General features: G+C 57.6%; 35 protein-coding genes and 1 riboswitch (1 of these 36 running past the window's edge). Of the genes, 21 read left to right on the top strand and 14 right to left on the bottom strand.

Annotated elements, in window-relative coordinates:
• Window positions 1-132: 132 nt before the first annotated feature.
• Window positions 133-1,725 carry an ABC-F family ATPase gene (locus tag BLT77_RS15935; protein ID WP_090367231.1) on the top strand — a complete coding sequence of 531 codons (1,593 nt, stop codon included), beginning with the start codon at window positions 133-135 and terminating at the stop codon, window positions 1,723-1,725.
• A gap of 45 nt (window positions 1,726-1,770) precedes the next feature.
• Here the strand turns inward: BLT77_RS15935 and BLT77_RS15930 are convergent, their stop codons facing one another.
• A complete protein-coding gene (locus BLT77_RS15930) occupies window positions 1,771-2,676 on the bottom strand; it encodes a LysR family transcriptional regulator (protein ID WP_090367229.1) in 906 nt (301 codons plus the stop codon).
• A gap of 82 nt (window positions 2,677-2,758) precedes the next feature.
• Between BLT77_RS15930 and BLT77_RS15925 the strand changes: the two genes are divergently transcribed.
• The gene (locus BLT77_RS15925) at window positions 2,759-3,184 is read left to right on the top strand and encodes a PACE efflux transporter (protein ID WP_090367227.1); all 426 of its coding nucleotides are present in this window, start codon (window positions 2,759-2,761) and stop codon (window positions 3,182-3,184) included.
• A 606-nt stretch (window positions 3,185-3,790) separates the two neighbouring features.
• Entirely contained in the window at window positions 3,791-4,405 is a 615-nt protein-coding gene (locus BLT77_RS15920; protein WP_176819347.1) for a chromophore lyase CpcT/CpeT, read from the top strand.
• A gap of 32 nt (window positions 4,406-4,437) precedes the next feature.
• Here BLT77_RS15920 and BLT77_RS15915 read toward each other — a convergent pair whose 3' ends face one another.
• Window positions 4,438-5,043, bottom strand: a complete 606-nt coding sequence (locus tag BLT77_RS15915) for a response regulator transcription factor (RefSeq protein ID WP_425431740.1) — start codon at window positions 5,041-5,043, stop codon at window positions 4,438-4,440.
• A gap of 159 nt (window positions 5,044-5,202) precedes the next feature.
• Here BLT77_RS15915 and BLT77_RS15910 point away from each other — a divergent pair, with 159 nt between their 5' ends.
• The 7 genes from BLT77_RS15910 to BLT77_RS15880 all read left to right on the top strand — a co-directional run bounded on the left by BLT77_RS15910 (window position 5,203) and on the right by BLT77_RS15880 (window position 13,893).
• Window positions 5,203-7,011, top strand: coding sequence for a sensor histidine kinase (locus BLT77_RS15910; protein WP_245709974.1), 1,809 nt, complete (start codon window positions 5,203-5,205; stop codon window positions 7,009-7,011).
• A 428-nt stretch (window positions 7,012-7,439) separates the two neighbouring features.
• The gene (locus BLT77_RS15905; protein WP_028114602.1) at window positions 7,440-7,733 is read left to right on the top strand and encodes a DUF3144 domain-containing protein; all 294 of its coding nucleotides are present in this window, start codon (window positions 7,440-7,442) and stop codon (window positions 7,731-7,733) included.
• 392 nt (window positions 7,734-8,125) lie between these two features.
• Window positions 8,126-10,405, top strand: coding sequence for a thiosulfate reductase PhsA (gene phsA / locus BLT77_RS15900; RefSeq protein WP_090367221.1), 2,280 nt, complete (start codon window positions 8,126-8,128; stop codon window positions 10,403-10,405).
• Window positions 10,406-10,417: 12 nt separating this feature from the next.
• Window positions 10,418-10,990, top strand: a complete 573-nt coding sequence (locus tag BLT77_RS15895) for a 4Fe-4S dicluster domain-containing protein (protein ID WP_090367219.1) — start codon at window positions 10,418-10,420, stop codon at window positions 10,988-10,990.
• Window positions 10,987-11,934 carry an NrfD/PsrC family molybdoenzyme membrane anchor subunit gene (nrfD, locus tag BLT77_RS15890; RefSeq protein ID WP_028114606.1) on the top strand — a complete coding sequence of 316 codons (948 nt, stop codon included), beginning with the start codon at window positions 10,987-10,989 and terminating at the stop codon, window positions 11,932-11,934. The genes BLT77_RS15895 and nrfD overlap by 4 nt, the downstream gene beginning before the upstream one ends.
• Window positions 11,935-12,104: 170 nt before the next feature.
• Window positions 12,105-12,413 carry a YqfO family protein gene (locus BLT77_RS15885; RefSeq protein WP_090367217.1) on the top strand — a complete coding sequence of 103 codons (309 nt, stop codon included), beginning with the start codon at window positions 12,105-12,107 and terminating at the stop codon, window positions 12,411-12,413.
• 100 nt (window positions 12,414-12,513) lie between these two features.
• Window positions 12,514-13,893: an FAD-binding oxidoreductase gene (locus BLT77_RS15880; RefSeq protein WP_090367215.1), complete on the top strand. Its 1,380-nt coding sequence runs from the start codon at window positions 12,514-12,516 to the stop codon at window positions 13,891-13,893.
• A 12-nt stretch (window positions 13,894-13,905) separates the two neighbouring features.
• Here the strand turns inward: BLT77_RS15880 and BLT77_RS15875 are convergent, their stop codons facing one another.
• Window positions 13,906-14,406 carry a CBS domain-containing protein gene (locus BLT77_RS15875; RefSeq protein WP_176819346.1) on the bottom strand — a complete coding sequence of 167 codons (501 nt, stop codon included), beginning with the start codon at window positions 14,404-14,406 and terminating at the stop codon, window positions 13,906-13,908.
• 233 nt (window positions 14,407-14,639) lie between these two features.
• On the opposite strand from BLT77_RS15875, the gene BLT77_RS15870 reads away from it, so the two are divergent.
• Together BLT77_RS15870 and nadE are read left to right on the top strand one after the other, a co-directional pair.
• Window positions 14,640-15,545 carry a LysR substrate-binding domain-containing protein gene (locus tag BLT77_RS15870; RefSeq protein ID WP_090367211.1) on the top strand — a complete coding sequence of 302 codons (906 nt, stop codon included), beginning with the start codon at window positions 14,640-14,642 and terminating at the stop codon, window positions 15,543-15,545.
• Window positions 15,546-15,857: 312 nt separating this feature from the next.
• Window positions 15,858-16,688, top strand: a complete 831-nt coding sequence (gene nadE / locus BLT77_RS15865; RefSeq protein ID WP_090367209.1) for an ammonia-dependent NAD(+) synthetase — start codon at window positions 15,858-15,860, stop codon at window positions 16,686-16,688.
• A 53-nt stretch (window positions 16,689-16,741) separates the two neighbouring features.
• On the opposite strand, the gene BLT77_RS20345 is transcribed toward nadE, so the two are convergent.
• Window positions 16,742-16,912, bottom strand: coding sequence for a hypothetical protein (locus tag BLT77_RS20345; protein ID WP_176819337.1), 171 nt, complete (start codon window positions 16,910-16,912; stop codon window positions 16,742-16,744).
• Between the two features lie 428 nt (window positions 16,913-17,340).
• On the opposite strand from BLT77_RS20345, the gene BLT77_RS15860 reads away from it, so the two are divergent.
• Window positions 17,341-18,273: a LysR family transcriptional regulator gene (locus BLT77_RS15860; protein ID WP_176819345.1), complete on the top strand. Its 933-nt coding sequence runs from the start codon at window positions 17,341-17,343 to the stop codon at window positions 18,271-18,273.
• Between the two features lie 213 nt (window positions 18,274-18,486).
• Here the strand turns inward: BLT77_RS15860 and BLT77_RS15855 are convergent, their stop codons facing one another.
• The 3 genes from BLT77_RS15855 to BLT77_RS15845 form a co-directional block, all read right to left on the bottom strand.
• Window positions 18,487-20,892 carry an OmcA/MtrC family decaheme c-type cytochrome gene (locus tag BLT77_RS15855; RefSeq protein ID WP_176819344.1) on the bottom strand — a complete coding sequence of 802 codons (2,406 nt, stop codon included), beginning with the start codon at window positions 20,890-20,892 and terminating at the stop codon, window positions 18,487-18,489.
• Window positions 20,893-21,307: 415 nt separating this feature from the next.
• Window positions 21,308-22,552, bottom strand: coding sequence for a diaminopimelate decarboxylase (gene lysA / locus BLT77_RS15850; RefSeq protein WP_090367203.1), 1,245 nt, complete (start codon window positions 22,550-22,552; stop codon window positions 21,308-21,310).
• 60 nt (window positions 22,553-22,612) lie between these two features.
• A complete protein-coding gene (locus BLT77_RS15845) occupies window positions 22,613-24,193 on the bottom strand; it encodes a Na+/H+ antiporter NhaC family protein (RefSeq protein ID WP_090367201.1) in 1,581 nt (526 codons plus the stop codon).
• 80 nt (window positions 24,194-24,273) lie between these two features.
• A riboswitch (Lysine riboswitch) is annotated at window positions 24,274-24,472 on the bottom strand.
• A 266-nt stretch (window positions 24,473-24,738) separates the two neighbouring features.
• Here BLT77_RS15845 and BLT77_RS15840 point away from each other — a divergent pair.
• A complete protein-coding gene (locus tag BLT77_RS15840; RefSeq protein WP_090367199.1) occupies window positions 24,739-25,683 on the top strand; it encodes a YeiH family protein in 945 nt (314 codons plus the stop codon).
• Here the strand turns inward: BLT77_RS15840 and BLT77_RS20340 are convergent.
• On the bottom strand, window positions 25,657-25,824 hold the full coding sequence (locus tag BLT77_RS20340; RefSeq protein ID WP_176819343.1) for a hypothetical protein: 168 nt from the start codon (window positions 25,822-25,824) through the stop codon (window positions 25,657-25,659). The genes BLT77_RS15840 and BLT77_RS20340 overlap by 27 nt on opposite strands.
• A gap of 272 nt (window positions 25,825-26,096) precedes the next feature.
• Here BLT77_RS20340 and BLT77_RS15835 point away from each other — a divergent pair, with 272 nt between their 5' ends.
• Window positions 26,097-27,002, top strand: coding sequence for a manganese-dependent inorganic pyrophosphatase (locus tag BLT77_RS15835; RefSeq protein ID WP_090367197.1), 906 nt, complete (start codon window positions 26,097-26,099; stop codon window positions 27,000-27,002).
• Window positions 27,003-27,060: 58 nt separating this feature from the next.
• Here BLT77_RS15835 and BLT77_RS15830 read toward each other — a convergent pair whose 3' ends face one another.
• Window positions 27,061-27,918 (bottom strand): hypothetical protein, encoded by an 858-nt coding sequence (locus BLT77_RS15830; protein WP_090367196.1) that lies wholly within the window; start codon window positions 27,916-27,918, stop codon window positions 27,061-27,063.
• A 177-nt stretch (window positions 27,919-28,095) separates the two neighbouring features.
• On the opposite strand from BLT77_RS15830, the gene BLT77_RS15825 reads away from it, so the two are divergent.
• Both BLT77_RS15825 and BLT77_RS15820 read left to right on the top strand, forming a co-directional pair.
• Complete coding sequence (locus BLT77_RS15825) at window positions 28,096-28,491, top strand: group I intron-associated PD-(D/E)XK endonuclease (RefSeq protein WP_090367194.1); 396 nt, start codon at window positions 28,096-28,098, stop codon at window positions 28,489-28,491.
• Between the two features lie 168 nt (window positions 28,492-28,659).
• Window positions 28,660-29,937 (top strand): O-acetylhomoserine aminocarboxypropyltransferase/cysteine synthase family protein, encoded by a 1,278-nt coding sequence (locus BLT77_RS15820; protein ID WP_090367192.1) that lies wholly within the window; start codon window positions 28,660-28,662, stop codon window positions 29,935-29,937.
• A gap of 32 nt (window positions 29,938-29,969) precedes the next feature.
• Here BLT77_RS15820 and BLT77_RS15815 read toward each other — a convergent pair whose 3' ends face one another.
• Both BLT77_RS15815 and BLT77_RS15810 read right to left on the bottom strand, forming a co-directional pair.
• A complete protein-coding gene (locus tag BLT77_RS15815) occupies window positions 29,970-30,182 on the bottom strand; it encodes a DUF7661 family protein (RefSeq protein ID WP_218126942.1) in 213 nt (70 codons plus the stop codon).
• 97 nt (window positions 30,183-30,279) lie between these two features.
• On the bottom strand, window positions 30,280-31,023 hold the full coding sequence (locus BLT77_RS15810) for an outer membrane protein OmpK (RefSeq protein ID WP_090367238.1): 744 nt from the start codon (window positions 31,021-31,023) through the stop codon (window positions 30,280-30,282).
• Between the two features lie 893 nt (window positions 31,024-31,916).
• On the opposite strand from BLT77_RS15810, the gene BLT77_RS15805 reads away from it, so the two are divergent.
• Together BLT77_RS15805 and BLT77_RS15800 are read left to right on the top strand one after the other, a co-directional pair.
• Window positions 31,917-33,062 carry an efflux RND transporter periplasmic adaptor subunit gene (locus BLT77_RS15805; protein WP_245709973.1) on the top strand — a complete coding sequence of 382 codons (1,146 nt, stop codon included), beginning with the start codon at window positions 31,917-31,919 and terminating at the stop codon, window positions 33,060-33,062.
• Window positions 33,063-33,074: 12 nt separating this feature from the next.
• The gene (locus tag BLT77_RS15800) at window positions 33,075-36,227 is read left to right on the top strand and encodes an efflux RND transporter permease subunit (RefSeq protein WP_090367190.1); all 3,153 of its coding nucleotides are present in this window, start codon (window positions 33,075-33,077) and stop codon (window positions 36,225-36,227) included.
• A 70-nt stretch (window positions 36,228-36,297) separates the two neighbouring features.
• Here BLT77_RS15800 and BLT77_RS15795 read toward each other — a convergent pair whose 3' ends face one another.
• Window positions 36,298-36,999 (bottom strand): tellurite resistance TerB family protein, encoded by a 702-nt coding sequence (locus BLT77_RS15795; protein WP_090367188.1) that lies wholly within the window; start codon window positions 36,997-36,999, stop codon window positions 36,298-36,300.
• A 317-nt stretch (window positions 37,000-37,316) separates the two neighbouring features.
• Here BLT77_RS15795 and BLT77_RS15790 point away from each other — a divergent pair, with 317 nt between their 5' ends.
• A complete protein-coding gene (locus BLT77_RS15790; protein WP_090367186.1) occupies window positions 37,317-39,050 on the top strand; it encodes an enoyl-CoA hydratase-related protein in 1,734 nt (577 codons plus the stop codon).
• A 162-nt stretch (window positions 39,051-39,212) separates the two neighbouring features.
• On the opposite strand, the gene BLT77_RS15785 is transcribed toward BLT77_RS15790, so the two are convergent.
• Window positions 39,213-39,839, bottom strand: a complete 627-nt coding sequence (locus BLT77_RS15785) for a 3'-5' exonuclease (RefSeq protein ID WP_090367184.1) — start codon at window positions 39,837-39,839, stop codon at window positions 39,213-39,215.
• Between the two features lie 198 nt (window positions 39,840-40,037).
• On the opposite strand from BLT77_RS15785, the gene BLT77_RS15780 reads away from it, so the two are divergent.
• Window positions 40,038-40,766, top strand: a complete 729-nt coding sequence (locus BLT77_RS15780; protein ID WP_090367183.1) for a GTP pyrophosphokinase — start codon at window positions 40,038-40,040, stop codon at window positions 40,764-40,766.
• A gap of 305 nt (window positions 40,767-41,071) precedes the next feature.
• Here the strand turns inward: BLT77_RS15780 and BLT77_RS15775 are convergent, their stop codons facing one another.
• Window positions 41,072-41,501 carry the 3' portion of a YjjW family glycine radical enzyme activase gene (locus BLT77_RS15775; RefSeq protein WP_143026654.1) on the bottom strand. It continues 491 nt past the right edge of the window, so only the last 430 of its 921 coding nucleotides appear in the window; the start codon falls outside the window, past its right edge; the stop codon is at window positions 41,072-41,074.

Genomic DNA, 41,501 nt, shown 5'->3' with positions numbered 1-41,501 from the left:
CGGACAGGAGCTCTGTCAGCCAAAAGCGTTTTTTCCCGCCCTCACGGCCTGATGACGCCCAAAACTTGCACAAACCCTGTCGGACAGGTACTCTGCGGCGTTTTTTCCATTTTCTAGTCCGGGACCACCACCTTGATCATCAGCTCAAACATTACCATGCAGTTCGGCGCCAAGCCGTTGTTCGAAAACATCAATGCCAAGTTTGGCGGCGGCAACCGCTACGGCCTGATCGGTGCCAACGGCTGCGGTAAGTCGACCTTTATGAAGATCCTCTCCGGTGAGCTGGAGCCTTCTGCCGGTAATGTAAGTCTGGAAGCCAACACCCGCATGGCCAAGCTGGGTCAGGATCAGTGGGCGTTCGAGGAATACAGCGTCATCGACACCGTGATCATGGGCCACAAAGAGATGTGGGAAGTGAAGGCAGAGCGGGATCGCATCTACAGCCTGCCGGAGATGTCGGAAGAGGAAGGCATGAAGGTGGCCGATCTGGAGGTGCAGTTTGCCGAGATGGACGGCTACTCCGCCGAAGCCCGCGCCGGAGAGCTACTGATGGGTCTGGGCATTCCCGAGGCGCAGCATTTTGGTCTGATGAGTGCCGTTGCTCCGGGCCTGAAGGTACGGGTACTGCTGGCGCAGGTGCTGTTTGCGGATCCGGACATCATGCTGCTGGACGAACCCACCAACAACCTGGACATCCACACCATTCACTGGCTGGAAGAGGTGCTGAACGAGCGTAACTGCACCATGATCATCATCTCTCACGACCGTCACTTCCTCAACGGTGTCTGCACCCACATGGCCGACATCGACTACGGTGAGCTGCGCCTGTATCACGGCAACTACGACGAGTACATGACCGCCGCCGAACAGGCCCGTGAGCGTCTGCTGGCAGACAACGCCAAGAAGAAAGCCCAAATCGCCGAACTGCAAAACTTTGTCAGCCGCTTTTCCGCCAACGCTTCTAAGGCGCGTCAGGCCACCTCACGGGCCAAGCAGATCGATAAGATTCAGCTGGACGAAGTGAAGGCCTCCAGCCGCCAGTCGCCGTTTATCCGCTTCGAGCAAGAGAAGAAGCTGTTCCGCACCGCCCTGGAGGTGGAAGGCCTGTCTCAGGGCTACGACGAACTGTTGTTCAGCGGTCTGGATTTGCGGGTGGAAGTGGGTGAGCGCATCGCCATCATCGGCCAGAACGGTGTCGGTAAGTCCACCCTCCTCAACACCCTGGTGGGCCAGATGGCGCCGAAAGCCGGTACCATCAAGTGGTCTGAAAACCACAACATCGGTTACTACGCCCAGGATCACGCCGCCGACTTCGAGCAGGAGATGAACCTGTTCGACTGGATGGCGCAGTGGTCCACCGAGGGCGCCGACGAGCAGACCATCCGCTCCTTCCTGGGCCGGATGCTGTTCTCCCAGAACGAGATCAAAAAATCCACCAAGGTGATCTCCGGCGGCGAGCAGGGACGGATGCTGTTTGGCAAGCTGATGATGCAAAAGCCGAACATTCTGGTGATGGACGAGCCCACCAACCACATGGACATGGAGTCCATCGAGGCGCTGAACCTGTCACTGGAGAACTACCCGGGCACCCTGCTGTTCGTGTCCCACGACCGTCAGTTTGTGTCCTCGGTCGCCACCCGCATTATCGAGCTGAAGGCAGACGGCATCACCGACTTCCACGGCACCTACGATGAGTACCTGCGCAGCCAGGGCCTGGAAGGGTAATCCCAACCGCCAAGCCACCAAAAAGCCTGCCGATGCAGGCTTTTTTTATGGTCTGCGTTCTGTGGATCCGCCACCAACCAACAGCCCTTTTAGTTTGTCGCGAAACCAGCTCAACGCCGGTCCATTTCCCGCCCCCGGGCGGGTCACCAGATCCACCGGCACCTGCCACTCCAGAGTATCGGACTGCATATCCAGTGGCACCAACCGCTGCGAAAACGCCGGATCCCGAACCAGATGGCTGGGCACATAACCCCAACCAAAGCCGCGACAGGCCAACTCGGCAGTCATATAGAAGTTGTTGGATCCCCAGCAATCCTGGCTCACCACCGGGAAGTCCACCAGCGGTTTACCCTGGGTGCCGCGAACCTGCAACTGCCGGTGGCCACTCAGACGACTCAGGGTCAGGTTCGGTTCGCCCACCAAGGGGTGGTTCGGTGACACCACCGCCTGAAACGGCAGGCTGCCGATGTAGCTGGCATCCAGCTCTACCGGATAGGGGATCTGCGAAAACATCAGCCCCAGATGAGCCCGCCCCTGATCCACCAAGGACACCACATCCGGGCTGGCCACCGTCAGAAACTCCAGCGAGGTCGAACTGAACCTCTGGGCAAAATCCGCCAGAATGGTTTCCAGCCCTGGCATCATCAACACCTCATCCAGAGCCAGTACCAACTGACTCTCTTCACCGGCACCCAGGCTTGATGCACTGCTTTGCAACCGCTGATGGTGCAGCATCAGCATTTGGGTTTGCTCAAACAGCACCCGCCCCTCGGCCGTCAGCACCGGTGATCGCCCGCTGCGATCGAACAGGCTCAGGTTCAGGTCAATCTCCAGGTTGGCAATGCCCTGGCTGACCACCGACTGCGCTTTTCCAAGCTTGCGGGCCGCCGCTGAAAACGAGCCCTGCTCCGCCGCCGCCACAAACATTCGCAGTTGTTCCAAGGTATACATATCTACAAAACCGATAGTTTCTAACTTTCACCTATCCTAAATGAAAATAAAATAGCCGCATAGAGATTTTCAGGAGCCCATTATGTCTACCAAAGAACGTATTTTTCATTCGCTGATGTTTGAGCTGATTGCTCTGGTTATCGTGATTAACCTGGGCAGCCTGATCGCCGGGGCCGGCCATAGCATGACCTGGGCTGCCATCGCCATGTCGCTGTTGGCCATGGCCTGGAACTACGTCTACAACCTGATGTTCGACCGCTGGTTCGGCAGCAACCGTGAAGCCCGCACACCAATGATTCGCCTGGGCCACGGCCTGGGGTTTGAAGTGGGCTTCATGGCGGTGTCCCTGCCGATGCTGATGTGGATTCTGCAGATGGGATTCTGGCAGGTACTGATGCTGGATATCGGTTTTGTGCTGTTCTTCCTGGTGTATGCCATCGCTTTCAACTGGGCCTACGATATGCTGCGGCTGAAGTTGTTCGGTCCCACTCAGGTTGAAGCCGCATAGCTTGTCACTCAGTACGGCTCACCATTCACGCCCAGGGAGGGGCCTGAACCCAGCATCGAAGCCGGTTTCACAGTAGGGTTTATCCATTTCAGCTTAGATTTCCACCGAAACCACCCCTTTTAAGATCCCACTTACACACCAACACGTGATCATTATCAACCCGGCATTGACACCGCAACAACAAAGTTCACAGAGCCGCAAGCTGGCCACTTTTCAGACTTTTGATTTGCTACTATCTCTCCCTCGCCTTCCCTGTTTAGGCGAAAAGGAGCAATCGTGTCCGTCTCAGAGCCGATCCAAAGGCCCGATACTGACTCGAGGGTACCAGTCAACGGAATCCAGCAGTCAGTGAGCCGGACTCCGATTCGTAAGCCGCCGTTATACCGAATTACTGCTCGCCAACTTATCATCCAATTGGCCAGCTCAAATTATCCAGGCGCCCCCCCGCACAACCCGGTTGTGCGGGGGGTTTTTCTTTCTGATACCGATACCTTTCCCCATGTGCGCTTTGCCGCATAACTCAGATTTTCTGACCACTCCGAGCCCGCAAAGTTGTCACAATGTGTAACAATCCCATCTCAACTTTGATGCATGGAATTGACCTTGATGAAGCCCCTGGTCAGCTTACTGTTGATGCTACCACTGACGGCGACCGCTCAGTCACCGGGCGATCTGCCGACCCTGAGCCTGTGGCTGCAGGGAAACTTCAGCAGCGAGCAACAATCGCAGCAACTGGAAAATTACTTTCACCTGCAACTGCATACGGTGCCCGTCTGGACGGCAAGCAGCAGTGGCCCCTGGCTGTATATGGAACAAGCCTCATTCAAACGGCCGGAGCGCCCCTACCGCCAGCGACTGCTGCACCTGCAGCAAACCGCACCAGGCCAGTTCACCTACACTCCCTATACCCTGAACCAGCCACAACAGTACATGCAGGCGTGGCGCTACCCAGCCCGGCTGGCACCGCTGACCCCGGATCAGATCACCGTGCGAAACGGCTGTGAAGTCTATCTGCACTGGCAGGCCGAACAACAGCGATACCATGGCCAGACCCGGGTCGGCACCTGCGCCAGTAAAATGTACGGCGCCAGTTACACCACCATAGAGATCAGTGTCTACCAGGATAGAATCGTCAAATGGGCCCGGGGCTACGATGCCGACCACAACTTTATCTGGGGCGGCAGTCAAGGGGGTTACCGCTTCGATCGCTTAAGCCAATAAGCCGTGCTCCGGAATCTTTGGTAGGAGTGACCTTACTGCTCCTGCCCCGCCAGCAGAGAGGAAAACTTCAGCAGACCCGCCATGTTGCTGGCGTTGAGCTTCTTCATCACATTAGAGCGGTGCACCTCGATGGTGCGCACCGACACAAACAGGGTATCGGCCATCTGTTTGTTGGTATGGCCATTAATCACCAATCGGAACACCTGTTGCTCGCGCTCGGTCAGTTCATTGAGCAGCGCCAGTTGCTGCAGGTCGTGGTGCAACTTCAGGCTGTGGCTCACACCCCGTTCGATGGCTTCATACAGCGCCTTGCCCTGCACCGGCTTCTGAAAGAAATCGAAAGCCCCGTTTTTGAACGCCTCCACCGCCATCGGTACGTCGCCATGCCCGGTCAGAAAAATCACCGCCAGCGGGCTGTGGGCGTCGTTCAACTTCTGGTGCAACTGCTGCCCCGTCAACTGGGGCATGCGGCTGTCGAGAATGACGCAGCCGGGCTGAGACAAGTCCACCTGCCGCAGAAACTCGGCGCCGCGCTGAAATCCGGTGAGGGTTACCCCGTAGCCCTCCATCAGGAAGCTCAGGGAATCGAGAATGGCGGCATCGTCATCCACCAGGTACACCGGCGTATCGGCACTCAGGGTCATAGAAATTCCTAATACAGTTGTCTCTTATAGAGTGATATCTCAGTTCCATTCAATAAGCGAGATAAAAAGCAGTAACTTTGAATCGGTTCACATTGATTTAACCTCGACCTGCCTTATGGTTAAGCCATTGTCGAACCATTACAAGGTCCCTCCGTGAAACCGCTGCTCCCCCTGTTGTTTGCCCTTACCCTCATCAGCCTGTGTCGCATAGAGTGTGCGTTCGCCCGCCAGAGCGGCGATGCTGAGGAGCAACACCTGCAGGTCGGGGTATTGGCCAACTGGGGCTATCGCCAGGCCGAAGAGCGCTGGAAACCGATGATGGACTACCTGTCGGCCCGGGTCGATGGCGCCCACTTCACCGTCCGCCCCGGCTCATTCGAAGAGCTCAACACCGCCCTTGGCGCCGGCGAGATTCAGTTCATTGTCACCAATCCGGGCCAGTACCTGTTTCTGTCCAATCAATTTCCGCTGTCGTGGCTGGCGACCATGCGTTCGCGCAAACACAACGGCACCACGTACGCCATCGGCTCCACCATCATTGTTCGCGCCGACAGCGACTACCGCACCCTGTACGATCTCAAGGGTAAGGTGATTGCCGCCAGCGGTCGCCACGCTCTGGGTGGCTATCAGGCCACCGTCGGCCTGATGCACAAACTGGGCATGAACCCGGACGACTTCTTCGATGAGGTGAAATTTCTCGGCTTTCCACTGGGGCCGCTGATCTTCCAGGTTCGCGATAAAAACATCGATGCCGCCATCACCCCGTTCTGCACCCTGGAGGAGATGGTGCAAAAAGGCGTCATCCGCATGGAGGACTTTCGCGTCATCAACCCCAGCCGGCCACCGGGCTACGATTGCCAGGTCAGCACCCAGCTGTACCCAAACTGGTCGTTTGCCGCCAGTGAAGAGGTCAGCAGTTCGGTTACCAAGCAGATTACCGGCGCCTTGTACGCGTTGACGCCGGACGATCCGGCCGCCATTCAGGCCGGCACTCTGGGCTGGACCGCTCCCATCAGCCAACTCAAAGTGATTCAGCTGTTCTCCGACCTGCACTATCAGGAGCAGGAAACCAGCAAATGGGGTCAGTTTCTCTCCTGGCTGGAAGCCAACCGAAAGTGGGGCATACTGGCAGGATTGCTGTTCCTGATCGCCACCTTCTACCACCTGTGGGTCGAGTACAAGTTCCGCCAGAAGAGCGACACCCTGGTAGAAACCGAGCGCCAGCTGAAACGCAAAGCGGTACAGCTGGAGCGGCTGCACAGCGCCGCAGTGGTGGGCGAGATTGGCGCCGGGCTGGCCCATGAAATCAACCAGCCCATTGCCGCCATCACCAACTACAGCGAAGGCGGCATCGTGCGGCTGAAGCGACAAACTCAGCCAGACACCGAGATGCTGGCGCTGCTGGACAAAATCAACCAGCAATCCGAACGGGCCGGGGCGGTGGTGCACCGCATTCGCGGCCTGCTGAAACGGCGGGAAACCGTGCTGATGAACGTCAACCTGCTGAGCCTGGTGGACGAAAGTCTGTCGCTGCTGAAGCTGGAGCTGGACCGCCACCACATCGACGTTCGCACCCAGGTCAAAGGCGAACCCTACTTCGTCCTCGCCGACAAGGTCGGCATGCAGCAGGTGCTGATCAACCTGATCAAGAACAGCGTCGATGCCCTGTCTGAGATGGAGGCCGGTCATCACGGCCAGATTGAGGTCAGGCTACAGTTCAGCGACGATGAGGCCAGGCTGCAGGTGATCGATAACGGCCCGGGGTTCGACCAGGATCCCGACTCGATGATCGCCTCGTTCAGTACCACCAAGTCCGACGGGCTGGGGCTGGGGCTGGCCATCTGTTCGGATCTGGTTAAGGAGCAGAACGGCCAGTTCCAGATTCGCAACAACGATCCGGTCCAGGGAGGCTGCAGCGCCGAGATCATCCTGCCCCGGCGCCCGCCGGAACTGCGACCTTAAGGAGGGACTCATCATTAATAAGCACCTCAAAGCACAGCTGGCACAACGGATTCAGGAGCAGATCACCACTCTGCAACAGCAGCTCCCCCGGTGCGACTCAGCCGAAGCGAGTGGCTGCCGCCTGCGCATCGAACGACTGGCTACCGCCCTGAAGCGGTTGCCCTGCCAACACTTTGGCCTGTGCTTCAAATGCGAACAGCCCATTCCATGGTCGCTTCTCCTGGCTTCACCGGAGCGCTGCCTCTGCCCCGGTTGCCTGGAGGACGCCCCGCCCCCCGGCACGGAAAAACCACCGGCTTAAGCAGGAATAGACGAACGCCACCGCGTCCATTATTGTGAACGTCATTACGGTTTCCAGCGGGCAAACGTCCTAGTGTTAGAAACCTGATTGCGATACCCGACCCGCACAACAACAGCGAGAACTACGAATGTCCGATTCCAATAACAGCTTCTACGACCGCGCCAACGCCCATATTCACCTGGCCAACGACCACAACAAAGATCCCAAGGTGGAAGCCGGTGAGGTCAGCGCCTCCTTTATGTGGGGCGTGGCCCGTTACAATGCCTGGTTTGGCGCTGCGGGTTTCAAGACCAAAGAGGAGATGGCGGTCCGCAAGGTCGAGATGATGGAGTACTACATCGAAGAGTATCGTAAGATGCTGGAAGCCAATATGGATGACTACATCGAAAACTTCGACCGCTACATGAAGCCACAGAACTGAGTCACACAACTCCAACACCGGGGCCGACATGTCGGCCCTTTTTTGTGTCCGACAACTCCCATCCACCAGTGACTCAAGCCGCAATTTCGCCCAAAACCACGCCTGGCGCCACTATTGACTCACAATGTGGTTTACCACAATAGACCCGGCGGTGGCGATTAATTAGGCAGTTCAGACCGCTGTGTCCAAGCTCACACTCCCGTTACCAACGGCTGCGATATGTGGTTTACCACAATACCCCCTCAGCCCCTCCCGGCTTAAAACTGATGCTGACAACGAATTGTGGCGCCAACCTGAGACACACAGTAGCCACAGCACAATGACCTATCCATCCGGCCTGGCCGGACACGGCTGACGCCCGTTAAGGCTCAGCATCGAAAAGGGGAATGAAGATGAAACTCGATCGGCGAACCTTTATCAAAGGTGCCGGTGCCAGCACCGCAGGCTGCGCCCTGGCCAGCATGCTGCCAGGCACTCTGGGCGCCTTTGAACAGCCCATGCTCAAAGGCTCCGACAAGGCCATCCACAGCATCTGTGAGATGTGCTCCACCCGCTGCCCGATTTCCGCCCGCATCGTCAACGGCAAGAACGTGTCGATCCTGGGGAACCAAAATGCCAAGTCGTTCGGCGGAGCCGTCTGTGCCCGCGGCGGCGCCGGACACAGCATGCTGTACGATAAGCAGCGTCTGGTGAAACCCATTAAGCGGGTTGGCGCCCGTGGCGAAGGCAAGTGGCAGGAGATTGAATGGGACGAAGCCTACGCCATGATCGCCGACAAGCTGGGTCGAATCAAACAGCAGTTCGGCCCTGAGGCCGTAGCCTTCTCCTCAAAGTCCGGCTCCAACCATAAGCACCTATTCCATCTGGCCAAAGCCTTTGGCAGCCCCAACACCTTCACCCATGGTTCCACCTGTCCATCCGGCTACAAGATCGCCGCCCTGGCGATGTTCGGTACCAAGATGAAGCGGGATCTGGGCAACTCCAAGTACATCATCAACTTCGGCCATAACCTGTACGAAGGCATCAACATGTCCGAGACCCGCGGACTGATGAAGGCCCAGGCCGATCGCGGCGCCAAACTGGTGGTGTTCGAACCGCGCTTCTCCATCGTTGCCGACAAGGCCAGCGAGTGGCATGCCATTAAGCCGGGCACCGATGTCACCGTGGCCATGGCCCTGTGTCATGTACTGATCTACGACGACCTTTACGACAAAGCCTTCATCCAGCGTCACGTCAACGGCTTCGACGCGTTCGCCAAAGAGATGAAGGCCTACACGCCTGAATGGGCCGAGTCCATCAGCGACGTGCCGGCAGAAGACATTCGCCGCATCGCCCATGAACTCGCCGCGGCGGCCCCCCATGCCGTGGTCGATTTCGGTCACCGGGCCAGCTTCACCACCGAAGAGTTTGAACTGCGCCGGGCGCTGTTCGCCGCCAACGTACTGATCGGCAACATTGAGCGCAAAGGCGGCCTGTACGCTGGCAAGAAAGCCAAGACCTACAACAAATTCGCAGGGGGCGACGTCACCCCGGGTCTGTCCAAGCCCAAGGTCAACGGCATGCCCAAACCCACGGCAGCCCGTATCGACTCGGTGGACAAGCAGTTTGCCATGCTGTGGTCCAACGGCGGCATCTACCAGAGTATTCTCGACGCCACTCTGGAAAATAAACCCTACAAGATTCGCGGTTGGGTCATGAGCCGCACCAACCCGATGCAAACCATGACCGACCGAGCCCGGGTGGTCAAAGCCATCGAAGCGATGGAGTTTGTGGTCAGTTGTGACGTCTACGTCAGCGAAACTGCCGCCTACGCCGACCTGGTGCTGCCCGAGTCCACCTACCTGGAGCGGGACGAAGAGATCTTCGACAAATCCGGTAAGAACCCGGCCTATTACGTACGCCAGCCCGTGGTTGAGACCATCGGCGATACCCGTCCATCCTGGCAGATCTGGAAACAGACCGCCGATGCGCTGGGCCTGGGACAGTTCTTCCCCTGGGAGAACATGGACACCCTGCAGTTGCTGCAGGTGAAAAAGGACGTACCACTGCTGCAGCGGATTAAGCAGGAAGGCTACGTCAGCTTCGGCACCCCGCTGATGCTGCGAGAGCCGGCGATGGTGGCCAAATTTGCCGCCACCTATCCCAATGCCCACGCCGTGGATGCCGACGGCACCTACGCCAGCGCCATGAAGTTCAAGACCCCCAGCGGCAAGATTGAGCTCTCCTCCGACAAGGTGGAAGCGATGGCCCCGGGCCGAGGCGTGATCAAGTATCGCGAAGTCACCCTGAAGAAGGCCGACGAGCTGTTCTTCATTCAGGGAAAAACCGCCATTCACACCAACGGCGCCACCCATAACGTGCCTTTCCTGGCCAACCTGATGTCCGATAACGCCGTGTGGCTGCATCCGCTGACCGCCGGCCTGTTGGGGATTCAGAGTGGCGATGCCATTCGTCTGCACAACGATGTCGGCAGCGAAGAGGGCACCGCATTGGTGACCCCGGGCATCCGTCCGGACACCGTGTTTGCCTACATGGGCTTTGGCTCTAAAAACAAAGAGCTGGCCCGTGCCTATGGCAAAGGGGTGCATTGCGGCAACCTGTTGCCACACGTAACCGCTCCGGTTGTGGGAATGAACCTGCACACCACCGGCGTGAAAGTGGAAAAGATCTAATCGGAGTTGGTCATGAAAAAACGTTACGTAATGGTGCACGATGAAAACAAGTGCATCGGTTGCCAGGCTTGCAACGTAGCCTGCCGCAGCGAAAACAGCATTCCGGATTCAGTCACCCGGCTGCAGGTACGCATTGAGGGGCCCGTGGGCAACTTCCCGAACCTGCATTACAACTACAGCCGCGTCTCTTGTCAGCAGTGCGAAGACGCCCCCTGCGTCAAGGTGTGCCCCACCGGCGCCGCCTACGTCGGCGACGATGGCATCATCACCATCAACAAAGACAAGTGCGTCGGCTGCCAGTACTGCATCGCCGCCTGCCCCTACAAGGTGCGCTTCATCAATCCCGACACCCGGGTGCCGGACAAGTGCAACTTCTGTAAGGACACCCGCCTGGCCCGGGGCGAACAACCCGCCTGTGTCAGCGTCTGTCCCACCCAGGCACTGGTGTTCGGCGACGCTGCCGATGCCAACAGCGAAGTCAGTCAGTTACTGGATACCCGTCCGAACTACCAAGAGAAGGCTCACCTGGGCACCAAGCCCCGGGTCTACCGCATTCCCGGCACTAAGGGAGGAATCAAAGCATGAACAACGTCTGGGGCTCTATGGAGCAATACGATCCGGTCGTCTGGAACTGGATCATCGCCGTCTACCTGTTTATGGCCGGTCTGTCCGCCGGTTCCATGCTGGTCGCCATCGGTCTGCGCTGGTACAAACAAAGCCGCGGTCTGCCGGTCGATGGCCTGCCGGTAATCAAGGCGTCGGCCATCATCGGTCCGGCCGCCATCTGCGCCGGCATGGCGCTGCTGGTGCTGGACCTGACCAAGCCGTTTGAGTTCTACCTGATTTTGCTCAACTACAACCTCACCTCGGTGATGGCCTGGGGGGTATTGGTGCTGCTGGTGTACATCCCGCTGGTGTTCATCTACGCCGCGCTGGTGTTTGAAAAACCGCTGCTGTCGGTAATGCCCTCCCTGAAAGGGCTGCTGGGCTTCTGCCGCTCCATGGAGAATGGGCTTAACAAACTGATTTTCGCCCTGGCCATCGGCGTCGGTGTCTACACCGGCTTCCTGCTGTCGGCGATGATCAGCTACCCGATCCTCAATACTGCGGTATTGCCGGCACTGTTCCTGGCCTCGGCACTGTCGGTGGGCTCGGCGGGCAACATCCTGGTAGCCACGCTGTTCTTCAGCAAGAAGCCGTCAGACTGCATCGAGCAAGTGCACCGCATCGAGTATCCGGTGGCGTTCAACGAAGCTCTGTGCCTGGTGCTGCTGTTTGTGGGCCTGAACTTCTCCGGTCCGGCAGCGCAGGCGGCCACCGCCGCCATCAGTCATGGTGTCTGGGCTCAGGTGTTCTGGATTGGCGTGGTAGGCCTGGGCCTGGCGGTGCCGGTCGTGGCCAACACCTTTGCGCCCAAATCCTGGAAACACACCAAGCCGTTTCTGATTACCGTCTCCTGCTGCACCATCATGGGCGTGCTGGCACTGCGCCACTTCGTGGTGTACGCCGGCCAGACCTACATCAGCTAACCCGATAATCCCTGCAGAACCAAAGGGAGGCATTGGCCTCCCTTTTTTGGTGGCCAGTGGCTATCGACGGCCTGCAGTTCACCAGACCAGCCCGTCGAGACGCCATCAGCATCGCTGCCACAGCGGAAGTAAGCTACAGTAGACACAGAGCGATCTAAAAGAGATAACCAATGAAAAAGCTGGAGTTTTACGTACCCAAACCACAACTGGAGCAGGTACTGGAGGCGCTGTTTCATGCCGGCGCCGGCCGCATTGGCGACTACGACTGCTGCTGCTGGTATACCGAAGGCCAGGGGCAATTCCGGCCCCTCGCCGGCAGCCAGCCGTTCCTCGGCCAGCAGGACGCCGTGCACCGGGAGCCGGAGTACAAAGTGGAGCTGGTGTTTCAGGCCGCCCTGCAGCCGGACATCATCGCCGCACTGAAGCAGGCCCACCCCTATGAGACCCCGGCCTACCAGGTGCTCAGCATAGAACTCTGAGCCTTCATAGCTCACGGCTCAATCGATATATCGAACTAACCTAAGGGCAAAGCACTCGACACCTAGACTTGGGAAAGGCTCGCTTCCCGAGGAACACCCTATGCCCACCGACAGCGACATCACCGCCTTCGAAGCCAGTTTACGAGGCCGGCTGCTCCATCCGGGTCACCCCGATTATGACGAGGCCAGAGCCTTGTATAACGCCATGGTCGACAAACACCCTGCGGTCATCGTTCAATGCCGCAACGCCGCCGACGTCATCGCCTCGGTCCAATTTGCCCACAATCACGATCTGCTGATCGCCATTCGTGGTGGCGGACACAATGGTCCCGGGCTGGGCAGTTGCGACGGTGGGCTGGTGATCGACCTCAGGCTGATGCGTTCGGTACAGGTGCACCCCGATGACGCCACCGTCACCGTGGAACCCGGCTGCAGCCAGGGGGACATGGACCACGCTACCCACGCCTTTGGCCTGGCGGTGCCTGCCGGTATTGTCTCCACCACCGGGGTCGCTGGCCTGACCCTGGGGGGCGGTCACGGCTACCTGAGCCGTCAGTACGGCCTCACCGTGGATCACCTGCTGGAAGCCGATGTGGTGCTGGCCGATGGCAGCATGGTTACCGCCAGCGCCGACCAGCACCCGGATCTGTTCTGGGCCCTGCGTGGCGGTGGGGGCAATTTCGGTGTGGTGGTTCGTTTCAAGTTCCAGGCCAGGCCGGTGCGGATAATCTACGGCGGGCCCGTCTTCTGGGAGGTCGAACACGCTAAAACCATCATGCAATGGTATCGCGATTTCCTGCCGTCGGCGCCGACGAGGCTGTGCACCTTTCTGGGACTGAAAACCGTGCCGCCATCGGCGCCGTTCCCGCAATCGATCTGGAACCGAAAAATCTGCGCCCTGATATCCTGTTTCAATGGATCGGAAGCCGAGGCCCAAGCGGCCCTGGCCCCCATGCTCAAGGATCTGCCCGAGCCGCTGTTCCAGCACATGGGCGCCATGCCGTTTCCGGCGATCCAGTCACTGTTTGACCCCCTGCTGCCGCCGGGATTGCAGTGGTATTGGAAAGGGGACTTTTTCAACGCTCTAAGCGATGAGGCCATCGATATCCACCTGCATCACGCCGCCAACGCCCCGTCCGCCCTCTCTTTGATGCACCTGTATCCCATCGACGGCGCCGTACATGACATCAAACCCGAGGACACCGCCTGGGCCAACCGCAGTGCCACCTGGTCGATGGTGATTGCCGGTATCGACGCCGATCCGGCCAAAGCCGATGCCCTTAAAAAGTGGGCACGGGCCTACTGGCAGGCACTGCACCCCCACTCCAGTGGCGGCGCCTACATCAACTTTATGATGGAGGAGGGCCAGGAGCGCATCGAAGCGACCTATGGCGACAACCACCCGCGCCTGAGGCAGATTAAGCGCCAGTACGATCCGGACAACGTTTTCCGGGTCAACCAGAATATCCACCCGGGCTGAGAGCCATCACGCTCAGGCCAGGCTGGCGTAGAGCGGCCGCAGAGCCTGCATCAGATCGCGACGGCTGACCATCCCCACCAACTGGCCGTCGTCCACCACCGGATAGTGATGCGGGCGCCACTGGCGGCTGCGCCGGGCCCGTTCGCGCAAAGGCAACGCACACAGCGAGGTGGCACTGCCGCTGTCGGAGGTGGGAAACACCGAACCCACGTCCACGCAGATGGTTTCGGCCAGCTGCATCAGGTTATCCCCGGGTGCCAGGGCATCCACCTCGTCCTGCATCAGTTCGGCTACCGTTAGCGGTTTATCCGGCTGATAGTCGCAACACCAGAGGTCAATCAGCAGATCGTGCTCGGACAAAAAGCCCAGCAGGCGGCCATCGTTACCCACCACAGGCGCCGCCGAGGCGCCTGCCGCCAGCAAGGCATCCAGTGCCTCGGTTACCGATTGCCGGGGGGACAACACCAGGCTGGGAGTGTGCATTACCTGGGATACGGTCATCTGTGTGTGCATAGGCCACCTCATCAAGGCTGGGATGACAATGGATCTGTGTCCACTGGCAAGGTCATCTCTGTGGGTACATGGAAAACGTTTTTTACTTTTTCTACTGTTACAGTTTATTAAGTCTCACCCTGGCGAGATAATTGATATTACTTCCAGTTTTGTTCAGAAAAATTTATAACTCGACTCAGCTGTGCTTCAATGCAGAATGAACCTCATTAACTCTCAAATTTGGAGCAACAACGTTGCGCTTTTCCCTTAAGCAACTGGCCGTTTTTAACGCCGTCGCCGATCATGGCAGCGTCAGCAAAGCCGCCAACACCCTGTCACTGACGCAGTCAGCGACCAGTATGTCTCTGTCTCAATTAGAAAAATCTTTAGGCAGACCACTGTTTGAGCGCCAGGGAAAGCGCATGGTACTGTCTCATTGGGGCTGCTGGCTGCGCCCTAAAGCGAAGCAGCTGCTGCACGATGCCCGCCAGATTGAGCTGGGGCTGTACGATCAGCACCTGATCAGCGGTGAGATTCAACTCGCCGCCAGCCAAACCGCCGCCGAGCACCTGGTACCGGAACTGATCAGCAAGATTGACAATGATTTCCCGGAAATTCGCATCGATCTTGCGGTTAAAAACACCGAAAAGGTAATTAACGGGGTCTTGGATTACCAATTTGATCTGGGGATCATCGAAGGGCGTTGCGACGACAGCCGTATCTGCCATGAAGTCTGGTGCGACGATCACCTGGTGATCATCGCCGCCAAGCACCACCCCTTTGCCCGCCAGAAACAGATCAGTGCGGCTCAGCTGGAGCAGGCCAAGTGGATTCTGCGCGAACCGGGTGCCGGCACCCGCCGTATTTTCGACGGCGCCATTCATGGGCTGGTGTCGGATCTGGATGTGTGGCGTGAATACGAGCACGTGGCGGTACTGAGAACCATGGTCACCAAAGGCTACTACCTGAGTTGCCTGCCCTACCTGGATGTGGCAGCCCAGATTAAGAGCGGGGAGCTGGTGGCACTGGAAGTTCCCGGCCTGAATATGGCCCGTACCCTGTCCTTTATCTGGCGCGCCGACTCCTCCGACAATCCGGTGCGCGAGTGCATTCGCCATGAGGCCCGGCAGTTGATCGCCAAGAAACCAGTAACTCGCTGAAACATCAGGGTTGTTGATGATCGCCATCAGCAACCCTGATGCACCAGCCCGGCGAAACGCGATCCAGCTCACACCGACCAATCCGCCCCAACCGGTCCAGATCACACCCCAAGCAAAACCCTTGAGCCAGGCCCACCCTCCCGAAAGCGGTTGCATTCGATAGCGACAACAGGTGAGCGACATTTCAGACCCTGATCACCTCGGTGACCATGGTCGCTTCACCGCCACCCGCCACCACTGCGCTTTTCCCTCACCACGTCCGGTGATAGATTAACGTCTTTGACACCGGAAGCGTCCGACGGGAGTGACACAGTGAAAGGAAAGATCCTCAGAGAGATGAAAGTACTGACCGCCATTGAACCTGAATTCGAGGTTCAGCGCCGGGTCGCCTTCATTCAATCCAAACTTCGTGAAGCCGGGTGCAAGACGCTGGTTCTGGGGATCAGCGGCGGCGTCGACTCCAGCGTCGCCGGTCGACTGTGCCAATTGGCCGTCAACGGCCTCAATGCCGAGCTACCGCTTCCCGAATACCAGTTTATCGCCGTCCGTCTGCCCTACGGCGTGCAACAGGATGAGGATGAGGCGCAGATGGCCTGCCGCTTTATCCAGCCTTCAAAACAGATCACCATCAACATCAAGGCCGGTGTGGATTGCATCAACGATGCCGCCCTGGATGGCCTGAATGACGCAGGCATTCAAGTGGTGGATACCTACAAACTGGATTTTGCCAAAGGCAACGTCAAAGCACGGCTGCGAATGGTCGCCCAATACAAAGTGGCCGGGCTGACCAATGGCCTGGTCATTGGCACAGACCACAGCGCCGAAAATGTGACCGGCTTTTACACCAAACACGGTGATGGCGCCTGCGATCTGGCACCGCTGTTTGGCTTGAACAAGCGCCAGGTACGCCAACTGGCTGGCTACCTGGGCGCCCCGGAGCCACTGGTCGTCAAAGCCCCCACCGCGGATCTGGAGTGCGATCGCCCCGGCCTTGAGGACGAGGTTGCCCTGGGCCTGAGCTACGACCAGATCGATGATTTTCTGGAAGGACGCGAAGTGACTCCCGAGGTGGAAGCCCGAATCATCGACATCTACGTCGCCACCCAGCACAAGCGCCAGCCGATCCCTACCATCTACGACTGATCCCTGCCCCGTCAGACTGAAAACGCCCGCTGATGCGGGCGTTGTTCATTGACTCAGGCCTCTGGCAGGCAATGCTCTCCCCGCCATAGCTGCTCCGGCTGCTCCCGCTCCCGAATCAGATGCATTCGGTCGCCATCCACCATCACCTCGGCCGCCGAGGAAAAAATCCGATTCAGGGCTGCCTTTGAGGTGCGGTAGCTGTACATGCCAACCCTTGCGGGCATACTCCACCTCCAGACCACGGTTGGCCCCGGTGATTAAAACACTGTTCATGGAGCTCTCCTCATGTCGATAGCGATAACACTAACACCGGCTGATTTTTTGCAAATAGAGGAGAAGTAACAAAACACCTTTGTCAATTATGAAAAAGAGTGCCCCATAGGTAAGGAAATGGCTAACAGCAATGCCTTGAACTTGGCTGCAACCAATTAGGATGCCCAAGTTCTTCAAATTCATATTTGTATCGCATTAACTGTGCGATAGAGAAATAGCATAAAAATCGGAACTGTTCTCATTACAGCGATGACTTCATACCCTAACATTCATCACACATGCCGAAGATTATTTTTATCCGGCGTTTGTTTATGCTGTACAATATACAGAAAACTCAGCTAGAGAATCTAGTATGCTAAGGTACCCAGAGTTATCAACGTTGGACGTCTCCGTTTTTTTCATTTTCAAAAAAGTATATGAAACAAATAATGTTGGTATAGCAGCAAAAGAGTTAGGCTTCCAATCATCAAAAGTAAGTCGTTCACTGACCTCCCTGAGAAATGCCCTCGATGATGAATTATTTTATCGCCGAAAAAGCGGACTTGTTCCAACTGCCACAGCCTCCAAACTGTATGATAACTTATCTCCAGCACTGAGTTTATTTACTTCCGCATTCGATAGAATTGACTCTGAAAGCAGTAGATCCAAAAAAATCATTGTTCATATCACCCCATTTCTACTCTCTGCCCTTTCAAGAAGGTTGAAAGAGGAGTGCCAACAAAGAAAGCAAGATGCATCAGATATCGTCTTATTGGAAGGGGATGAGAATACATCCCCCAACCTTCTCAGTGGCGAAGCCGATATTGTCGTCTCCGAGAGGCCAATCTATGGAAGAGGTGTGCAACATGAAAGGATTGGTCAACAAGAGTCTTTGTTTATTATCGCCTCCAAGCATCATGAAGTTTGGAGTAACACCGATATCGATAGCCTAAGAGATTTGGCTAAGCACCGGTTTCTATACCAATCCAGAGAAGGGTTTAATGACAGAATTGACCCTTTTGAGTCATACTGCCGAGATAACAATATCCTCCCCCAAGAGATATACAAAGTAAGTTCTTTCTGCGAGTGGCTGGCCAACCTCTCAACTGGGCGCTACATCAGTTTTGTCGGCACAAAAGAGGTAAAAGATTACACTCTTCAACAAGGAGATTTTAAGGCAATAGCGATGTCCGACGATAGCATAAATATTCTTCACCAATCTCTTATGCTCCCCAAATTTTATCTCAGTTATGTCGACTCCATGGCAGAAGGAGAGAGAGGTCGCCTTCTCGATACGTTGCGGCAGCTCTGTACCAGGCTGGTATCAGCCTAACAGCCAAGCGTCTCTCACTGTTTCTGTGAAGACCTAAGGTAAACAAGGGCGATGATTCCTCATAACATCAAAACAGTGGATTACCCGTTGCCAACCTTTAGGCTTACGCTTCCCCTTACTGCAATCATACGCTCTTAGTCTGGCTGATTGAGCATAGGGTTAATACAAAAAAGCCCCCTTTCGGGGGCTTTGCCATTGCAGGGAAGTAATGGCTTATAAGTGAACCTTATCCAGTCCCACGGAGCGCCCCTTGGCATGACAAACGCCGCAGCTCTCAACGGAGACATCAGGGGTGGCACTGACGGAATCCGCTTTCAGCGTGCCATCGTCATTCCATTCGGCAACGAAGGAGCCGTTTTGCTTAAAGTGGGCTACAGCGGCGGCATCGGAGTGAGCGTGACAGCTGCGACAGGCTTCAGCAACGGGTGACACATAACCAACGATGGCTGAGTCATCCATGATCTTCAAACCCGGTGCATGAGCATTGTCGTCGGCCACCTGAATGTAGCGCTTGCCAGAAGCCAGGCCACCATTAACACCGAAGAAGCTGGCATCCTCTTTGTGACACGCGGAACAATCCGCTTTGTCCGTTGGGTAACCATGCAGTTCTCCTTCGGTATCGAGGAACACCCCGGCCGGAGATGGAGTATCCCAAGAGCCGCTGTGGAAACGGTGAGTTACAGTGGCCAAATCACGGGTATGGTACATGAACTTGGTTACTTCAGGAGTATCACCGATGGCAACCCCATCTTTGTTCACTTCGTATTTGTTCACCTCAGCATGGTAAGTGCCTGTGTTGTTCTCGTTGTGGCAAGACGCACAGTGTCCAAAGCGGTCAACACCGTGAACGTGTGCCAGCTTAGGAATATTAAGGTCACCGTGACAAGCGTTACACTTCTCTTCAGTCACGTTCATATCCTCGGCACTGTCTACAAAGCGAGGTTTGTTGGCGTTGGCACCATCGACAGCCGCCAAGTTCCAGTATACGGGGTCAAAGTCTGCGGCAACCGCGTAGTCGTGTGTACCATGGCCATGATCGGTACAAGCTACAGCTTCTACTTCACCGATGTTGTTACGACCGACACAAACTGCAATATCGGAGTTGATCAGTACAGTTTGAGTCGCCAGATCCGCAAAGCGTGGTTTGAAGTTTGGCAGGGCTTCGGCTTCAGTAATTGAGAGAGTGAACTCACCATTGCTGAAAGGTTGCTCCAACAGGCGTACCGCATTATCGAACTCAGGGACAATACGCTCAACGGAGCCCGTAGCGGAGACCACACCGATAGGCATATGGTGCTCTTCTGGAACCACTTCCTTCAGCTCGGTTAACATTTCTTGAGTCAGAGATTCTCCAAAACTGGTGGCACCAATTTTCACCATGAGCGTGGTGCCATCAAAGCTAACATTATTTACCTTGAGCGCCAGAGCTGCGGTCCCCTCTTCACGCAGACCTGCGGTGTGAGCCCCCTCTGGGCTTAGTGCGCCTTGGCCGTGACAGCCAGCGCAGCTCTGATCACTTTGAGGAATGATGCCGTCGTGGTTTTCGCCTGTAGTCAGATTTACGTCAATATGACAGCTGGTGCAGGCTTCCGCATAGATATTGTCTTTCCACTTATCGTCGGTATGGCAGGCGGCGCAGTCACTCAGCTCATCAGGGAAGCCGATATCACCAAACATCTCTTCCGCTTCACCTTTTAGATGAGTACCAAAGAACTTCTCTGCCTGGTGACCGGTGTGCAGGCGGTGAATCATCGGTCCGAAATCTGGATTCCAGCCTTTCTCCTCATCGTTGAAGGCCAGAGAGCTGTTGTGGCACAGCGCGCACTGTTCCACGGTTTGATAGTTATGATGCGCCTCGATTTTTGCCAGGGTTGGCGCTTCGAAGCCCTCCAACTGACCATGACACTTCACGCAGGAAGCGGTGGGCACCGATGGGCCTTCTGCAGCCGCCAGCTCACCTGTGGCAGGGATAAAGGTTACGATGTCACTCAGAATCTTATCGCCAATATTATGGCCATCCGCATCTTTGATATCGAAGGCACGCAAAGCCACGCGGAACAGGTCGGTAGCCTTAGCATCAGCATTGATAATGGGCGCAGCTCCATCGTGAACCCAAGTGCCTGTGTAAGTACCCAACTCTGTGGCCGATTCGGTTAGAGTACAGGCATCAACCAGATCGCCATTGCGCGCCGTCGCGGTGCCATCGGAGGTGCAATACATATAGTATCCAGCATCAACTTCTACCGCATGGTTTACCCATAGAGTATCTGGACCATTAGCCTCAGTATTCTCATGCTGAGACGCCGCATAGATTGCGACTTTCTTCAGTCCCGTAAATGGCACACCATTTGAATCTATCGCTTTGAAGGTGATGCTAAAGGGGGCATCGGCAGTGGCTTTTATATCGGTGGGAGCAATATCAAAGTTGAGTTCTGCTGCTGTTTTCACAGTGGTGACATAGGTCCCACCTGGCTGGCCTGGCTGCCCCGGTTGTCCGGGCAGCCCAGGAGCTCCATCACTTCCATCACTTCCATCACTTCCATCGCTTCCACAGGCTGTAACACCCAAAGCTAGCATGGTGCACAAAACCAACTTTTGTAATTTAAAGGCTTTCATCATTTCTCCTTGCGTCATTATCTGCGCAGAAGCTTTATAAGAAATCTTTTATTAACTAACAAATTAAGCTTTAAAAGCTTTGAAGCGCGAATCACATTTCCACACAAAGAATTACAATATATGCAATCAAAAATTACACGAATACTCTGAAGTGGTTCACATAGAGACAAGAACAAAATGACAAACAATCAAAAAAAGAACCAGCAAATCCACCTGACAAATCACATTCTCTCTGGATAGAGAGATTACCCAGGAAAAAATGAAGAAAATAGAATAATTCCCTCCACATTAGAAAAAAGAGTTTTGTTTATACAAAAAAGCCCAGAATGACATTAAATAAATAATTAAAAGCCTCATCACTTAATAGTGATGAGGCTCAACCTCTCTCGTCTGACTGTAATTCAATACAGAGTCGACCTCAAGGCAGGCAATGCTCTCCCCGCCATAGCTGCTGCGGCTGCTCCCGCTCCCGAATCAGATGCATTCGGTCGCCATCCACCATCACCTCGGCCGCCCTGGGACGGCTGTTGTAGTTGGAGGACATGGTAAAGCCGTAGGCCCCGGCGCCACGCACCGCCAGATAGTCTCCGGCGGCGATCGCCAACTCCCGGTTCTTACCCAAAAAGTCGCCGGTTTCACACACCGGACCAACCACGTCATAGGGGCGCGCCACCGCCGAGCTTGCTTTCACCGGCACAATCTCCTGCCAGGCGTTATACAGACTCGGCCGCAGCAGATCGTTCATGGCGGCATCGACAATGGCAAAATCCCGATCTTCCCCCTGCTTCAGGTACTCCACCTTAGTCACCAGAATGCCGGCGTTGGCCATGATGGCCCGTCCCGGCTCCAGGATCAGCTTGAGCTTTCGCAGCCCCAGTGTCGGCAACAGCGCCTGAACGTATTCGGTCGGCAGCGGTGGTGTCTCCTGGCCATAGCTGACCCCTAGGCCACCACCAAGATCCAGGTGCTCCAGCTCGATCCCCTCATCGGCCAGGGTATCCATTAGCACCAGCAACCGTTCCAACGCCTCCACAAACGGCCGCGACTCAGTCAGCTGCGAACCGATGTGGCAATCCATGCCAAGCACCTGAATGTGCGTCATGGCGGCCGCCCGCCGATACACCGGCAACGCCTGGCTGGTGGGAATGCCAAACTTATTCTGCTTCAGGCCGGTGGAGATATAGGGGTGGCTGTTGGCGTCGATGTCCGGATTGATGCGCAGCGACACCGGGGCCACCATCCCCAACCGCGCCGCCACCTGCTGCAGCCGATCCAGTTCGGGCTCTGATTCCAGGTTAAAGCAGTGAATGCCGGCCTTGAGGGCTTGCTCCATCTCCGCCTCGGTCTTGCCAACGCCGGAGAACACCACCTTGGCAGGATCGCCACCGGCGGCGATGACCCGCGCCAGTTCTCCGCCGGAGACAATATCAAAGCCGCTGCCCAGGCGTGCCATCAGGTTCAAAACGGCCAGATTACTGTTGGCTTTGACCGCATAGCAGATCAGATGGTCCCGGCCGGCCATGGCATCGGTAAAGGCCTGCCAGTGACGCTCAATGGTGGCTCGGGAGTAGAGGTACAGCGGCGTACCATAAGCCTCGGCAGCCTCGGCAACCGCAACCCGCTCAGCCATCAGTAGGCCATTGTCGACGTTAAAATAATCCATAACCCTCTCTCTGCGTTATCCGGCCGGGCTGCGCAGCCCGGCCCCTCTCCATGCGTTCACTCAAGCCAGCGCCATTTGACCTCGACCGGCAGCCCGCCGCTTCAGCAGTGCCACCGTCACCACCAGCAAGCTGGCAGACACCAGCAACCCGGCCATGACTGAACCGGTCACTCCCAATGTCAGATAGCCCAGCACCGAGATGACTGCGGCCATCACCGCGTACGGCAGTTGGGTGGCCACGTGGTCAATGTGGTGACAGCCGGAGCCGGTGGAGGACAGGATGGTGGTATCGGAAATCGGTGAACAGTGATCGCCAAACACCCCTCCGGCCAGCACCGAGGCCATCGCCGGCAACATCAGCGACGGCTCCAGCACCGCCGCCAGATTGGCGGCAATCGGCAGCATAATGGCGAAGGTGCCATAGCTGGTGCCGGTGGAAAACGCCGCCAATGCCGACAGAATGAAAATCAGTGCCGGCACCATGGCCACCGGCAGCGCCCCGTCCGCCAGGCTGGCCAGGTAGTGGCCGGTCTGTAGATCGGAGATCACTCCGGCGATGGTCCAGGCCATCAGCAGGATGTACACCGCCGGCAGCATTGAGCGAATCCCTTTTGCCATCGCCTGCATCAACACCGACATCGGCACCCCCTGGGCAATCATCGCCAGGCTGGTGATCACCACGGTGATGATACCGGCGGTGAACATCGACCAGGAACCGGCGGCATTTTCCAGCGCACCAATCAGGGTGAAGCCCTGCCCCTGGGCCGCCAGCGCCATGTCGCCGGACAACAGCATCAGACACACCACCAAAGAGATAAGCAGGGCCAAGGGGCCCATCAGGTTCATGACCCGGCCACGGCGGGCATCCGGCAACCCGAGATCTTCTCCCGCAGGCGTGCCTTTGGCCGGATCCCACAGTTGCCCCTGCGCCGCCCGCTGCTCGGCCACGGCCATGGCGCCGAGATCCAGATTGAACCAGAGCACGCACAGCAGCAGTGCCAGTGAAAACAAGGCGTAGAAATTCATCGGTATCATCTGCACAAACACCGACAGGGCACTGACGTCACCCATACCATGGGTCACCAACAGTCCCGCCAGCAGCGACATGATGTAGGCGCCCCAGGTGGAGATGGGCGACACCACACACACAGGTGCCGAGGTGGAGTCGATGCAGTAAGCCAGCTTTTCTCTGGAGATGCGGTATTGATCGGTCACCGGGCGGGCCACGTTGCCCACCAGCAGAGCGTTGAAGTAATCATCGATAAAGATGATGGCGCCCAAAAACACCGTCATCAGTTTGGCATCCCGGCCATGGCGGATGCGACCCCTGGCCCATTTGGCGAAGGCCCGGGTACCGCCGGAGACCGAGATCAGCGCCATCAGTATGCCCATGGTCAGCAGGAACCCGATGGTGTACAGGTTCCAACTGCTGAAACTGCCATCTTCCCATACCAGGGCCGATGTCCGCCGCGCCACCTCTGACACCATGGTGGTCACAGAGAAGTCCGCCAGCATCAGAATACCGGTGAGAATGCCCAGACCCAGTGACAACAACACTCGGCGACTGATGATTGCCAGGCCAATGGCCACGACAGGGGGTAGAATTGATAATGCCGATTCGGCGTAACTAACTAAAGCCATCGTTTTTTAATCTTATAGGTACGATGGAGGCTGCTGACGCGACGACAGGTCGCGGACGGGCCACAGGACATGACTCGTCTTCCTTCAGTAGCGCTCCACAGTAAATTTAATCCCCAAACTCCTTTTGGGATTTACTATGGCAGTGCCGCACCTGTTGAATGCGGCCCCAGCAAAGCGGGATGACGCCCGTTTCACTTCGGCATCGACTCCTTTCAACCAGGGTCATCGGGGGTCACCCTCGACTGGTTTACTGATAGGCGATGCGCCTCTACGTGTTGTCCGGGTGGACAACGTGTTTATCTAAGCATGCAGAGTAACCAAGGCAACCGCGGGAATCCAGACAATTGTGATAAAAATATCAACTTGGATTCAAAACCCTCTCCAAAAGACCAAAAAGACATCGTTGCCTTGACCGGGGTAGGTCGCCGCTACCGACATCGGTTAAAATGCGCCCATAAACTGCAAAAACTGTGATCCCGCTCTTATCTCTCGCTGGCAACGGCTCTATACTGTGCCCCCTTCAACGATTGCTCGAGTGCCGCTCCATGCCAACCCGCTTTACTCCGCTGTTTTCCCGTCCAACCGACTGGCTGTTCTGGCTGGTGGCGGGCCTGTGCCTGCTGCCCATCATCAGCTCGCCAGTCGCGCTGATTTTCGGCGTGGTGATGGCCAGTCTGGGGTGGATTCCGGACGGCCTGAAAACCGGTCCCCTGGCCAAAAAACTGCTGGCGGGTTCCATTGTGGCACTGGGATTCGGCATCCACCTGGAGCAGGCCATTGCGGCCAGTCAAGCCGGGCTGGGGATCATTGTGGTCTCGATTTTCGGTACCCTGATTCTGGGGTGGCTACTGACCCGGGCCCTGAAGCTGGAACACAAAACCGGCTACCTGATCTCCGCCGGCACCGCCATCTGTGGCGGCAGCGCCATCGCCGCGGTCGCCCCGGCCATCAACGCCAAAGATCAACACACCTCCATCGCCCTGGCCACGGTGTTTGTACTGAACTCGGTGGCCCTGTTCCTGTTCCCCGCCATTGGTCACCTGCTGAACATGAGCCAGGAACAGTTTGGGATATGGAGCGCCATCGCCATTCACGACACCTCGTCGGTGGTCGGTGCCGCCCAGGCCTACGGCGATCAGGCTTTGATGACCGCCACCACCCTGAAACTGGCCCGGGCCCTGTGGATCATTCCGGTGGCCTTTATCAGCGCCCTGCTGTTTCGCAGCAGCGAACGGCGCATTGCCGTGCCCGGGTTCATCCTGCTGTACTGCGTGGCCATCGCCATCGCCTACCTGCTGCCTCAGGGGGCGCCCCTGTATGAGTTGACGTTTCACTCCGGCAAGCGAGTGCTGGTATTGTGTCTGTTTCTGATCGGCTGTGGCATCTCTGCCAAACGTCTGAAAGAAGCCGGGCCCAAGCCCCTGCTGCTGGGAATCGGTCTGTGGCTGACCATCAGCTCGCTGTCACTCATCTACCTGTTGAGCCGCTGACGTTGCGGGGCGGCTTAACAGCAGCCCCAACGCCAACACAAAAGCGGCCAGTTCCAGAGTGGCTCTGACGGCGCCTTCGGTGGTCAGGGCCACCAGCACCATCAGTGGCAACAAAGCCAACAGCAATCCATTCCTCATCATCGCACTTCCTCTTAGATCGAATGCTAATCATCGGAATAAAAAGCACTTTCATCAAAAGCGTTTTCAACTAACCCATTCTCAATAAGACTAAGAAGCCAGGCTCCCGCAGTCACTGAAGCACCATCAGCGATAACAAACGGGCCCGGGGCAGAGGGAATTGAGGGGAAATCCACCACCAAGGCTTTACACAGCCCGCCGGGGTTTTTATAGTAGCCGCCTTCTGTCCGAAGCTGGGCCACAGCTGCGCCCGCGGTAGTTTTAAGGAATCCTCAATGATCAACGTATTTGGCCACAAGAGCCCTGATAGCGATTGCGTATGCTCCGCAGTCATCGCCACCCACTGGCTGGGCGCCCGTGGCAAGCAAGCCACCCCTTTCCGCCTGGGTGAAATCAGCCGTGAAACCCAGTTCATCTTCGATTTCGCCGGCGTGGAGGTTCCACCACTGCTGGAGAAACCACTGAAAGGCGAGCAGGTGTACCTGGTCGACTACAGTGAAGCGGAGCAAGCCCCGGACGACATCAATGACGCCGACCTGGTGGGTATTGTCGACCATCACCGTCTGGGTACCCTCACCAGCGCCGCACCGCTGGAGGCCTGGCTGATGCCTCTGGGTTCCTCCGCATCGGTGCTGTTTGAGTTGTGTGGCATTCACAAGGTTGAGATTCCTCAGCCCATGGCCCGCCTGATGATTGGTGCCCTGCTGTCCGACACCGTCGGCCTGAAGTCGCCCACCACCACCGAGCGTGACGCCGAGATCGTCGAGCTGCTGGCCCCGCTGGCCGGTATCGAAGTCGAGCCCTTCCTGGCGGATCTGCTGGCGGCCAAAACCAACGTTGAAGGCCTGAGCACCGAAGCCCTGCTGGACAAAGACGTTAAAGGCTACGAGATTGCCGGCAAGTCCACCAACCTGGGCCAGCTGGAACTGGCAGATTACGGCCAGGTTGAGCACGAGCTGGCCAACCTGCAGGCATTGATGGATCAGCGTGTGGCCGAAAAAGGCCTGGATCTGATTGCCCTGATGCTGACCAATATCCGCACCGAAGAAACCACTCTGATGGTTGCCGGCCCACTGGCCGACACCATTACAGCTGCCAACAACGGCAGTCTGGTATTCGAAGGCTTCCTGAGCCGCAAGAAGCAGATGCTGCCCTGGGTCACTCAGGTTCTGGCGGGCTAAGCCGCCCGGGTGTCACCAGAAAAAAACCGGCCCATGGCCGGTTTTTTTTGCGTCTCTGTCAGTCACCGCTGAGGGTGAAGGTCTGGTAATCGTAGTGCCCGTCCGGCAACACCGTTGCCAGCCCGTATTCACCGTTGGTCAGCAGGGTATAGACAGCCGGGTCGCCCAACTTCACCTTCTGCGGGGTATTGAGGCTCCACTCGTGCTGAATCTCCTCGAGCCGCCCCGAATGGCTCTGGCCTCCCAGCAACGAGGTCAGTGCCCAATAGGTGTACTCGGTCACCATGCAGCTGTAGTCGCAGCTGTCATCGTCGTAGGTATACCAGGCACCGACCGGGTAACTGGCCGGAATCGACTCAAAGCGACCGCCTCGGGCCTGATCCATGGCATCGGCAATCTGCGATTCCGCCATCTCACCGAAGATCTGCGGGTACACCGAGGCATAGCCTTCGTGGGTGATGAGGTGCAACACCTCCTCCAGGGTGGCGTCAAACTGCCCCGGTGTCGATCCCTGAGGGTGCACCTCAGAGCCGTACAGATCCTGCAGCGCGCCCCGATGACCCAGTCCGGCGCCGACCGTCTCGAGATCGGCTTCCGTCGGTACCATGATCAGGGTGGCCTGTTTTTTCACCAACTCGTCCACCACCGCCTGGTTGTCCGCCAGACCGTTTTCATCATTGTCCAGGTACTGCGCCATCACATTGGCCGCATGCAGCACCTTGGCCTTGTCGGTGTTGCTGGTGGCCCGAATACTGACCCCAAACACACTGGTGTGCAGGGGGAACGCCTTCTCCAGGGCGCGGTTGCCGTTATCCGGAGCCGGTGTGGTGGTGGTTGAGCCACCGCTGCTGCCATTGCATCCACTCAGTGCCAGTAGTGCCAGGGCGGTCAACACTGCCCAAGGTTGTGCGCTCATGGCGCCTCCTGTTGTGCCTGTAAATAAACGAAGTGTTATCGACAGTATCCCAGCCCCCGGATTTCATAGGGGTAAGGCCCGGCAAGCGAACGTAAGCCATTGTAAGTCGCCCTACCACGACGCGGCCAACCATTGGCTATGCTAACAGCACCCCTTGTCGCCGCCACAGGAGCCTTCATGCCCATTCGAACCACCTCGACCAAAGCTGGCACTCACCAGGCACTGATCAACACCTCGTTTGAAAGCCGGGTGATCTCCTGGCTAATGCAGGATGGCTGGCAGGTATTTACTCCGGTACTGGACAATGGCCACGCCACCGACATCCTGATCTCGGACGGGCCACACTTTCACCGAATTCAGGTGAAAACCGCCGAAGCCAAGGGCGATGATCATATGGTTGAAAATCGCTGGAAGGAGAGTCACGTCAATGTGGTGGTGTATTTTGCCCGCAACTCCAACTGGGGCTATGTGATGCCGGCTTTCGACGAACCCAGACGACCGATGAATCACCCTCAACACCAAAAATTTGAGCAAGGTAAGAACGCCTTCCTCAAGGCGTTCCACAAACTCTGATGCCACAAAACCGCGGTGACCCAGCAAAACCGACACCAGTCTGCCACCGCGGCGGAGCGATGATGTCATAACCAGTTTCGGATAGTTATTTGCCATTTTTGACTATTTATTATTCTTCATTGGGTGGTATGTTTAAAGGTTCCACTAGTAGAAACAGGAAGTAATAGCATGAAGCTGGAGTCCCTTGCCCTGCACCACGGCTATGAATCTGAAGCCACCACCAAGGCGGCGGCGGTGCCGATCTATCAGACCACCTCCTACACCTTTGACGACACTCAGCACGGGGCCGACCTGTTTGACCTTAAGGTCGCCGGCAACATCTACACCCGCATCATGAACCCGACCACCGCAGTGCTGGAGCAGCGTGTGGCGGCCATGGAGGGAGGCATTGGCGCCCTGGCGCTGGCGTCGGGCATGGCGGCCATCACTTACGCCATTCAATGCCTGTGCGAAGTGGGGTCCAACATCGTCAGCACCAGCCAGCTGTACGGTGGTACCTACAACCTGTTTGCCCACACCTTGCCTAAACAGGGGATTGAAACGCGGATGGTATCGGCGGACGACTTCGACGGCTTTGAGGCCGCCATCGATGCCAACACCAAAGCGATTTTTTGCGAGTCCATCGGCAACCCCGCCGGGAATGTGGTTGACCTGAAAAAGCTGGCAGAGATTGCCAACCGCCACGGTGTCCCGCTGATTGTCGACAACACCGTCGCCACCCCGTTCCTGTGCCGCCCCTTTGAACTGGGTGCCCACATTGTGATCCACTCACTGACCAAATACATCGGCGGCCACGGCACTGCGGTGGGGGGCATCATTGTCGACTCAGGCAAGTTTGACTGGGTGGCCAACAAAGCCCGTTTCCCGATTCTTAATGAACCGGATCCCTCCTACCACGGCGTGGTGTACACCGAGGCCCTGGGTGACGCGGCCTTTATCGGCCGTTGCCGGGTGGTACCGCTGCGCAATACCGGCGCCGCCCTCTCCCCCCATAACGCCTTTCTGATTCTGCAGGGACTGGAAACCCTGGGGCTGAGAATGGAACGCCACTGCAAGAATGCCGAAAAGCTGGCGGCCTATCTGACCGATCACTTCAAGGTAAACTGGGTCAACTACGCCGCCCTGCCCAACAGCCCCTATTTCGAAACCTGCAAGAGCATCTGTGGCGGCAAGGCCTCGGGCATTTTGAGCTTTGGTATTAAAGGCGGACGCCAGGCGGGCGCCCAGTTTATCGATGCCCTGAAGATGATCCTGAGGCTGGTGAACATCGGCGACGCCAAATCCCTGGCCTGCCACCCGGCCACCACCACTCACCGGCAACTGAACCCGCAGGAGCTGGCGGCCGCCGGCGTCAGCGAGGATCTGATACGCATCTCCGTGGGCATCGAGAACATCGACGACATCATCGCCGACGTCAGCCAGGCACTGGATGCGGTGGAGTCATAACCCGCCCCAGCCCGCTCCTTCAACGGAGCGGGCTAGAGCCGGCGTACCGACGGATGGCGGAGACTGGCTCGTTCATGAAACACGTCATCCAGATAGCGCCGCAGTTCCGCTTCGGTCAACTGCGGCGGAATCACCACCTCGTACACCCGTGCCCGGACGCCACAGTCGGCGTCGCGAAACAGTAGCCACTCATCGTCCTGCCTGAGCACCGACATTCGAATTCCAAACACATCAAATCTGAGCACGGCATTCTCCCACTGTGGATACAACATCAGTATCGGACAGTGACGGTACGACAGACAATAAAAAGGGGCCATTCGGCCCCTTATCATCGTTCCCCCGTTACAGGTGGTACTTCACGATGAACGAGTAGGTGTTTTGATCGATGCCATCGACACCGTATTTGTTCTGCCAGTAATCGTACTCGATGCCCACCAGCAGGGTGTTGGATTTGGCTTCACCAAACAGGGACCGGCCCAGGTCGTACTTGATCTGTGGGTTGAAATGCAGATTCTCTTCGTAACCATCATTGTCGGCGGCCACCACCCAATCGATGAAACCGTCGACGACCAGGTTCGCGTCACCAACAGGAATGTCGACCCGGAACACCGGCGTCAACTGCCAGCCGTCGCTGATATTGCCATCGCTGATGGCATCACGCTTATAGGCATTCAGCTGGAAATAGGTGAACCCAGGCAGGGCCAGGTCGGCACCGACACCATACAGGAAACTCTCAACCGGGCCTTTGCCGGTTTCGTAGGTCAGTGCCAGAGACAGATCGGTCACCGGTCCCATGCCCAGATCCGTCCCCAGCATCTTGCCAAAGCTGAAGCGGGGCGAGATCTCGCCGTATGAGGCCGACTCACTGGTGCCATTGAACTCGATGAAATCGTAAAACGCGAACCAGTCACCGTAACTCCAACCACCGGCAGTTTCCAGGGTCAGGGTAGTCTGGCGATGGGAAGGGGCCAGATCATAGTCTTCGCCGTGCAGCAGGGTGGCACTGGCGTCCCACCATTGAATGGGGCTTTCGGCGTACGCAGACATGGACGCCAGCAAAGCCAGCGCCAGGGTGGTTTTCTTCATTGTAGGGTCTACCTTGTTATTGCCGCCGGCCATCATGGGCACCGCGGTCTCATTATTGTTGGCTGTACAGAGCCGCCGCCGATGGCTCGGAGGGCGCATCAGGACGGCAGTAAAACCCGCGCAATATAGAGAAGATCTCCCCCGGACACAAAAAGTTTCACAAAGTCGCAGTAAAGAGTGTCAGCCGGCGCCAATTCTGGCCATTTCTGCGGCCAGGATCCCATTGCGCCATTACCTTTTATTAACACCAGTCAGGAGGGGACACTAAGCCTGTTGAATCCACCCCAGTCCGAATGATGGTGAAGACAGGGCCACGATCACTCCGACTATTCGGAGTCATTAGGCTAAGCCTGGGCATTGATGACAGGGCAACAATAAGTTGAATATGGCTAAAAGAGTGATGGAATCCCTATAGACAGATCGAGGGATAAAACTAATGCCAAATATTTCGAGCCTAAATAATACTGAATGAAGCCTGAATACAATGGCAATTCGCGAGCAATATTACCCCAACTAAAATCTCGATTTAGCCAAACTTTTCATTGACAAAAAAAAGCTTCCGTGAGCAATCAAATCAGTTTGCCGATTCCTTGGGGGGAAACATAAGATGATGATAATTAAGAGTATTTAATCAATCAAATATCAAGTTGCGGAATCTGGCTGAGATTTTCAGTGATAATCAAGTCTGAATCTTTTAACTATTCAACAAAACCGCAACAGTGATGAATTTATCAAGGATGGCTATTTTATTCGTTTACACTTTTCCTGTTCTTCGCACCTTGTTTCAGCCCCATTGAATATGAGATAAATGCACTATTATCAAAATCTTTCCAATTTTTGTGCCCATTGCTGTGCTTTGGGCGCAGAGTACACCGTTCTGTTTAGGAGTCCTGATGCGGCAAACGCTGAAAATGGCTGCAGTTATCTCTGCAGCATTATGGGTAACGGCTTGTAACTCAGAGGGCAACGGCCCTCAAGGCCCAGCTGGCCCGCGCACCACCGAAGTTAATGTCTTTACCGTCGAGCCGCAGTCCCAGGAGATCACCGTTGAACTGCCTGGACGTACGCGCGCATTTATGAAAGCAGAGGTTCGTCCCCAGGTCAGTGGCGTCATTGAAGCCCGCAGCTTTACCGAAGGCGGCAATGTCACGGCCGGTCAGTCTCTGTATCAGATCGACGCAGCCCCTTATCAAGCGGCACTGATCAGCGCCAAGGCGGATCTGGAGCGAGCCAAGGCCAACGAAATCTCCACCCGGGCCACCGCCGAGCGCTATCGCGAGCTGATCGGCTCCAACTCCATCAGCAAGCAGGACTTCGACCTGGCTGAAGCCGCCCACCTGGAAGCCAAGGCCAGCGTCGAGATGGCCAAAGCCGCCATCAACCAAGCTGAAATCAACCTGGCCTACACCAAGGTAGAAGCACCGATCTCTGGCCATATCAGCCGTTCCGATGTCACTCCGGGGGCGCTGGTCACCGCCAACCAATCCCAGGCGCTGGCCCAGATCTCCCAGCTGGATCCGATCAACATCGACATCGTTCAATCCAGCACCGAGATGTTGAAATTGAAGTCCCAGTTGGCGTCCGGTGCCCTGCAGCAATCCGAGACCACCCTGGTGACCCTGATTCTCGAGGACGGCAGCGAATACCAGCATCCAGGCAGCCTGAAGTTTGCCGAAGTCACCGTCGACGAGGGCACCGGTTCGGTGACCATGCGGGCAGAATTCCCCAATCCGGACGGCATCCTGCTGCCCGGCATGTTTGTCCGAACCCGCATGACCGTAGGAACCGATCCCAACGCCATCCTGGTTCCGCAGAAGGCCGTCAGCCGTACCCCAAGGGGTGAAGGGCGGGCCATGGTGGTCACCGCCGACAACAAGGTCGAAGCCCGCAATGTGGTCACCGCCCAGGCGATCGATCATCAATGGCGCATCCTCGCTGGCCTGCAGGCCGGCGACAAGGTGATCACCGAAGGGTTGCAACGTGTTCGTCCCGGTGCCTCGGTGACGATTCAGGAAATCACTGCTCACGCAGCTAACTAACGGGAACGATACATGGCTCGTTTTTTCATCGATCGCCCCATTTTTGCCTGGGTGATCGCCATCATCGTGATGCTGGCGGGTGCGCTGGCTATCACCACGTTGCCGGTGTCTCAGTACCCCAGCATTGCGCCACCGACCATTGAGATCAATGCCACCTACCCGGGTGCCTCGGCCAAGACGGTGGAAGACACGGTTACCCAGGTGATCGAGCAGCGGATGACCGGTCTGGATCATCTGCGCTACATCGCCTCCCAGAGCGACAGCTTTGGTAACGCCACCATTACCCTGACCTTTAACGCCGAAGCCGATGCCGACATCGCTCAGGTGCAGGTTCAGAACAAGTTGCAACTGGCTATGCCGTTGCTGCCCCAGGAGGTTCAGGCCCAGGGCATCAGCGTCAACAAAACCAGCAGTGGCTTCCTGATGGTTCTGGGCTTCGTGTCCCAGGATGGCTCCATGAATAAGGCGGACATCGCCGACTACGTGGCCGCCAACATTCAGGATCCCATGAGCCGGGTGGCCGGAGTGGGCGACATCACCCTGTTTGGGGCCCAGTACGCCATGCGCATCTGGCTGGATCCGCTGAAGCTGAACCAGTTCAGCCTCTCCACCAATGACGTGGTCGCCGCCATCCGTGAGCAGAATGCTCAGGTCTCCGCCGGTCAGTTGGGGGGGACTCCCTCTGTACAAGGCCAGCAGCTCAACGCCACAGTGTCGGCTCAGTCCCGTCTGCAGACGCCACAAGAGTTCCGCGACATCGTGCTGAAGTCCGACTCCAGCGGCGCCAAGGTGTTCCTGGGTGACGTTGCCCGGGTGGAAGTGGGCGCCGAAAGCTATTCGGTGACCTCGTTCTACAACGGTCAGCCTGCCTCCGGCCTGGCGATTCAACTGGCCACCGGTGCCAACGCGCTGGACACCGCCGAGCGGGTCATGAACCAGATCGAGGAGATGAAGCCGTTCTTCCCCCAGGGGCTGGACGTGGTGCTGCCGTTTGATACCACCCCATTCGTCGGCAAGTCCATCGAAGGCGTAGTGCACACCCTGCTGGAAGCGATTGTCCTGGTCTTTTTGATCATGTACCTGTTCCTGCAGAACTTCCGCGCTACCCTGATTCCTATGATCGCGGTACCCGTGGTACTGCTTGGCACCTTCGGCATTCTGGCCGCCACCGGTTTCTCCATCAACACCCTGACCATGTTTGCCATGGTGCTGGCCATCGGCTTGCTGGTGGATGATGCCATCGTGGTGGTGGAAAACGTCGAACGGGTGATGTCCGAGGAGGGCTGCAGCCCGCTGGAAGCCACCCGAAAATCCATGGATCAGATCACCGGCGCCCTGGTGGGCATCGGCCTGACCCTGTCGGCCGTATTTGTGCCCATGGCCTTCATGTCCGGTTCCACCGGTGTGATCTACCGTCAGTTCTCCATCACCATCGTCTCCGCCATGGCGCTGTCGGTGCTGGTGGCCATCATCCTGACGCCGGCCCTGTGCGCCACCATGCTCAAACCGGTCAAGAAGGGCCATGCTTATACCGACAAAGGCTTCTTTGGCTGGTTTAACCGCACTTTTGATCGCTGGACCAATCGCTACGAGGGCACCGTCGGTGGCATTCTGAAACGAACCGGCCGGGTGTTTTTCATCTACCTGGCCCTGGTGGTTGCCACCGCCTGGGTCTTCATGCGCATGCCCACCGCCTTCCTGCCCGATGAAGATCAGGGGGTGATGTTTGTGCAGGCGATTCTGCCACCGAACTCCACCCAGGAAAGCACCCTGCACGTACTGGAGAAGGTCGAAGACTACCTGCTGGAGCAGGAGGGGGACTCGGTAGAATCGGTGTTTACCGTATCCGGCTTCTCCTTTGCCGGTATGGGTCAGAACATGGGTCTGGCGTTCGTGAACATGAAGCCTTGGGATGAGCGCACCGCCGCCGGCACCGATGTGCAGTCGGTCGCCGGCCGGGCCATGGGCGCCTTCTCGCAGATCAAGGAGGCGATGGTGTTTGCCTTCGTGCCTCCGGCGGTACTGGAACTGGGCACCGCCAACGGCTTTGATCTCTACCTGCAGGATAAAAACGGTCAGGGACACGAGGCCCTGATGGCCGCCCGCAACCAGTTGCTGGGTCTGGCGGCGCAAAACCCCAACCTGGTGGGCGTACGGCCCAATGGTCAGGAAGACGCACCCCAGTACCAGCTGCACATTGACCATGGCAAACTGCGGGCGCTGAGCCTGAACATCAACGACGTCAATGCCTCCCTGGCCACCGCCTGGGGCAGCTCCTACGTCAACGATTTCATCGACCGCGGCCGGGTAAAGAAGGTGTTTGTTCAGGGTGAACCGGAATACCGGATGCAGCCGGATGACCTCAATGCCTGGTACGTGCGCAACAGCCAGGGTGAGATGGTGCCCTTCTCCGCCTTTGCCACCGGCAGCTGGGAGTACGGCTCCCCCCGCCTGGAACGCTTTGGCGGTCTGCCGGCGCTGAACATTCAGGGTGCCACCGCGCCCGGCTTCAGTACCGGTGCGGCCATGGACATCATGGAAGACCTGGCCAAGCAGTTGCCTCCGGGCTTCGGCATCGAGTGGAACGGCCTCTCCTATGAAGAGCGCTTGTCCGGCAACCAGGCTCCGGCCCTGTATGCCCTGTCGATTCTGGTGGTGTTCCTGGTTCTGGCGGCACTGTACGAAAGCTGGTCGGTGCCCTTTGCGGTGATTCTGGTGGTGCCCCTGGGCGTTATCGGTGCCCTGCTGGCGACCTATGGCCGTGGCCTGTCCAACGACGTCTTCTTCCAGGTAGGGCTGCTGACCACCGTTGGCCTGGCCACCAAGAACGCCATTCTGATTGTGGAGTTTGCCAAGGAATACTATGAGAAAGGCGCCGGCCTGATTGAGGCCACCTTGCACGCGGTGCGGGTGCGTCTGCGTCCGATTCTGATGACCTCCCTGGCCTTTGGCCTGGGTGTGGTGCCGCTGGCCATCAGTACCGGCGTTGGCTCCGGGGCTCAAAACGCCATCGGTACCGGGGTACTGGGCGGCATGATGAGCTCCACCTTCCTGGGGATCTTCTTTATTCCGCTGTTCTTCGTCATCGTTGAGCGCCTGTTCAGCAAGCGAGAACGCCAGGCCAAGCACGCCATCGGTGAGGCAAAAACCGAGTCAGAGGTCTGACACTGACCAGCGACAACAAAAAGCCCGGCATGAATGCCGGGCTTTTTTATGAACAGGTTGCACTGGACGCTCAGGCGACCTGAGCCTCCAGTTGGGCCACCAACTCCGGCTGCAGCTGCAACTGGCTGGCCAGCTCCTTCAGATAGGTCTGCTCCATGAAGTTCTGTTCATCTACCATCAACACTGAAGCGAGGTACACCTCGGACGCTTCCTGGGGGGAGCTTACGCCACGGGCAATCTCGGCTGGGTCTAGCGGTTTATCCAACTCCTGCTGCACAAAAGCCGTGACTTCGGCGCTGGCCCCCATGGCCTGTACCGCCTGAAAAATGCGCCTTTTTTCATCATCATCCACATGACCGTCGGACTTGGCCGCGGCGATCATCGCCTTAAGCACCACCATGGAGTGCTGCTCCGTTTGCGGCGGCAATGCCGGAGCAGGCTGAGTCTGAGCCGGAGTCGCCGGAGGGGCCGCGGCAGACTGGGGCTGCGCCTGCTGGTTGGACTGCCAGTCGTTGAAAACCTTAAAAGCCAACCCTCCTAACGCCGCCGCACCACCCAGTTTGGCGGCCTTTTTCCCCATCTTGCGACCCTTTTTCGTTCCCACCAGCATGGTCAGCAGACTGCCGCCCACGGCACCTCCGATGGCCCCCTTGGTCATGTCCGACATGCCGTTGCCACCGCTTGAGTTGGCCGGTCCCATGCTGGTTTTCGCCTGTCGGGCCAGATCGCCGCCAGACGCCATCACCTGATTCAGTAGCCCTTTGAAATCCATTCTGTTCTCCTGATTTTACTCACCTGTGGCATTAGAGCCTGCCGGGTCGATAAAGGTTCACCGGTTCCGGCCTGTCCGCTACGCCGTCACGGAGCCTTAACGTGTCCGGAGGCGGTTCACACTTTTTCATCACAACCACAACAAAAGGATCATCAAAAATGCCACATTTGTGATCCAGGTGGGGTTTTGTCCATACCCAAGCGAAAAAGAATGGGTCACTATGTCGGACAGACTCCGGCAGCGACTGGAGTGTCTGTGCCGGCTCAGCCCGAAGCGCCCACAGGCTTCAGCCCACCCGTTACCACAAACGAGACAGCATGCGAATTTTACTGTTGGTCACCGCTTTTAATGGCCTATCACAACGAATCCATCAACAGCTTAGCCTCGATGGGCACTGCGTCAGCGTGGTGTTTGCAGCCAACGAACGAGAGCTTCGACGCACCCTGAACCACTTTGAGCCGGAACTGATCCTTTGCCCGTTCCTGAAACACCGGATTGCCGATGACATCTGGCACAAGTACCTGTGCATCATTATTCATCCCGGCATTACCGGCGACCGGGGCCCCTCGTCACTGGACTGGGCCATACTGGAACGGCAACCGGACTGGGGGGTCACCGCCCTGCAGGCGGATCAGGAGATGGACGCCGGTGACATCTGGGGTAGCCGGCCCTTTCCCATGCGCCCGGCGCCCAAAGCCAGCCTCTACCGTCAGGAGGTCAGTACCGCCGCGGCCCGACTGGTGACCGAGTTGATGCATCACCTGCGCCAGGGAGGATTCTCGCCCCGACCGCTGAATTATGCCGACCCCGGCGTCAAGGGCGAGCTGAAGCCCCTGATCAAACAACCCCAGCGACGCATCGACTGGCTCGAAGACGACACCGACACCGTACTGCGAAAAATCCACGCCGCCGACAGCGCGCCCGGGGTGCTGGATGAGTTCTGCGGCCTGGCGGTGCACCTGTTCGGGGCCCATCGCGAAACCCGGCTCACCGGCGTACAGCCCAAATCGATCCTCGCCACCCGCCATGGTGCCATCTGTGTGGCCACCAAAGACGGCGCCATCTGGATCAGTCACCTGAAACGGCAAAAAACCGACGATGACCGCTACATCAAGCTGCCCGCCACCTGGGTACTGGGTTCGCACCTGCCCGAAGTGCCCGAGGCCGAACTGCCGCTGCTACCGGACTACGACCCGGACCGTTTCAGCGAAATCAGCTACCGCCAGCAGGGGGACGTGGGCTACCTGTGGTTCAATTTTCACAACGGTGCCATGGGCACCGAGCAGTGCCAACGGCTGCTGAAGGCCTATCAGCAGGCCTGCCAGCGGGACACCCGGGTTCTGGTACTGATGGGTGGCGACGACTTCTGGAGCAACGGCATTCACCTCAACCACATTGAAGCCGCTGCCGATCCGGCGGTCGAGTCGTGGCAGAACATCAACGCCATCAACGACGTGGTCGAGGCGATTCTTCTCACCGACGACAAGCTGACCCTAGCCGCCCTGGGCAATAATGCCGGAGCCGGCGGCGCGATGATGGCCCTGGCCTGCGATACCGTAGTGGCCCGGGACGGGGTGGTGCTCAACCCCCATTATCAGTCGATGGGGCTGTATGGCTCGGAATACTGGACCTACACGCTGCCCAAGCGGGTGGGCGAAGCGATGGCCCAACAACTGACGCAGGCCTGCCTGCCGGTGGGCAGTACCCAGGCCCTTCAGCTGGGGTTGGTGGATGAGGTATTGGCAGGATCACCGGCCGAGTTTCACCGGCAACTGAGCGATTACACGACCACGATGGCGGCGTCGGAGCAGTACCAGGCCAGGTTACAGGCCAAACGCCACACCCGCAGCCTGGATGAACAACAGCAACCCCTGGCCGAATTCCGGCGTCAGGAGCTGGAGCAGATGCATCAGTGCTTCCATGGGTTCTTGAGCGACTATCATCGCCTGCGCTATGGCTTTGTCTATAAGATGTGTCCCCGGGTCACCCCGCCGAGGTTAGTCCACCCGCTCGCCCGCAAGCAGCCGAGCACGTCGGTTCGCAGCCGCTGACGAGATTCCGGTGGGCAACAGCAAGGTGCTCGTGGCATGGCCGCTTCCTTCGAGGAGTTGGCCGTTGTTTCTGCCCCGTTTCCCGGCTCTGTGCAGCGGCCTGCATGCCGGCGCGAGGCTGGCTGCAGCGCAGTGGCACACCGCAGCGGACGCCCCTTTAGGTTAACGGGCCAGTGATGCCAGGTAGTGGTCGACTTTAGCCTTGGGGGTTTTGGCCAGCTTCTGCAGCTGGGAAAAATGGAGCCCCGCCAGCCGATGTTGCTGCTGCATCTCGTTGACCATCATCACCCACAACCGGGCGGTCATTTCGGAGTCAGCCAAGGCGCGGTGAAACACCCCGTCGTTCTCGATCTGTCGATAGGCCACCAGCGAGCCGAGCTTGTGGTTCGGCGCCTGCGGATACCAGCGCCGGGCGATCAGCATGGAGCAGGCGAATCCGCCCTGGTAATCCCGGCCGATGGCCGCCAGTTCGGCATCAAGAAAGCGCTGGTCAAACGAGGCATTGTGGGCCACCAGGTTGGCCCCGGCGATAAAGTCGGCAAACTGGTCCATCACTTCACCACAGCCCGGTGCACCGGAAAGCATGGCGTTGCTGATGCCGGTGTAACTCTCGATAAAGCCACTGACCCGAAACCCCGGATTCATCAGTTGCTGAAACCGATCCACCACCTGGCCCTGATGCAACTTAACGGCCCCGATCTCGATGGCCCGATCGCCCTGCCCCGGAGACAATCCAGTGGTCTCGAAATCCAGCACCACCACGGAATCGGCAGATTCAGCCGTACCCATACACACCCATCCAATCAACATCGTTAAAGGCGGTCAGGATACCGGAGCCAGCCACTCGATCCCAGCTCTTCTGATCTTGATGCCGGTACCACGTCCCGCTGACCGAATACAGAGGCTGATCTTATCCAGGCTCTTGAGATAGAATCGGGATACTCAAGGGACACACGGTGTCCCCGCCCTGACGATCACGAGGCCCAAATGAATCAAGGACGAACCCTGACCCCGGATGAACTCAAGGCCCGGGCAATCCGCTTCTACGCGCGTTACGGCAAGGATATGGAGCAGATCAGCGACCTGCTCAACATCCGCCTCAGCCAGTTGGCCCAAGCCTACACCCTGGAAAACACCCTGCCCCAGGAGGCGATCACCATCACCACCCGAGTAAAGAGCCTGGGCAGTTTCCTGAAGAAGCTGGAGAGACGAGGTTGGCCGCAGTTCTACTATCCCACAGAGGTGATCAAGGATCTCATTGGCGCCCGGGTGGTGTGCTGGTTTGTCGATGACTGCCGCGGCATGCAACAGTTTATCAACGGCTCCAAACACCTGACGATCCACAATGAGGTCGAGGACTACATCGACCAACCCAAGACCTCCGGCTATCGCTCCATCCACCTGCTGGCGGATGTAGGTTACGACCAGGTGCAGCGGAAAGGGCGGGAGGTAGAGATACAGGATGGCAGTATGGTGTGCGAAATTCAGCTCCGTACCATGTTGCAGGACGCCTGGGGGCAAATCACCCACGAGTTTCACTACAAGGCGAAGACCGCCGGGGTAAACAACCAGTTCTATGAACGGATTCTGTCTGAAATCGCCAGTCGCCTGAGCAACGAAGACAACTCCCTGCTGACCCTCAGGGACGCCTACCAGGATCTGGCCGACGAGCAGCTGAAACATCCCCCCCACGAGGGGATCAAGGGCACAGAGTAGTCCTTTAGGAGCCAATCCTCCTCACCTGGCTTCGGGCCTGCGCCGGAGCTAACTCGCCCGGCATCGGTACGAAACCGCCGTGGCGGTAACAGGCCGGGAAACAGCGGTTCGTTAAGCTCCATGCGTCCATGTCGGGGGAGGACATAAAGCAGTTTAACCGTAGCATTGAGACTTATGTGGCCCCCCCTAAGGGGATCATCGATGCCAGGGTATCAGCGGTGGTATGGGCAAGGGGGAGCGTGGCAATCCTTGATAAGGGTAACGGCGCCGAGGATACCAGCCCCCGGCGCCAAAGATACGGCTCGCTAGTCTATCCGGGGCAGCGGCAGCAGGGGAACCCCTTGCTGCTGCAGCCGCTGATGCAGCTGTTCCATCCGGGCCTGTGAGGTCGCCGCCATCTGCTGTCCCCGCTCGCCGACACCGTGGTGCTGAAAGCGGTTCAGCCGCAGCGGTGCCCCAGACTCTAACGAGCGCCACAACGCCAACAGTGCCTGCACCTCCGCTTCGCCATCGTTGACACCCTCGATCACCAGCCAACGCAACTCCGTCAGCTTGTCGGCCCTTGCCAGCAGGGCGGCAGATTCCAGTACCTGTCGATTACTGCGACCGGTCAGGCGGCGGTGCAGAGACTCATCCAGTGCCTTGATGTCCAGCATCACCCCGTCACAACGCTGCAGCAGAGCCGGCCAGTGGCGGGCGGCCAACAGGCCATTGGAGTCAAGCAACCGTCCCAAA

Origin of the sequence: Ferrimonas sediminum, from assembly GCF_900100175.1 — a bacterium.
Taxonomy (GTDB): domain Bacteria; phylum Pseudomonadota; class Gammaproteobacteria; order Enterobacterales; family Shewanellaceae; genus Ferrimonas; species Ferrimonas sediminum.
Note: the sequence above shows the minus strand (reverse complement) of the source record. Positions and strands in the feature narration are given on the sequence as shown.

Bases quoted from the DNA above. Each gene is read 5' to 3' on its own strand.
- BLT77_RS15930 (WP_090367229.1), bottom strand. From the start codon at position 2,676: ATGTATACCTTGGAACAACTGCGAATGTTTGTGGCGGCGGCGGAGCAG.
- BLT77_RS15925 (WP_090367227.1), top strand. From the start codon at position 2,759: ATGTCTACCAAAGAACGTATTTTTCATTCGCTGATGTTTGAGCTGATT.
- BLT77_RS15920 (WP_176819347.1), top strand. From the start codon at position 3,791: ATGAAGCCCCTGGTCAGCTTACTGTTGATGCTACCACTGACGGCGACC.
- BLT77_RS15905 (WP_028114602.1), top strand. From the start codon at position 7,440: ATGTCCGATTCCAATAACAGCTTCTACGACCGCGCCAACGCCCATATT.
- phsA (WP_090367221.1), top strand. From the start codon at position 8,126: ATGAAACTCGATCGGCGAACCTTTATCAAAGGTGCCGGTGCCAGCACC.
- BLT77_RS15895 (WP_090367219.1), top strand. From the start codon at position 10,418: ATGAAAAAACGTTACGTAATGGTGCACGATGAAAACAAGTGCATCGGT.
- nrfD (WP_028114606.1), top strand. From the start codon at position 10,987: ATGAACAACGTCTGGGGCTCTATGGAGCAATACGATCCGGTCGTCTGG.
- BLT77_RS15885 (WP_090367217.1), top strand. From the start codon at position 12,105: ATGAAAAAGCTGGAGTTTTACGTACCCAAACCACAACTGGAGCAGGTA.
- BLT77_RS15880 (WP_090367215.1), top strand. From the start codon at position 12,514: ATGCCCACCGACAGCGACATCACCGCCTTCGAAGCCAGTTTACGAGGC.
- BLT77_RS15875 (WP_176819346.1), bottom strand. From the start codon at position 14,406: ATGCACACACAGATGACCGTATCCCAGGTAATGCACACTCCCAGCCTG.
- BLT77_RS20345 (WP_176819337.1), bottom strand. From the start codon at position 16,912: ATGCCCGCAAGGGTTGGCATGTACAGCTACCGCACCTCAAAGGCAGCC.
- BLT77_RS15855 (WP_176819344.1), bottom strand. From the start codon at position 20,892: ATGATGAAAGCCTTTAAATTACAAAAGTTGGTTTTGTGCACCATGCTA.
- lysA (WP_090367203.1), bottom strand. From the start codon at position 22,552: ATGGATTATTTTAACGTCGACAATGGCCTACTGATGGCTGAGCGGGTT.
- BLT77_RS15845 (WP_090367201.1), bottom strand. From the start codon at position 24,193: ATGGCTTTAGTTAGTTACGCCGAATCGGCATTATCAATTCTACCCCCT.
- BLT77_RS15840 (WP_090367199.1), top strand. From the start codon at position 24,739: ATGCCAACCCGCTTTACTCCGCTGTTTTCCCGTCCAACCGACTGGCTG.
- BLT77_RS20340 (WP_176819343.1), bottom strand. From the start codon at position 25,824: ATGATGAGGAATGGATTGCTGTTGGCTTTGTTGCCACTGATGGTGCTG.
- BLT77_RS15835 (WP_090367197.1), top strand. From the start codon at position 26,097: ATGATCAACGTATTTGGCCACAAGAGCCCTGATAGCGATTGCGTATGC.
- BLT77_RS15830 (WP_090367196.1), bottom strand. From the start codon at position 27,918: ATGAGCGCACAACCTTGGGCAGTGTTGACCGCCCTGGCACTACTGGCA.
- BLT77_RS15825 (WP_090367194.1), top strand. From the start codon at position 28,096: ATGCCCATTCGAACCACCTCGACCAAAGCTGGCACTCACCAGGCACTG.
- BLT77_RS15820 (WP_090367192.1), top strand. From the start codon at position 28,660: ATGAAGCTGGAGTCCCTTGCCCTGCACCACGGCTATGAATCTGAAGCC.
- BLT77_RS15810 (WP_090367238.1), bottom strand. From the start codon at position 31,023: ATGAAGAAAACCACCCTGGCGCTGGCTTTGCTGGCGTCCATGTCTGCG.
- BLT77_RS15805 (WP_245709973.1), top strand. From the start codon at position 31,917: ATGCGGCAAACGCTGAAAATGGCTGCAGTTATCTCTGCAGCATTATGG.
- BLT77_RS15800 (WP_090367190.1), top strand. From the start codon at position 33,075: ATGGCTCGTTTTTTCATCGATCGCCCCATTTTTGCCTGGGTGATCGCC.
- BLT77_RS15795 (WP_090367188.1), bottom strand. From the start codon at position 36,999: ATGGATTTCAAAGGGCTACTGAATCAGGTGATGGCGTCTGGCGGCGAT.
- BLT77_RS15790 (WP_090367186.1), top strand. From the start codon at position 37,317: ATGCGAATTTTACTGTTGGTCACCGCTTTTAATGGCCTATCACAACGA.
- BLT77_RS15785 (WP_090367184.1), bottom strand. From the start codon at position 39,839: ATGGGTACGGCTGAATCTGCCGATTCCGTGGTGGTGCTGGATTTCGAG.
- BLT77_RS15780 (WP_090367183.1), top strand. From the start codon at position 40,038: ATGAATCAAGGACGAACCCTGACCCCGGATGAACTCAAGGCCCGGGCA.